This is a genomic window from Alkalinema pantanalense CENA528, from assembly GCF_050753345.1.
Taxonomy (GTDB): Bacteria; Cyanobacteriota; Cyanobacteriia; order Leptolyngbyales; family Leptolyngbyaceae; genus Alkalinema; species Alkalinema pantanalense.
In genome coordinates this window covers 1-42083 of record NZ_JBLZFX010000049.1, presented here as the reverse complement: position 1 = coordinate 42083, position 42083 = coordinate 1, and the positions used below count along the sequence as shown (strand labels likewise).

30 protein-coding genes are annotated in these 42083 nt (G+C 48.1%); 18 read left to right on the top strand and 12 right to left on the bottom strand.

The window, feature by feature from the left end; all coding sequences use genetic code 11:
* The first annotated feature begins 62 nt into the window (after nucleotides 1-62).
* The gene (locus ACN4EG_RS16255) at nucleotides 63-1028 is read left to right on the top strand and encodes a hypothetical protein (RefSeq protein WP_431630960.1); all 966 of its coding nucleotides are present in this window, start codon (nucleotides 63-65) and stop codon (nucleotides 1026-1028) included.
* A gap of 137 nt (nucleotides 1029-1165) precedes the next feature.
* Here ACN4EG_RS16255 and ACN4EG_RS16250 read toward each other — a convergent pair whose 3' ends face one another.
* From ACN4EG_RS16250 to xdhA, 3 genes are read right to left on the bottom strand one after another with little or no spacing between them, the layout of a single operon-like run.
* On the bottom strand, nucleotides 1166-2563 hold the full coding sequence (locus ACN4EG_RS16250; RefSeq protein WP_431630959.1) for an XdhC family protein: 1398 nt from the start codon (nucleotides 2561-2563) through the stop codon (nucleotides 1166-1168).
* A 42-nt stretch (nucleotides 2564-2605) separates the two neighbouring features.
* Nucleotides 2606-4930, bottom strand: a complete 2325-nt coding sequence (gene xdhB, locus ACN4EG_RS16245; protein WP_431630956.1) for a xanthine dehydrogenase molybdopterin binding subunit — start codon at nucleotides 4928-4930, stop codon at nucleotides 2606-2608.
* A 4-nt stretch (nucleotides 4931-4934) separates the two neighbouring features.
* Nucleotides 4935-6389 (bottom strand): xanthine dehydrogenase small subunit, encoded by a 1455-nt coding sequence (gene xdhA, locus ACN4EG_RS16240; protein WP_431630955.1) that lies wholly within the window; start codon nucleotides 6387-6389, stop codon nucleotides 4935-4937.
* Nucleotides 6390-6466: 77 nt separating this feature from the next.
* Between xdhA and guaD the strand changes: the two genes are divergently transcribed.
* From guaD to ACN4EG_RS16210, 6 genes are all read left to right on the top strand, one after another.
* Entirely contained in the window at nucleotides 6467-7951 is a 1485-nt protein-coding gene (gene guaD, locus ACN4EG_RS16235) for a guanine deaminase (protein WP_431630954.1), read from the top strand.
* A 365-nt stretch (nucleotides 7952-8316) separates the two neighbouring features.
* Nucleotides 8317-9153 (top strand): hypothetical protein, encoded by an 837-nt coding sequence (locus tag ACN4EG_RS16230; RefSeq protein ID WP_431630953.1) that lies wholly within the window; start codon nucleotides 8317-8319, stop codon nucleotides 9151-9153.
* Between the two features lie 475 nt (nucleotides 9154-9628).
* Entirely contained in the window at nucleotides 9629-11542 is a 1914-nt protein-coding gene (locus ACN4EG_RS16225; RefSeq protein ID WP_431630951.1) for a mechanosensitive ion channel family protein, read from the top strand.
* A gap of 106 nt (nucleotides 11543-11648) precedes the next feature.
* Nucleotides 11649-12443: a tryptophan-rich sensory protein gene (locus ACN4EG_RS16220; RefSeq protein ID WP_431630949.1), complete on the top strand. Its 795-nt coding sequence runs from the start codon at nucleotides 11649-11651 to the stop codon at nucleotides 12441-12443.
* 543 nt (nucleotides 12444-12986) lie between these two features.
* Nucleotides 12987-14063 (top strand): glycosyltransferase family 4 protein, encoded by a 1077-nt coding sequence (locus tag ACN4EG_RS16215; RefSeq protein ID WP_431630948.1) that lies wholly within the window; start codon nucleotides 12987-12989, stop codon nucleotides 14061-14063.
* Nucleotides 14064-14855: 792 nt separating this feature from the next.
* Nucleotides 14856-17240, top strand: a complete 2385-nt coding sequence (locus ACN4EG_RS16210) for an amylo-alpha-1,6-glucosidase (RefSeq protein ID WP_431630947.1) — start codon at nucleotides 14856-14858, stop codon at nucleotides 17238-17240.
* Nucleotides 17241-17296: 56 nt separating this feature from the next.
* Here the strand turns inward: ACN4EG_RS16210 and ACN4EG_RS16205 are convergent, their stop codons facing one another.
* The 3 genes from ACN4EG_RS16205 to ACN4EG_RS16195 form a co-directional block, all read right to left on the bottom strand.
* Nucleotides 17297-18487, bottom strand: coding sequence for a metal ABC transporter solute-binding protein, Zn/Mn family (locus tag ACN4EG_RS16205; protein ID WP_431630946.1), 1191 nt, complete (start codon nucleotides 18485-18487; stop codon nucleotides 17297-17299).
* An 85-nt stretch (nucleotides 18488-18572) separates the two neighbouring features.
* Complete coding sequence (locus ACN4EG_RS16200) at nucleotides 18573-19250, bottom strand: phosphoribosyltransferase (RefSeq protein WP_431630945.1); 678 nt, start codon at nucleotides 19248-19250, stop codon at nucleotides 18573-18575.
* A gap of 236 nt (nucleotides 19251-19486) precedes the next feature.
* Nucleotides 19487-20770 (bottom strand): CapA family protein, encoded by a 1284-nt coding sequence (locus ACN4EG_RS16195; RefSeq protein ID WP_431630944.1) that lies wholly within the window; start codon nucleotides 20768-20770, stop codon nucleotides 19487-19489.
* A 171-nt stretch (nucleotides 20771-20941) separates the two neighbouring features.
* Here ACN4EG_RS16195 and ACN4EG_RS16190 point away from each other — a divergent pair, with 171 nt between their 5' ends.
* The 6 genes from ACN4EG_RS16190 (at nucleotide 20942) to ACN4EG_RS16165 (ending at nucleotide 26539) form a co-directional block, all read left to right on the top strand.
* Nucleotides 20942-22834 (top strand): response regulator, encoded by a 1893-nt coding sequence (locus ACN4EG_RS16190; protein WP_431630942.1) that lies wholly within the window; start codon nucleotides 20942-20944, stop codon nucleotides 22832-22834.
* Nucleotides 22835-23213: 379 nt separating this feature from the next.
* Nucleotides 23214-23663, top strand: coding sequence for a hypothetical protein (locus ACN4EG_RS16185; protein WP_431630940.1), 450 nt, complete (start codon nucleotides 23214-23216; stop codon nucleotides 23661-23663).
* 19 nt (nucleotides 23664-23682) lie between these two features.
* Complete coding sequence (locus tag ACN4EG_RS16180; RefSeq protein WP_431630938.1) at nucleotides 23683-24468, top strand: NADH-quinone oxidoreductase subunit B family protein; 786 nt, start codon at nucleotides 23683-23685, stop codon at nucleotides 24466-24468.
* Nucleotides 24458-25765: a Ni/Fe hydrogenase subunit alpha gene (locus ACN4EG_RS16175; RefSeq protein WP_431630935.1), complete on the top strand. Its 1308-nt coding sequence runs from the start codon at nucleotides 24458-24460 to the stop codon at nucleotides 25763-25765. Before ACN4EG_RS16180 ends, ACN4EG_RS16175 begins: the two co-directional genes overlap by 11 nt.
* On the top strand, nucleotides 25765-26262 hold the full coding sequence (locus tag ACN4EG_RS16170; protein WP_431630934.1) for a hydrogenase maturation protease: 498 nt from the start codon (nucleotides 25765-25767) through the stop codon (nucleotides 26260-26262). Before ACN4EG_RS16175 ends, ACN4EG_RS16170 begins: the two co-directional genes overlap by 1 nt.
* Complete coding sequence (locus tag ACN4EG_RS16165) at nucleotides 26255-26539, top strand: hydrogenase/urease maturation nickel metallochaperone HypA (protein WP_431630933.1); 285 nt, start codon at nucleotides 26255-26257, stop codon at nucleotides 26537-26539. Before ACN4EG_RS16170 ends, ACN4EG_RS16165 begins: the two co-directional genes overlap by 8 nt.
* 19 nt (nucleotides 26540-26558) lie before the next feature.
* On the opposite strand, the gene ACN4EG_RS16160 is transcribed toward ACN4EG_RS16165, so the two are convergent.
* From ACN4EG_RS16160 to ACN4EG_RS16150, 3 genes are all read right to left on the bottom strand, one after another.
* The gene (locus ACN4EG_RS16160; RefSeq protein WP_431630932.1) at nucleotides 26559-27311 is read right to left on the bottom strand and encodes a lipase family protein; all 753 of its coding nucleotides are present in this window, start codon (nucleotides 27309-27311) and stop codon (nucleotides 26559-26561) included.
* A gap of 339 nt (nucleotides 27312-27650) precedes the next feature.
* On the bottom strand, nucleotides 27651-30539 hold the full coding sequence (locus ACN4EG_RS16155) for an AAA family ATPase (protein WP_431630930.1): 2889 nt from the start codon (nucleotides 30537-30539) through the stop codon (nucleotides 27651-27653).
* Nucleotides 30540-30598: 59 nt separating this feature from the next.
* On the bottom strand, nucleotides 30599-31690 hold the full coding sequence (locus ACN4EG_RS16150; RefSeq protein ID WP_431630929.1) for an AAA family ATPase: 1092 nt from the start codon (nucleotides 31688-31690) through the stop codon (nucleotides 30599-30601).
* Nucleotides 31691-31928: 238 nt separating this feature from the next.
* Between ACN4EG_RS16150 and ACN4EG_RS16145 the strand changes: the two genes are divergently transcribed.
* The 3 genes from ACN4EG_RS16145 to ACN4EG_RS16135 all read left to right on the top strand — a co-directional run bounded on the left by ACN4EG_RS16145 (nucleotide 31929) and on the right by ACN4EG_RS16135 (nucleotide 33876).
* Nucleotides 31929-32273, top strand: a complete 345-nt coding sequence (locus ACN4EG_RS16145; protein WP_431630928.1) for a hypothetical protein — start codon at nucleotides 31929-31931, stop codon at nucleotides 32271-32273.
* A 64-nt stretch (nucleotides 32274-32337) separates the two neighbouring features.
* Entirely contained in the window at nucleotides 32338-32793 is a 456-nt protein-coding gene (locus ACN4EG_RS16140; protein ID WP_431630926.1) for a hypothetical protein, read from the top strand.
* A gap of 279 nt (nucleotides 32794-33072) precedes the next feature.
* Complete coding sequence (locus ACN4EG_RS16135) at nucleotides 33073-33876, top strand: ceramidase domain-containing protein (RefSeq protein ID WP_431630925.1); 804 nt, start codon at nucleotides 33073-33075, stop codon at nucleotides 33874-33876.
* Here ACN4EG_RS16135 and ACN4EG_RS16130 read toward each other — a convergent pair.
* Complete coding sequence (locus ACN4EG_RS16130) at nucleotides 33851-34894, bottom strand: WD40 repeat domain-containing protein (protein ID WP_431630924.1); 1044 nt, start codon at nucleotides 34892-34894, stop codon at nucleotides 33851-33853. The genes ACN4EG_RS16135 and ACN4EG_RS16130 overlap by 26 nt on opposite strands.
* A 46-nt stretch (nucleotides 34895-34940) precedes the next feature.
* Complete coding sequence (locus tag ACN4EG_RS16125; RefSeq protein ID WP_431630922.1) at nucleotides 34941-35933, bottom strand: CobW family GTP-binding protein; 993 nt, start codon at nucleotides 35931-35933, stop codon at nucleotides 34941-34943.
* A gap of 303 nt (nucleotides 35934-36236) precedes the next feature.
* Between ACN4EG_RS16125 and ACN4EG_RS16120 the strand changes: the two genes are divergently transcribed.
* On the top strand, nucleotides 36237-36638 hold the full coding sequence (locus ACN4EG_RS16120; RefSeq protein WP_431630921.1) for a hypothetical protein: 402 nt from the start codon (nucleotides 36237-36239) through the stop codon (nucleotides 36636-36638).
* Between the two features lie 43 nt (nucleotides 36639-36681).
* On the opposite strand, the gene ACN4EG_RS16115 is transcribed toward ACN4EG_RS16120, so the two are convergent.
* Entirely contained in the window at nucleotides 36682-39738 is a 3057-nt protein-coding gene (locus ACN4EG_RS16115) for a UPF0182 family protein (RefSeq protein ID WP_431630919.1), read from the bottom strand.
* Between the two features lie 354 nt (nucleotides 39739-40092).
* Here ACN4EG_RS16115 and ACN4EG_RS16110 point away from each other — a divergent pair, with 354 nt between their 5' ends.
* Nucleotides 40093-40332, top strand: coding sequence for an NIL domain-containing protein (locus ACN4EG_RS16110; RefSeq protein WP_431630917.1), 240 nt, complete (start codon nucleotides 40093-40095; stop codon nucleotides 40330-40332).
* The last annotated feature ends 1751 nt before the right edge of the window (nucleotides 40333-42083 follow it).

Here is a 42083-nt window from a genome sequence, read left to right as displayed (position 1 = left end):
GTACAATATTTTCCATATGGCTATCCATCCGGTGCGTTTTGGATTAATTTGCACCCTATCCGATGGATAGCTTCTCTGTCCACTCCTGCCTCGCTAAAATTGTCCGGACTATTGATTTAAATAAAATTGCCAAAATCATTTTAATTCGTGAATGGGTGCAGCAGTCCTGTGGATTGGACGTGGAAGTTCATTGGCCCCAACAGGGCAGGATTCCAAAATTCTCGATCGCCAGAGCACCCCTATGGCACCTTTTAGAAATCCATCCCCAGCTTCAGGAAGATGAGGCGGGTCGGCGGCATTTGGTAGGAATGACCTTTCATATCCAAGCTGGACAATGGGCGCAATATTTTTTAAATCAATCCGGTGCTAAAGCGGCGACTGCGTTTTATCAATATGGACTCTTGCCAAAATCGTTGCTCCAGACGGTTATGGGAATTTGGCAACAGCATGAAGGAGCTGCTCGAATCATGCTCTGGTTTCTGTTTAAAAGTAAATTGGGCCTTGAGCAGCGAATGACAGTTCCCACGCTGATGCGAATCGCCTATGGCAACGACAAGCTGCAACACACTCAAACCCACCGAGAAGACCGTAAGCGTCTGTTACGCACCTTTGAGAGCGATCTGGAAGTCCTGAACCACTATGGACTGAAGCCCATCTTTGATCCAGAAACCTATCCGCCGGAAATTCAACCGCTCTGGGCAAAACTAGCCGATTTACCCAATGATGCAGAGGATGCGCTGGAATTCTGGATGGCAGATGGTGGAAATGCGTCTCGTTTAACCGATGCGGCTCCTCGGGGCAAATGGAATCGTTTGATGCAGGCGCGGATTCTTCAGTTGAAACTGCCGTCCGATTGGCAAACACGATCGAAACAACAGGAAACACAACGGGAAAAATATAAGGATAAACAACTGAATCACAACTGTTCCAATACACCTAAAAAGAAGATAACAACCACTGCTCGATCGCTCTCTGGAGAACAAATTGTGGCCGCTAGAAAACAACTGGGGATGAGCCTTCTCAGCTAAGCTGAGAAGGCCGGGAAGAGCCAAAGCTGGATTCGTGATGTCGAGAATGGCCGCTTTAGAATCAAGCTAGCTGACCAGATGCTACTGAAAAAAGTGCTGGGACTATCGTAAATCTAGGGTTCCCCCGATCCTGAAATTTATTGTAGGGGAAATTGTTGTCGGCGAATGGCAATCATTTCTGCGACGATGCTGACGGCAATTTCTTCCGGGGTCAGCGCACCAATGTCTAGACCGATCGGGGCGTAGATTTGCTGTAGCCATTGACTGATCAATTGACTGATCAAGGGTTCAGAAGCTTCCGTTTCCCCATCCAACGCCATCGCTTGCACTGCCTGAAACACCTGCAGCACCCGCCGCCGACTGCCCATCATGCCAATGTAACGGTAGGGAATTGCTTGAGTCATCATAGCTTTCAATGCCTGCACGTCATACTGATAGCCGCGCGTCAGTAGTGCGACATATAGCGCAGAATGATGATTGAGTTGCGCGATCGTGGTTTCGATCGAGGTTGTGAAAATCTGAGTTGCTTGGGGATAGTGGTCGGTATTGGCCCACTCCACGCGATCGTCCTGTACCATGACCTGAAAGCCTGCCATATCCGCAATTTTGGCCAGTTGAATACCACAGTGTCCTGCTCCAATAATTAATACAGTCGGCAGTGGCTGCAAGACTTCAGCGATTTGATCCCCCCTAGTCCCCCTCAATAAAGGGGGAACCGGATTACTGTGATTCAAAGTCCCCCTTAATAAGGGGGATTTAGGGGGATCAACCCCATCGCAATAATCAACAGCCTCACAACCACGATCGCCCCCATCCATAGAAGAAATTTGATCTCCCCTAGCCGCCCTCAATAAGGGGGGAACCGGATTACTGTGATTCAAAGTCCCCCTTAATAAGGGGGATTTAGGGGGATCAACCCCATCGCAATAATCAACAGCCTCACAACCACGATCGCCCCCATCCATAGAAGAAATTTGATCTCCCCTAGCCGCCCTCAATAAGGGGGGAACCGGATTACTGTGATTCAAAGTCCCCCTTAATAAGGGGGATTTAGGGGGATCAACCCCATCACAATAATCAACAGCCTCACAACCACGATCGATCTCAACCCACGGAGATCGATCGAATGCTAAAGGTGTCACTAACGTAATCGATTGACCAGCCTCTAAGGCCATAATGATTTGCTGCACGATCGACCGTGCCTCGCTTCCAGACCAGCGTTCCAGCCAGACCTGCATCTTCCCCCCACAAATCCCTTCCTTCGGACGCTCCTGCGCTCCTACCTGCCGATTCCCTGATAAATCAATTTCCACCCGCTGTTTGATGCCCGTTTCCAGCACTTGCAACGCCTGGTGAATGACCTTTGCTTCCCCTGCGCCACCCCCGATCGTGCCTTGAATTTCACCCGATGCTTTCACAAACATTTTCGCACCGATTTCTCTGGGCGTTGATCCCGATACTTCAATGACCGTGGCTAAGACGACTGCTTCGGTTTGTAATGCCTGTAATAAAGAGTGATACAACGATCGGGTCATACTGATTGCACAAGCGATTATAGAAACAATGATGGGCTGCAATTAAGTAATCATTTCCACGTCTACCTCTGCCTGTTCGATCACCTGTTCGATCGCGGTTAGAATTTTCTCCGGAGTTGCAGGGGAGGCCAGCACAACCTTTGCAGTGGAAGGGTTGCCAAAGGCCGCGATCGCATCTCGAATCGCCTCGCGCACGGAAATCGCCAGCATCAACGGGGGTTCCCCCACAGCCTTACTGCCATAAATCACACCATCCTGCGCTGCTCGTTCTAGCAAATGCACATTAAAGGCTTCCGGGACTTCGCGGATCGTGGGAATTTTGTAGGTACTGGGTGCATGGGTTTGCAGACAGCCCCGATCGTCCCAAACCAACTCCTCCATCGTCAGCCACCCCATTCCCTGCACAAATCCCCCTTCAATTTGCCCGCGATCGATCAACGGATTCAGCGACTCCCCCACATCATGGACAATATCCACCTGCCGTAACTGAAACATACCCGTCAACCCATCAACTTCCACCTCACTCACCGCTGCTCCATAGGCAAAATAGTAGAAGGGATTGCCCTGGCCCGTTTCAGGATTCCAAAAAATTGTCGGAGTGCGATAATAACCCGTTGCCGATAGACTAATTCGATCGTCATAGGCTTGTTGAACAACGGCTTCAAAGGTAATTCTTTTCGTGGGATCTTCCGCAGAATAAACCCAATCCTCCGCAAACGCTAAGGGTGTCTCTTCCGACAATGCTAATAATCGCGTCGCAACGGGTTTTAAGCGAGCTTTTAGAGTCTCACAGGCATCTTTAACCGCTTGCCCATTCAAATCTGATCCACTGGACGCAGCAGTGGCGGATGTATTAGGCACCTTATCCGTACTGGTGGGCATCATACGAAAACGCTGGAGACTGACGCCGAGAGCTTTTGCAGCTACTTGTAGCATTTTAGTATGTAAGCCTTGCCCCATCTCGGTGCCACCGTGGTTTAACTGAATACTGCCATCGGTATAAATCAGAATCAAAGCCCCTGCTTGATTGTATTGCACCTTGTTAAAGGAAATACCAAACTTAACAGGTGTGATTGCTAAACCTCGCTTTTTATCAATACTGGTGCGATTAAATTCAGCAATCTGCGATCGACGCTGGGAAAAGTTCGATCGCGCGAGTAACTCCTGCCACACTAGATCGAGGCGATTATCCACGATTTCTTGTCCGTAGTGGGTCGTGTTGCTTGCCCCGGAACCCCGGTAGAAATTGCGTTCTCGAACGACCTCCGGCGGCAATTGCAGCGATCGAGCCACCCGATCGACAACCTCTTCAATCACCACCATTCCCTGCGGCCCACCAAATCCCCGAAACGCTGTATTAGAAACTTTATGGGTTTTGGTAATCCAGCCCTGCACGGTCAGATGGGGAATGTAATAGGCGTTATCCACGTGCACCATGGCCCGCAGCAGCACCGGAGGCGACAGATCCAAACTCCAGCCCCCATCGGCATAGAGCTTGACCGCCAGTGCCGTAATTTGCCCCTCAGCAGTAAATCCCACATCGTACCGTCCCAGGAACCCGTGGCGCTTCCCGGTGAGCATCATGTCCTGTTCCCGTTTCAACTTGACCCGCACTGGACGCCCCGTTTTGTGAGCCGCGATCGCGGCGATCGCCGCAAAGGGGTTGGCCTGGGTTTCCTTGCCGCCAAAGCCGCCACCCATCCGCAAACAAGTCACGACCACTTGATTTTTCGCAAGGCCCAACACCCGCGCCACGATCGCCTGGGTTTCCGTAGGATGTTGCGTCGAGGAATAGACTTGGAAATGCCCTTCGCCATCGGGAATCACCCAACTGGTGTGGGTTTCCAGGTAAAAGTGATCCTGTCCTTGAATCTCCAATTCCCCAGTCAATCGATGCTCCGCCTGCGCCAGAGCCGTTGCGGCATCCCCCCGACTGATTTGATTCGGTGGACTATGGAAGTGCTCGGCAGCAATGGCATCGGCGATCGATAAAATTGCAGGCAGGGGTTCATACTCAATTTTGATTTGCTCCGCAGCCCGTTGAGCTGCGACTTCCGTTTCTCCCACAATCCACAGAACCGCCTGTCCCCAATAGCTGATTGCTTCCATGGGCAATAGAATTTCATCGGCAAGAATGACCCCGGTGTTATTAATTCCAGGAACGTCTGCCGCAGTAATCACCGTAACGTAACCGACAACCTGTTCGGCAGCGCTGAGGTCAATCTGTTTAATACGAGCATGGGCATGGGGAGCCATCACGGGATAAATCGAAAGCATGTCCACGGGAGGCCGTTGTTCGTCGGTGTAAACAGCCTTACCCGTCACATGTCCGATCGCGCTTTCATGGGATTTGGATTGATGAATCATGGGTCTATCTGCCTCCCATTTCAATAAAGAATTTTTCAAAGAGGTTGGCGACTAACGTTTTCCGGTAATGGGCGCTTCCCCGCAGATCACTTAATGGCGTAAAACAGTCCCGCAACTTGGGTTTACAGGCTTGTATGGTTTCCCTTGTCCAGGATTGACCGATTAAGTCCTCTTCGATCGCGATCGCGCGGATGGGGGTTGCTGCCACACCGCCGTAGGCCAATCTTGCATGGACGATCGTGTTGTGGGCATCGACATCGATCGTGAAAGCTGCTGCGACAATGCTAATATCATCGGTGCCCCGTTTGCCGATTTTGTAAGATTGGCTGTAGCGTTGGGTGGCTTGGGGTGTTAGCGTTGTGGGAATCTGAATCGATCTAATTAACTCACCGGGTTGCAGTACCGTTTGTCGATAGCCTGTAAAGAATTCCACGATGGGAACTTTGCGGACACCGTTCAAACTGACCAATTCCACCACCGCATCTAACGCCAGTAAAACCGGAGGCAGATCGCCGATCGGGGATGCCGTAGCAATGTTTCCGCCCATCGTCGCGCGATTGCGAACCTGTTGTGCTGCAAACCAAACGAGCATGGTATCCAGACTAGGAAACTGACCTTTTAATGTCTCTTTTACATCATTGAGGGAAACAGTAGCACCAATGCTAACCACAGTCTCTAATGAATCAATGGTTTGCAGTTCTGTCAGCGCTTCTAGGGAAATCATGCAAGGAAACGATCGACGGCGGTGGCTCATGTCTAGCCCCAAATCCGTTCCCCCGGCCAGCACCACTGCCTCGGGATGCTGTTGCAACAGTTCCAGTGCAGTTTGCAGTTGGGTGGGACGATAGAACTGTTCCGTGGGACTGCGGTAGCTCACATCGCTCAGGGATGCAGTTGCATTGACGAGTTGCGCTGTAAACCGATCGTTGGGGGGTGCTTGGATTAATTCCTGGCTGAGTTGTTGTGCTGCCCGTCGAATCGGTAAATAGCCCGTACATCGACAGAGATTGCCCTCTACGGTTTCATCGGGTATCGCGCCATCGGCTCCATAGTAGGCGGCAAACAAACTCATAATAAAACCGGGTGTACAGTAGCCACACTGGGAACCGCCCGTTTCCACCATCGCCGCTTGAACGGGGTGCAAACGCTCCGCCTCCGCCAACCCTTCCACCGTGATTATCATCCGTCCGGCGATCGCTCCCAGTGGTATCAAACAACTGTTAATGGTGTGATAGGTGGGGTTTCCTTGGGCATCCGTCCCCATGACCGCCACCGTACAGGCTCCGCAGTCCCCATCCCCGCAACCTTCTTTTGTCCCCGATCGCCCCGACTGTTGCAAATACTGCAAGAGCGTCAGGGTAGGCGAAACGGCGGAGAGGCGCACTGTCTGGCCGTTTAGGATAAATTCCAAGGTCTGAGATTCTGAAGTCTGAGATTGCACAGCATCGGTCATCGCCATTGAACTCGAATCAACAACCATTTTTTCAAAGCGTTATTAAAATTGTAGAAGAAATTCAATCATGGGAGAAGCCCACGGTGAACCAAAATCCCCAAAATATGACCCCAAAGCTCAATCAAAATTTACAAAATCCTGGTTCTCAGGTGGAGTTATCTGAATTAACCGGAGTACGGGGGGCATTTTTGGATTGTATCGATGATCCATTTAGCAATTGTTCCAACGATAGCCTAGACAATCACAGCACAGAAAATTTAGAAAATTTAGAAAACAGTAGTATTCGTTACATTGCCGATGGCCTATTAGTGCTGAATCAAGGGCATATCCATGATTTTGGAGCCTATTCAGATTTAGCCGATCGCTACCCCAATTTAGCCATTACCCATTACCCCGATCGGTTAATTACCCCTGGCTTGGTAGATGTCCATCTGCACTATCCCCAAACGCAGATGATGGCGGCCTACGGGGAACAATTATTGGACTGGCTGAATCAGTATACGTTTCCGACAGAACAAACCTTTCAAGATCCAGACCATGCCGCGCAAGTTGCTAATTTTTTTATTGAGGAACTGCTGCGCAATGGGACAACGACAGCAGCGGTGTTTGCAGCGGTGTTTCCGGGGTCGGTGGATGCGTTGTTTACCGCAGCCCAAGCCCGCAATTTACGGCTGGTGACGGGGAAAGTGATGATGGATCGCCATGCTCCACCGGAACTGCTGGACACGGCTCAATCTGCCTATGAAGATAGCCAGCGATTAATTGAAACGTGGCATGGGATCGATCGCCTCAGCTATGCCGTCACGCCGCGCTTTGCCCCGACCTCCACCCCCCAGCAATTGCAATTTGCAGGACAACTGCTATCGGAATTTCCAACGGTCTATTTACACACCCATTTATCTGAAAATGTAGATGAACTGGCTTGGGTCAAAGAACTGTTTCCCAACAGTGAAAGTTACCTCGATGTTTACGATCGCTACGGATTGGTAAATGAGCGATCGATTTTTGCCCATTGCATTCATCTTTCCGATGCGGAATTTGATCGCCTAGATGATATCAATGCTACGATCGCCTTCTGTCCCACATCGAATCTTTTTCTCGGCAGTGGTTTGTTTAATATTCAGAAAGCGAAATCTGAAGGTCGATCGATCAATGTAGGACTTGCCAGTGATGTCGGTGCAGGCACCAGTTTTTCAATGCTCAAAACCGCCGCCGAAGCCTATAAAGTCGCACAACTACAACGCCAAACCCTATCTCCCTTTCAACTATTCTTTCTGATGACCCTAGGGGGGGCGCGATCGCTACATCTTGCCGATCAGATTGGCAATTTCGCCATTGGGAAAGAAGCTGATTTTGTCGTTTGGCACCTCCAAGCAACTCCTCTCATGGACTTTCGCAATGCAGGCTCATTCCCCACTACGTTACAGGAACTTTCCGATCGCCTGTTTAGCTTGTTGGTACTTGGAGACGATCGGAGTGTCAGCGCAACCTACATCATGGGCAACAACAGTTTAGACAGTTTTACAGCTAGTTGGGCGATTAAACAACCCCTCAATCAGTGGAAGTGATAGAGGTTGGGGGGAATGACATAGGAATGTCGTGATCGAGAAATAGAGTTTTATAGAGAAATCGTGGCGTTTTTAGAGCAGGTTGAGAGTCATGGTACAGAGAAAATTGAAAATTTAACTACATCATTTTTTTAGATCGAAACATTCTACTGCTGCATAAGTGAAAATTGATAGCCCTACTTATATTCATCGAACCTAGCAAACCCGTCTAAGCCATCCTAGCTAGATGATGCGCCAGACTTGATTGTGAGGTCAGATATTGACTGTGAATTCCTATTAGCCCCATTTGGAAAAGGTAAATTATGAAATTCTCTAGGAATGCTCTCAAAATTGCTGCACTCTCCGTACTGAGTGCAATCACTACAATGACATTCGCAAATGCAACAATTCAGCGATCGCTTGCTATTCCGAATTGTGATCTCAATCCTGATGCCCCCATTTGTAATCCCGACCCCAAGCCCCCTAAACCTCCTCAACAGTATGGCACCGTTACAATTCCGGGTCTAGCACTCTTGTATGTAGCCGCTCAGGTCAATACGCAAATTCAAGACACCCAACTCCACTTAAATAATCTCAACGGCAACACCTCGTTTCTGCGCTTGCCAAGTACGTTCGGAGGCGCGCAGTATCCATTTTCGATTCCCAAAAAAGTCGTTGACTTAGATTGTGGTTGGATCTGCCCTGATCTCGGGAATGCCAATTTCTATGTGAATGATTGGAACCTCAACCAAACTCAACTTAGTTGGCAAAGTCCCTATTTTATTCTGAGTCTGGCCTTTGAAAGCTCAGGGCGGGAAATCAAGGGATATCACACCGGAGCCGTAGATTTGGGTGATGATGCCATTCCCGATGTCAATATTGATAACGCTCGGTTGGACGTGAAAATTCAGCCAACCTTAGTTAATGGTTTTATTAGCTACAAAGTAGTTGATGCCACACTAAATGGAACGATTCAAGCAACAAGCGTTTGCAATGTATTTGGTGTAGATGTTTGTAATTCGTTATTTGATTACAAAGACATGATTCGATCGACGGTGGATACCCAAATTCGGAATCGACTCAACGATCCTGTATTACGCCAACAAATTGATGCGATCGTACAACCCCAACTTGCACAAATGGGCGTTCCTCGGTTTGGAACCATTACCACCAGCAGCGTTCGAGCTGATGGCAATAATTTAGTTTTTGTCTATCCGAAGTAGGTTTCCACTCCCTAGTCTCAATTTGTCCAGCTAAACTTGTCGTAAAGATAGCAAATTAGACAATTGAGAAATCAACAAGCAAGCTAACAAGTAATCAACAGTTAAGGCAACAATAACTAGTATGAGCCAAAAATGTAGAAAATTATGACACCAGATAGAGTAGGAACATCTGTCCAGTCAGTTTTCAGCAATTGTACTTGTATCGCCTAGTCTAGTAAACTGTTATTGTTGCCTCTTTCCCCACTCTCGTCTTACCAAACGGCAGTTCCTCCAACGCGCTGAGAACCCATCCAGCAAATCTTACAATTCACCCATGTATCAAAAGGAATAATCAAGTTTCGGTCGATCGCCCGTCCTTAACCTCCTTTTGGAAGATCGCAAATCAGTCCATCTTCTTTACACTGAAGCATAGTTTGTAACCAACTTGTAGGAATTACAGGGTTACAGATAGTGGCAGATTTAGGGATGACAGCATATGCGACAACTTGAATACTGGAAATATTGGAACGCCCGTACAGCCCGATCGTTGGTGATCGTGGGACTCTGTGTTACAATGATGGGTCTTCCACCTTCCCTAGTGGTAGCCCAAGAAAGCAATAATAATAATCTCCAAAATAATACTTCACAAAATAATCAAGGACTAAACAATCAAAGTAATTCCAAAACTAATAATCAAAAATTGAATCAACCCTCACCCACTAGTCCATCTAATAGCTTAAGCCCCATTACTCTACCGTCCCTCGCCAGTGTTTTAGATCGATTTGATGCTAGTCGAGTCAATACTGCTATCATCAACTTAGACGGTTATTCACTTTTCACGATCGCGACTCCCTCAACCAACCCATTATCCAAAGCAGACAATAACACAAGCAACAGTACCAGCAATAATACAGGCAATAACTCGGCTGAACAACGAGCACAGACTATTGAGTCGATTCTGCAAGATATTGTGAACCAAGGGCGTCCACAATCCTTGGATGTGCGTTTAGAAATCGATCCCCAAACCAATTTGCCTGTCATCTACATCAACGAAAAATATTTAATGACCGTGACCACCTTGGACGCAGATGCCCAGGGACTTGCCCCCCGATCAATGGGGGAACAAATTCGCCAAACCCTCCAGAAAGCCCTAGAACGCGCCTTCCGAGAACGTCAGTCCGACTACCTATTCCAGCAGGGAGGCATTCTTGCGATCGTGAGTATTGCAGGTCTTGCGCTGAGTTATCTATTTTCTTGGCGACAGACCCGCAGCCGTCAACGCCAACACCAACTTACAGAGGCACTCACCAGCGCCCAAGAATCCCCAGCACCTACAGAAAATATGACAGAAGTAGGCACTGAGCAGCAGCAATGGCAGCAAATGCAAATGCAACAACGCCTCAGCCTACAAAAGTTGAAAACTCGATTGTACGGGGTGGGGCAATTCATTCTTTGGATCGGTATCATTGCCTATGCGATCGAGATCTTTCCCCAAACCCGCTGGTTACGCACATTTTTATTAGCAACGCCCTTGAAACTGCTGGTGATCACGATCGCAGTTTACTTTTCTACTCGGTTGAGTGATGCAGTCATCGATCGAGTCATTACCTCTGTCTTTCAAGATAAACGAACCCTAGATCAATTTAGCCATCGTCTATCCATTCGTTTAAATACCCTATCGAGAGTCCTAAAAAGTGCTCTATCTCTGATTCTTGTAGGTTCAGGTGTCCTCTTGGCACTCACCATTATCGGTGTTGATTTAGTCCCAGTGTTAGCAGGGGCGGGCATTATTGGTCTCGCAGTTTCCTTCGCTTGCCAAAGCCTAGTCAAAGACGTGATTAATGGTTTGCTGATTTTGCTGGAAGATCAGTATGCTGTCAGCGACATTATCAAAATTGGGAATGTGTCAGGTAGTGTGGAAAATATGAACCTACGCATTACTCAACTTCGGGATGCGGAAGGTCGATTGATTACCATTCCCAACAGTTCGATTAGTATTGTGGAAAACCTTTCTAAAGACTGGTCACGGGTTGATTTAGCTGTCGAAATCGATTATCAATCCGACCCCGATCGTGCCCTTTCCCTCCTCAAAACCATGGCCCAGAAAATGTACCATGAATCCCCTTGGAATCAAAAAATCCTGGAACCGCCCGAAGTTTTAGGAATCGATCGCATTGATCACGTCGGCTTACAAATTCGTATCTGGCTGAAAACCCGTCCTTTAGAGCAATTTACTGTTGCAAGGGAGTTCCGCCGTCGGCTTAAGCGACTAATGGATCAAGAAAATCTAGGAATTGGCATCCCCCAACAACGCCTAGAAACTCCCATTATTCACGTAGAAGGAACCTTACCAGACTTCGACCATTCACCCAATTCGTCCAACAACTTACACCCTCAATCCACTTTATGAAATTTGCATTCCAGAATAGATTACATTCTATTATCGCTATTCCATGATACTTTTCATCAACATCCCATGCCAGTTCCTATCTAACTAACGTTAATTGAGGTATACTATGTCCACTTCTTCAGAATTTTATTCATCTAAAAAAACTATGGCGATCGCGACGATTTTAGCCACCTTTGGCGCGATCGCAGTCAATTCTTGGTTTAATCGCTTTCCGCCCCAAGGCAAAACGATCGCAGACTTAGCCAACATTACCTATGCAGATGTACTATTTATTCCCGCTAGTTATGCATTTGCCATTTGGGGGCTAATCTATTGTGGTTTAATCGCTTTTAGTTTTTATCAATTAAAACTCCCTCAACGGTATGAATTTGTCTTTCAAGCAAGACCCTGGCTCATTCTTGCCTGTATATTACAAAGCCTTTGGGTTTATACATTTATTCAGCAATTATTACTTGCCTCTACTCTAATTATGGTGGGACTGCTACTGACAATTATGCAGTGTTATCGTTTAGTAGGGGTAGGGCGAAAACCACTCTCCAATCGCGATCGCTGGTTTCTACATTATCCCTTTAGCATTTACCTTGCGTGGATTAGCGTGGCCACGATCGTAAATATTTCAGTTTTACTCCATGAAACAGGCTGGAATGGCTGGGGAATTGCCGCTCCCCTCTGGACGAGTATTATGATGGGAATTGCAGCGCTGCATGCTTGGGCCGTCTATCAGCAACGCCACGATCGCCTATATGTCATGGTAGTTGTTTGGGCATTAATTGCTCTAGTGGTACGTTATCTAGCCTTACCACTCATTGGTTGGATAGGTGTGTCTTTGAGTTTAGGACTAGTGGCTTTACTATTGTTGGATCAGAGAAAAAGTAAATCTGTATCCACCTTGGATGTATAACCCTGAGATGTATCAATTTTTGCCTTCTCTGTATCCTGCAGCATCACTTAAGGCACCGACTACAGGTTATCTCAAGTGATCTTAGCTCAACCTTTTATCGAATTAGGAACTCACTAATTTCAGGTAATCCACAGGATAGATAATCTTTCACTAAATGTATTTTCAGTTACCTATTACATATGACTTCTCAAACCTCTGTAATTAGGTCATGAAAAGACTACTAAATGTCCTCCTTGACAATTTTCATACTCACCAAGGTAGAGATTACAGAGTTTTTCACCCGCCTTGATTCAACTGTTTCTAAAAGCCTCTCCGGTTGGAAACAGTCCTAGGGCTGAACTTAGGGAAATTAGAATGGCGAGATTTCCGTACTGGGTCGATCGCAATCCCCGAATTGACGGCACCCAGCATTTTTACCTAAAGTCTCGTTCAGTATTCCCAAACTTAGCTCTCAATCCCCGTTGACTCAAACGTTGATTCGAACATTATTCGTCACAGGAAACCTACTGTTTCTTGTTTACGTTTTATCTCAGGAGGTTTGTTATGCGGATTGCTCAAATTGCTCCCCTTTGGGAAAGGGTTCCCCCCCCTGGTTATGGTGGAATCGAGCTAGTTGTGGGTTTGCTGACGGATGAACTCGTGCGGCGGGGCCATGAAGTCACCCTGTTTGCATCCGGTGATTCAGTCACTTTGGCAAAGTTAGAATCGGTTCATCCCCGTGCCCTTCGGCTTGATCCCGATGTACGAGAAGCGGGCATTTACGAAATGCTGCAACTCAGTCAAGTGTATGGACGGGCCCAAGAGTTTGATGTCATTCATTCTCACATGGGTTGTGCAGCCCTTCCCTACGCGGGACTGGTTAAAACCCCCACGGTTCATACCTTGCATGGCATCTTTACCCCCGATAACGAAAAGATGTTCACCTTTGCCAAGGATCAGCCCTATATCAGCATTTCCAATACCCAACGCGAACCTCGGTTAGGGTTGAATTGTGTGGCAACGGTTTACAACGGCATCGACGTGGATAGTCACCGCTTCTATGCTCAGCCAAATCCAGATCCCTATCTGGCATTTTTGGGGCGCATTTCTCCAGAAAAAGGAACCCATTTAGCGATTCAGATTGCTAAAGCAGCAGGCTGGAAGTTAAAGCTGGCGGGTAAAGTGGATGTCGTGGATGTCGATTATTTTGAGCAAGAAATCAAGCCCCTGATTGATGGAAAACAAATTGAATATCTGGGTGAAGCGGATCATGTCATGAAAAATGAACTGATGGGGAATGCAGTAGCAACGCTATTTCCCATTACCTGGCGGGAACCGTTTGGTCTGGTCATGGTGGAATCGATGGCTGCAGGAACGCCTGTTATCGCTTTGCGCCTAGGGTCTACCCCCGAAATCATTGACCATGGAACCAGTGGCTTCCTTTGCGACACGATCGACGACTGCATTGCCGCCATTCCTAAAGCGGCAGAACTAGATCGAACAGCTTGCCGCAACCATGTACGCCAGCACTTTAGTGTGCAGTGCATGACGGCTCAATACGAGGCGGTCTATCAACAAATTCTGGCAGAGCGTTTCGCCCAAAATGGTCACCTGCATGGAGCCACGAGCCTGATTCGATAGCATTATGTAGCATCATGCACAAGATCTCGATCCCCATTGGATCATCGATTCATTGATTCTTAGAAAACCATTCGTTAGTTCATTCAGGGATTTTTCATTCACCGATTCTCTATTGTTAAAAAAACATTAGAAAACTGTCCATCATTCCGAATCTATGAATCAAGTTCTAGCGTCACTGTAACCATGACCGATCGGATGAACGTCCCTAAACTGCGGTTCGGAGAGACAAAGCCATAGCAAACACCATCATAGGTACTAAGGGCAATACTCTCTCAAGCAGGGAATACTGAGGATCAACATCCATCCCCCATCGACAGGATGCAGAAAACTGATTCAGACTGCTATTCGGATTGCTATTCGGACTGCAATGAGAGGTTAAGGGATTGCCCCGGCGATCGTCCTTGCCTCTCTATTAATTTTTAAGAGCAACTTTTTTCAGCTAGGCCATTTGTAATAAACTAATTTTGTTACAAAATATTTTTATTCCCTGACAATTCTCCTAATCAGGAAATTCCTGTGCATAATCACTTCACAGTGCACGCATTTCCCTATTCTCAGGATCAAAGTGAGTTGTTCAGATCCGATTGATGCCCCTTCTCTCAGACTATTTTATTAATAGAAAATTAAATTCCGCTGCTCTAGTCCTCATAAAAAGTGTTGGAGCTGTAAACTGGTAGGTCAGTAATCGGGTTTAGTGCGCGTTGATACCACTACGACGCTGAACATAAATTTTTGCGAATAAAATCTTCTTTCTCAAGCCCTCTCAATCCATTGCCAAACTTTCTGTGTCCCATGTCAGATCTTGTTGAACTAAACGGAAAGACATTCATTCCTGCCAATCAATTACCCATTCCCGAATGGGGCTGTGCTGTCACCGATCGCTCTCAACCGACTCTCACCCTCAAGGATGACGACCTATTTCTGATTAGCGATACCCTGGGCAATATCTCAGGTTGCAGCGTAGACGAAGCCGTTACGAGTTTGGGCCTATTTTGCCGAGATACCCGGTTTCTCAGCCGATTAGAGCTACAAATCGATGGTCGATCGCCCCTCCTCCTCAGCAGCAATGCTCAGAAGGGCTTCGCACTGTTTATTCTCTGTACCAATCCTCGTCTGGAAAGTAGCGTTGCCTTTCCGGATGCCCCTCCGTCCCAGGCCGAAAATCAGACTATTCCAGCGGAAACCTTGGGGATCCAACGGGAAATGGTTTTGAATGGGGGATTATTTGAAGAAATTACCCTAACAAACTACAGTACCCAAACCATTCAATTTGAACTCAGTCTCAGCTTTGATGCTGATTTCGTCGATCTCTTTGAAGTTCGTGGCTTCGATCGCCAACATCGAGGACAACTGCTACGCCATGTAGAAATACCATCAGCTACAGCCCCCTCCAAAGTTCTCGCTTCGGTTCCAGCAGCAGCTTCCGAAGATCTCCCCCCGGCAGATCCCCAAAAGTCTGATCCCGAACCTTACGTGTTGAGCCAAGCCCCCTCAGAACTGACCATGGCCTACCAGGGGCTGGATGGTTCACTCATGGAGGCTCAAATTCAATTTCTGCATTGTCTCCCCGATCATCTTAAGGGTTACACCGCTCTTTGGACAATCCGCTTGGCATCCCATGAAACCCTACGGTTGGGCTACCGATTGCAAATGCTGATTGATAACCAATCGGCTTCCAATGTCCATGCGCCCATGACATTAATGCAGGCTAAAGCCGCCGAAGTGTTAGAGGAACAGGAATGGCGATCGGGCATTACTCAAATTCGCACTGATAATAAGGCGTTTAACCAAATCATTGAACGGGCGGAACAGGATATTTACCTCCTGCGACAAACATTTAATGCCCACAAAGCTTTGTCAGCAGGGGTTCCTTGGTTTTCCACCTTATTTGGTCGAGATTCCATCATCGCCGCATCGCAAACGTTGATTCTTGATCCAACGATCGCCCGAGATACCCTAAATATCTTGGCACACTACCAGGGTAAGCAGGATGATGATTGGCGCGACGAAGAGCCCGGAAAAATTCTCCATGAACTCCGGTTTGGCGAAATGGCCCGCTGCCAGGAAATTCCCCACACGCCCTATTATGGAACGATCGATGCAACACCATTGTGGTTAATGCTGTACGCAGAATACTACGCTTGGACACACGATCAGGAAACGCTAGATCGATTGTGGGATAGTGCCATTGATGCCATGAATTGGATCGATCGCAACTGCCGCGAAACGGGCTATCTGGCCTATAACCGTCGCTCTAAACGGGGATTGCAAAACCAGGGTTGGAAGGATTCCGGCGATTGCATTGTCGATCGCCAGGGGCAGATGGCCAAGGGTTCGATCGCGCTGTGCGAAGTGCAAGCCTATGTTTATGCTGCGAAAGTGCGGCTGAGTGAAATTGCACGGATTAAAAAACGGATTGATCTCGCCGATCGTTGGCAAGAGGAAGCCCGAGACCTGCAAACCTGCTTTAATCGTGATTTTTGGATGGACGATTTGGATTACTGTGCCCTTGCCTTAGATGGCGATGGCAATCCCGTCGATAGCATTACATCCAATCCTGGCCATTGTCTCAATCTCGGCATATTCACCCCAGACAAAGCCCGCAGCGTCGCCGAGCGCTTACAAGCCCCCGATATGTTTAACGGCTGGGGCATTCGCACCCTCAGTAGCCAATCCCCCGCCTACAATCCCATGGGCTACCACGTTGGCTCGGTTTGGCCCCATGACAACAGTTTGATTACCTTGGGACTGCGATCGATCGGGCAAATCGATCAGGCGTTGGAGGTGGCCCAGGGAATTATTGATATGACCCTGCATCAGCCTTACCAGCGGCCCCCGGAATTGCTCTGTGGCTATGAACGCATGGGCGACAGCGCCCCCGTGCAATATCCCGTGGCCTGTTCTCCCCAAGCTTGGGCAACGGGAACGATTTTCCAATTACTGCACATGATGATTAATCTAGTGCCCGATGCTCCCGGTAATCATGTGCGAATTATTGATCCGGCTTTACCGAGTTCTCTGCAATACCTGTCATTGAAAAACCTACGGGTAGGGTCAACCCTGTTAGATTTGGAATTTGTGCGGGAGGGGAGCTCTGAGGTCGATCGACCGAGTAATGCCACCGCCTGCCGGGTCACCCGTAAACGGGGGAATTTACGAGTCGTCATTGAAGCATAACGTAACCCTCAGGCCGTAGGTACCGTTTGCCCACAGCATTTGCCTACAGCATTTGCCTACGGTTCTTTCAGCGCTGTTATGTTTCCACCGAGCCCTGTAACGATCGTTTTAGTATTGCTGATCAACATCTCTTCGTAGGTTTCTGCCCCAGAACCCGCTTCTCCTAAGCCATCGGCCAATAGTTCCCGATCGGCGACTTTCACTCCGGCTTCACGGGCTACGGTCTGAATCAGCGCCGGATTGACTGTTTTTTCTGCAAAAATCGTGGGAACTTGGGCCACTTTCACCACATCAACCAAGGTTTTGACTTGGGTCGGTGTCGGTTGTTCATCGGTGCTCAAGCCCTGGAGTGCGCCTTGCACCGGAATCCCATAGGCCGCAGCATAGTACCCAAGGGCATCATGGGTAGTGATTAACTTACGGGCATTGGCAGGAATGGTCGAGATCGACGCCTTAATCCAGCTATCTACTTTAGTTAAACGATCGGTAATCGTCTGAGCATTTTTAGCATAGAGGGCCGCATTGCTAGGATCAGCTTTGGCCAGGGCAGTTTCAATGACTTTGACCATTTGGATACCATTCTGTGCGTTGTGCCAAACGTGGGGATCGGCTTCTTCGGCTTCAGAATGTTCTACTGTTCCCGCTGGGGTCTCCTTAGCTTTTGCCTCTGGCTGATCGGGTTCTCCTCCGCCATGGTCATGCTCATCGTCGTGGTGGTGTCCTCCTTGTAAGGGTTTGGGCACTGCGAGTTCGTGGACTGCCACTTTGGTGATGGCATTGGGCGCGGCTGTAATTAACCGCACAACATTCGGTTCTAGGCCATAGCCGCCATAGAAAATAAGATCGGCATCTTCGATCGCCTTACGATCGGCGGGATTGGGCTGATAGGTATGGGGATCCTGCCCTGCTTTGACCAAACAATTCAGCTTCACCGTAGGTTTGTCTGTCGATCGCACAATCCGCTGGGTTAGGTCACAGAGAACACTTGTTGTCGCTACAACATTGATCGAAGCGGCTTGGTTACTGGAGTTAACCGTCGTGTTGGGAGCATTGTTGTTAGAAGCATTGGGGGCTTGGTTTCCTGCTGTACAACCCGACAGAACTCCCAATAGCGTCAACCCCGTAAACAGGATCGGAGCCGCAACCCGTTGCCCCAGGGAGACAAGAGACAGCGATGGAGCAAGGATTGAGCGATTTCCTCCAGAGCCGATCGACCCGCACAAACCCAGCAAGCGAAAGTAATACATAGACATGTTAAAAATGAGCAACGAATGATAACGATTATCATTTTAGTTGCTAATCATAGAAGTCCAAGATTCTTCTGTCAATCTCTTAAACACTGACCTGGCAGGAATTCGGCCACGGAGGCAAATCCGAATGGTGCAGCAATTGACACACCTCATCATCCGAAGTTTGGGCAAAATTCTCGTACCATAATCCGATCGCGTGGAAGGGTTCCGGGGTTTTCAAGCAGACCACTTGGGTCACTTCTTGGGCCAATTGCCGTACAGTCTCGCGGGGAGAGATGGGAACGGCCACAATGATTTGCGCCGGATGCTGTTGCTCAATCACATGAATAGCCGCTCGCATGGAGGCCCCCGTCGCCAACCCATCATCCACCACAATGACACAGCAATTTTCCACATTCCACGGTTCAAGATCGCCGCGATAGGTTCGATCGCGCCGCTGTAGCTCTCGTAATTCCTTAGCAGCCACTTCATCGATTGCCGGACTGGAAATTTGTAAATCCCGAATTAAGCCATAATTCAGCCAACGCACCCCATTTGAGGCGATCGCGCCCATGGCTAACTCCCTATGCCCTGGCACTCCCAACTTCCGGACAATACAAACATCCAGAGGAGCCTGTAGCGCTTCTGCCACTTCATAGGCCACGGGTACGCCCCCCCGAGGCAACCCCAACACCACCACATCCTCACGGTTGGCGTACTCTTTGAGCTTTTTAGCCAATAACCGTCCGGCTTCTCGACGATCGTGGAATAGGGTAGACATCTGATTTGCCTCCGGTTGTACTTAAAGAGCGGTGAGTTATGGCAAGTAAGTTATGGCAAGTGAGTTATGGCAGGCAAGTTATTACAATCGTGGGTCGTGCTTTCTCCTGAAACAGCCATTACGTCTAAAACAGCCATTGAATCGGCATTAAACTGCCATTATAGTGAAATGCTAATCAATGAAAACAAATTAAAAATAAACTCGAGAATCGTTAGACAAACAAAATGAAAAACAGATCATAAAACATTAAGACAGTATTTTCCATTATGACGAACATCGACGACTAATCCCTCTTGAGTGCGAACCGCCGCAGTCTGAAACTCAGCACACAGCGATTGCATACGATGACAGATTGCCTCAAAAACCTCATGCTTAGCTAATTCAATATTGGCATAGTGCAAATGCACGGGAACCATTCTGAGCCGCTGAATGCCGTCTCGATCGAGATCCACTAAAAAGATAAATGACCAATCATTGCGAATGCGGGGATCGATCGGAGCATCACTGAGAATATCACCCGTATTATAAAGAATCAGTTTGTGACGATAGACTTCTACAGCCTGAAAAATATGTGTCCCATGGCCATGGATAATATCCACGCCCAGATCAATTAATCGATGAGCCCACGATCGAAATTCCTTAGAGGGCGAGATTTCGAGGCTAGGCCCCCAATGCATAGACAAGATAATGAGTTCTACCCCAGCGTCACGCAAATCTTGAATCGCTTGTTCAACATACTCTAAGGTTGACCGTGCTAAGTTGTTCTGTAAAACTTGCGGGTTAATCAGAGGATTGTTCGTCTTTTTATTTAATTCAACATAGCTTTTATTGTTGTCAAGGTGCGAAATATTTCCGTTGCTTGAGATAAACGCTGACGGATCTTCAATGGCTTGTTCTAAAGATAGGATTGCGCAATCTTCAGTTCTACCGCGATCGCTCAAAGACTGTATTTTAGGTAATTCCAGGATGTTGATATAGCTCTGGCTTTTAGGGGGCTTAACTGACGTTTGAGGGGCGCGATCGTTCGAACCGTTGTGATGCAAGCTATGGGTATCTTGGCTAGTATAGGCCAAAATTCCGATGGAATGGGATGCAATGTTTAACCTAACGGGTAAAGCGGCCATGGACGCTGTGGTTCCTGCTCCTGCATAGGCAATCTGGACTGCATCCAAATACTGCATAGTTTTCCCAAGTTGCTGGGCACTGCAATCGAGCAGATGATGATTCGCTAAACTCACAAATTGAATATTGGCGACCTGTAACAGTTGGGCAGCGGGGGGAAGCGCACTAAGCTCCAATTGCGATGGAGCGGAATTCTGAGGCTCCGAAGTGACTTTTGACAAAACAGTCTTGGGTGCTTCAATGCCCCCTTCTAAGTTGGCGAACACCGCCTCTGCCCGCTGGAAAATGGGCAACGCGCCATCCCAAAACGAAAAACACGATCGCCAGCACAAATCTTGATTCATGCCGTCCCCTAGGCGAATATCACCGACAAATGCCAATGTTACACAGCGATTCATACCTGCCCCATCTCCCATCTGACAGTCCATTGTGCTTGGGACTCGTTAGCCATTTCTTCAGTTGGTAATGCTATAGCATAGTGAGAAAGTTTGAGAAACTTGTGAGTAGTGCATCTCCAAAGGAGAGTTATATTACACTGGAGCTTATGAGCGCTGGGGGAAGTAAACAGGATGAAAATTCTCATTGTTGAGGACGATCCGCTCGTGTCCGAAACGCTGACTTCCATCCTCAGCCAACAGAACTATGTCATCGAAGTTGCCCAGGATGGCCAGCAGGGCCTAGACCTAGCAACGGCCTTTACCTACGACTTGATTGTTCTGGACATTATGCTGCCGAAAATAGACGGCATTAGCCTCTGTCGGCAGCTGCGATCGCAGGGCATTCAAACGCCTTTAATGTTGCTCACCGCTCGGGATAGCAGTCACGACAAAGCCGTGGGCCTGGATGCGGGCGCAGATGACTATATGGTCAAGCCCTTTGATAATGAAGAATTAGTCGCGCGGGTGCGGGCCTTGATGCGACGATCGGGCGAAGCGAACCAACCTATTCTCTGTTGGGGGGATTTACAGTTGGATCCGGGAAGTTGTGAAGTCAGCTATGCCGATCGGCTGATTCCCGTCACGCCCAAGGAATATGCCTTATTGGAATTATTCTTACGCAATCCTAAGCGGGTCTTTAGTTGCAGTTCCATATTGGATCACTTGTGGTCCTACGAAGAAGCACCGGGCGAAGAAGCAGTTAGAACCCATATTAAAGGACTGCGCCAAAAGCTGAAAAAAAGCCAAATTCCAGACGAGGTGATTGAAACGGTTTATGGCATTGGCTATCGCCTCAAGCCTTGGGAAAGCCCCCATTCCCCCACCGAACCAGTCAACTCGGCCCCAGATGCGATGAAAGCCCAAGCCGCCGTTCAGAAAATTTGGCAGCGATCGCAACCCCGAATCCAAGAACAAATGCTGACAATTCAGCAGGCGATCGTGGCTTTAGATCAAGAGAAAATTACCGATGAAGTTTTGAATGACGCCATCCAGAACGCCCACACTTTAGCGGGATCATTGGGCATGTTTGGATTGCCGGAAGGATCTACCCTCGGCCAGAAAATCGAAACCTTACTGAAACAATACCAGCACAATCCCAAACCCACCCACACCAAAACGCTGCATCCATTATTCAAAGCCCTGCAACAGGTACTCCGTTCACCCGTCGATCGCCCGTCCCCCCAAACTTCGACAACGGCAGCATCCCCCGCTGAGGAGGATGACACCGAAAATGAAACCATTGTGATCCTAGTCATCAGCCAGGATACTCAGTTACCGGAGACCCTAGTAGCCGAAGCCAACCATTCGCTATCCCACCTCAAAATTAAGCGTTCTAGTCGCTTACAAACGGCTCGCAAGCACCTCTATCAACATGCCCCCCAAGCAATCGTTTTAGATTTAGATCATTCCGCTGACTATGCCACCTGTCTCACGTTTTTAACGGAATTACACGAACAAGCACCCTCCATTCCCGTTGTGGTCTTAGCGGCGCACCATGATCTCCAGGAACGGCTAGAAGTGATGCGATCGGGGGCACGGGCGTTTCTGCCGAAGCCCACATCGGCTCAGAATGTGATGAAGGCGGTGACCCAGGTGCTCAATCATGTCGAAAAATTAAAATCTCACGTTCTTGTTGTGGATGATGATCCTAGCGTTTTATCCGTTGTGCAAAGTTTGTTGCAGCCCTGGGGTTTTCGAGTGACTACATTACAAAATCCGCAACAGTTCTGGCAAATTCTAGAATCAGACACGCCAGATATCCTCATTCTTGATGTCATGATGCCGGGAGTGAATGGGATTGAACTATGCCAAACGGTGCGTAATGACCCCCACTGGAGCGATCTGCCCATCCTCTTTCTGACCGCCCACAAAGATGCAGCTACGATTAATCAGGTCTATAGTTCCGGGGGGGATGACTTTGTGAGTAAGCCGATTATTGGCCCAGAATTAGTTACGCGGGTTGTCAATCGGCTAGAACGCATTAAACTGTTGCAACGACGCTATCAAAAAGTATCGCAGAATTAGTTCCGCGAGCCTGTAGCTATTGACTGGCCCCGAAGGGTCACTGAGTCCAAGAACCCAGGCATTGCATCATGCTGTATTGCATAAAGTGGTTGCAATATTGTTTTAGAATTATTGCAATATTGTTTTAGAATCAGTTGCAATAAGCTCATCAAAGTTATCAAAGATTTACTATCGTTTACTATCACTGACCATCACTAAGATTCATTGACGCTCATTTTGATTGGAGAGGCGGCGTTCCTCACTCAAATTCCCACTCTTCACAAGTTTCTCAAAGTTACTCTCTAAGCTTAGACGTGAGTTTAAGAAAACTCCATACCTACAAAATAAGCTTCGATCGAGATTTCCAAGGTAATCATGGAGAGTAATCATGGAGGCTCCTATGCTGGTAAACTATCGCGAAAAAATTATTACGCTTTGGGTGGTTTTCCTCCTAGGTTTACTATTTCATACTCAATTAGCACTGATGCCACTATTCCACGGGTTGGATGTGGCCCATTCCCATGCAGGGAGTGACAATGATGTTTCGGTAATTTTTTGGTCGATGCTGGTTTTCTTTCTCATTCCGATGGGTTTAATTGTTAGCACGGCCTTTACAGAATCCTATCGATCGCGCGTGATTCATTTTGGAATCACGATTCTCTATACCATTCTCAATTTTTTCCATCTAATTGCAGATCTGATGGTACAACCTATTGTCTGGCCACAGATTATCCTGATGGTTACACTTTTTGTCGTGGGACTTTTACTCAATCTTGTGGTCTATCGATGGATGCGATCGTCTCCGGGAGGTAAACTGCGGAAAGCCAAAGAAGTCCTGCACCACTCCTAGGCTACTTTAAAAAATTGCCATGGCTCCCAAACCTTACCATAAGCCCAAACTCGCTGTCTGGAAGTTTGCTTCCTGCGATGGCTGTCAACTGAGCCTCTTAGATTGTGAAGATGAATTGCTGGCGCTGACCGCAGAAGTTGAAGTGGCCTATTTTTTGGAAGCGTCGAGTACAGAAATGAAAGGCCCCTACGATTTATCCTTGGTGGAGGGTTCAATTACCACGGCCCACGATGCGGAACGTATTCACCAAGTGCGGCGGGTCTCGAAACATCTGGTTACGATCGGAGCCTGTGCCACATCCGGCGGCATCCAAGCGCTACGCAATTTCAAAGATGTGAAAGAATTTATTTCGATCGTGTATGCCAGACCGGATTACATTGAAACCCTGAATAAATCCACTGCCATTGCCGATCATGTCTTTGTTGACTTTGAGTTGCGGGGTTGTCCCATTAACAAATACCAGTTATTAGAAGTCATCAATGCCTTTCTCCACGATCGTAAACCCAATATTCCCACCTACAGCGTTTGCGTGGAATGTAAACGACGGGGGAATCTCTGCGTCATGGTGGCCCATGGAACGCCTTGCCTCGGCCCAGTTACGCAGGCAGGATGCCACGCCCTCTGTCCCACCTATCACCGGGGCTGCTACGGCTGCTACGGCCCCATGGAAAGTCCGAATACCCATGCCCTCAGCCAAGAATGGCAAAAGCTCGGGGTGAGTGAAGTGGATTTGGTGCGAGCCTACCGCAGTTTTAATGCCTACGCTGAAGCCTTCCGAAAGGAGAGCGATCGCCATGAGCCGTAAAACCATCAAAGTCAATTACCTAGCCCGAGTGGAAGGCGAGGGTGCACTCTACGTCAAGGTGCGGGATAACAAGGTCAAGGAAGTTCAATTTAAAATCTTTGAACCACCCCGCTTTTTTGAAGCTTTTTTGCGGGGGCGCAAGTATAGCGAAGCCCCAGATATTACCGCGCGGATTTGTGGCATTTGCCCGATCGCCTATATGTTAGGGGCCATTCAGGCGATGGAGGATGCCTTTGGCCTACAAGTTCCACCCAGCTTTCGTTTGCTCCGACGCTTAATTTATTGCGGGGAGTGGATGGAGAGCCATAGTTTACATATTTTTATGCTCCATGCACCGGATTTTCTGGGCTATGACAGCGCGATCGCGATGGCTAAGGACTATCCTGAATTAGTGCAACGGGGATTGCGGTTGAAGAAAATCGGTAATCATATTCTGTCATTGATTGGTGGTCGGGAGGTTCATCCAATTAATTTACAGGTCGGTGGATTTTATAAATTACCAACGGCAGCGGAGTTACGATCGCTAGTGGATGACTTAAATTGGGCCTGTGAGGCAGCGGAAGCAACGGTACAATGGGCTGCGACCTTGCCCTTTCCCGACTTCGAGCAGGACTATGAATTTGTGGCCCTCCACCACCCGACGGACTACGCGATTACGGAAGGCCAACTGATTTCCAATCGGGGCTTAGAGATTCCGATTTCAGCATTTTTGGATCATTTTGAAGAGCGTCATGTCCCCCATTCCACAGCGCTTCAGGCGGTACTGAAAGAGCGAGGGCATTATTTAGTCGGGCCACTGGCTCGGTTCAATCTCAATTTTGAACAACTGACTCCCCGTGCCAAGGCGGCGGCTCAGGCCGCTGGATTACCAGGCACCTGTCGCAATCCGTTTAAGAGCATTATTGTGCGATCGATCGAGGTTCTATTTGCAGCGGAGGAAGCCCTACGATTAATTGCAGCCTATGATCGGGATGCCCATGGGCCGATCGCGGAACCTGTGGTGAATTACACCGTGCAAGCTGGCATGGGCCATGGCTGTACGGAAGCCCCGCGCGGCATTTGTTGCCATCGCTATCGTGTAGATGCCCAGGGCGACATTTTAGACGCACGGATTACGCCACCCACCTCCCAGAATCAATCGATGATTGAAGCGGATCTGTGGCAATTTGTCGATCGTTCTTTAGATTTACCCGATGACCAACTGCGGGCACAGTGTGAGCAGGTGATTCGCAATTATGATCCCTGTATTTCCTGTTCGACTCACTTTTTAAAATTAGAAGTCGATCGGGAGCCATAATGCAGATTCTTCTAATCGGTGTGGGGAATGAGTTTCGGCAAGACGATGGGGTGGGATTGCTGATTGTACGATCGCTGCGATCGCGCCTGCCTCCCCAGCTTGCATCCATTACCACGATCGAAGCCTCGGGGGAGGGGGCCGCACTGATGGAGGCATGGCAGGGCTTCGATCGGGTCTATCTATTTGATGCAGTGGCTTCGGGGGCAGCGGCAGGCACCATTCATCGCATTGCCGCCCACCAAACCACGGTTCCAACCGCCTTTTTCCATTACTCAACCCATGCCTTTAGTGTGGCGGAGGCTGTGGAACTGGCGCGATCGCTCCAGCAACTTCCGCCAGAACTGATCCTGTGGGGCATTGAAGGCAAAGACTTTGCAATGGGAATCGGATTATCTACGGAGGTGGAACCCGCGATCGAAGCAATTATTCAAGCAATGCTGACTGAGTTAAATAGTTTACACTTAGAGCAATCAAACCAGGAATCGAATCATGCATGAGGCGAGTCTCCTCAAAAACTTGATTGAAACCATTCAGACCATTGTGCTGGAGCAACAGGGAATTCGAGCCACCAGCATCAAAGTTCAGATCGGTGCACTGTCCCATTTGACACCGGAACATTTTCGATCGCACTTTCAACAAGCCGCCCAGGGTACTGTTGCGGAACATGCACAGTTAGACATTACTGCACTGGATGACATCCAGGATCCCCTAGCCCAGGAGATCCTCTTAGAAAGTGTAGAAGTAGAGATGGCAACGGAAACCCAGGAATGCTAACAAGACTGCCGAAGTGTTTTTACTGGCTGAATGTTTTAAGAATGTCGATGTAAGAACCGATCGCATGATCCTTAAAGCGCTGGCTAATAAATCGCCAACTCCACCGCTGACCAATGCGGAATTCTCGATCCACCGATCGATAGCCCTGCCACCACCGGGGCAATTCCGGAACAAGATCCATACCATTCACAACTTGATAGCTATCGGGCACGCGACGATTAAAGGATTCGCAGAACTTATCATTTCCGACCTTCGGCGCACCAAACGTGTAGGTTTCGATCGTTAAATAACGGAAGTTGTACTGTAAATCCACTGCGCAGAGGGTCGCTAAGGCTCCCCCAAGACTGTGCCCCGTCGTGGTTACAGCCGTAACATCATGGGTTTTCAAATAGTCATGGATTTGATCGCGCACGGACATGTAAGCGCGTACAAACCCACAATGCATTAAAGCACCCGAATCCTTACCATTCTCATAGGGATAGACTTGCTTGCGGTCTCCGGCAATTTGTTGCCGAATGACTTCTTGGTCAAACTCAACGCGCTCTTGTTTGGTGTCGAAGTCAGTTTCCCAGTCCACATCGGATTCACTCCCTCGAAACACGATCGTGAGGCTAGATTGATCGAGCAGCAGCGCACATTGAGTATCCGTATCCGATTGGTTAATCAAGACTGGTGAGGTCGTGATTCCACTAAACTGAAGACCGTTAAAGTTTTGATAAACTTCTTGGCTAAGGGTCGCATATCTTAAAGCTTTAGAATAATCAATGGACATAAGAAACATTCCTGAAAACTGCAAATAGAGCACGTTGAGCGCAGAATTAGCGAAGTTACTTACTGAAGAAGCTGATTGTTAGAAAATCTAGCTCCGATCGTCTTTTCCAGATCAAGGCTTCTCCAGATCAACTGACTTCAGCTAATGATGCTTGGAACATCATGTGTTAAACATCATATTAAACATCATATTAAACATCATGTGTTAAACATCATGTGTTAAACATCATGTGTTAAACATCATGTGTTAAATGTCGAGTCATTCCCCATAAAAGAGGTAGAACCGTACTTGGATTATATCGTCTGTCTCGAAATGCGATGAATAACAGGATGAAATTCGTTAAAAATTATCACGATATGCGACAAACCAATGACGAATCAGCTCCACCTGAAATTGATAGCCTTTTGGCGTCAGTTCGAGGAGTTCTTGCTTAACCAGCCGATCGCCTAGGGCACTAGAGAGGATGGGTTCAGAAGTACCGAGTGCAGAGGCTGATGTCTGCACAGCCAACTGAGAGAGCCAGGTTGCTGCATCCGGTGCGATTTGGTTCTGGGCAATATCCGCAAAGAAGAAACTGCCATGGGTGAGAGCCTGCGGAATCGCCGCTTCCACATCCGCCAGCGTCACCCACCCGCGATCGACGAGGGGCTGCTCATTCTTCAGCGCAATCACTTCACTGCACATCAGTTGAATCAAAAACGGATGGCCTCGGGTGAGTTGCAGAATCCGCTCCGTGGCTTCGGGGGCATAGCGGAGGGAAAAATTGCGAACCGGCTGTTCTACCAATTGCTGAGCCGCCGATCGATGGAGATAGCTCAAATGAATCACCTGGAGATTAATTAAATAACTCGACCATTGCTGAAAGGTTTCTAGGGTGTGGGTTCCTGCTAGTAACACACGAAATTGCGATCGATGCTGCACCAGATTGCGGAGCATGCCCAAAATTGCAGGCACTTCAAACCGACCCGCAACCAACGCTTGATTTAACGCTTCAAACTCATCTAACATCAGCAGCGCCGTTGCCGGAGCAATCCGGTGTTCCACGCTATCTAACCATTCATCGAACACCGTAAAGGGATCTGCTTCTAAGACCTCTCGTGGCAGGGGTGGCAGGGCAATCTGGCGATACTGCTGGGCGGATTGAATCATGCCCTTTGCCAAGTTGTAGAGAAATCCGCTATGGTGACGGGCGATCGAGGCTGGCCCCTGTAGGTCTACGAATAAGGGCACGATTTGCGTGGGCAACAGGCGACCCAGGTGATTGAGGAGAGAGGTTTTTCCCATGCGGCGTTGGCCGTACAGCAGCAGCGAGGTGTAACGTTGTTCTCGCAAAAGTCGTTCAATTTGAGCGCTCACATCCTGCCGCCCCACAAAAATTTCCTGTTGTTGGGTGAGGGGAATGCCCACAATGTACGGTGACTCAATTTCCTGGCTGATGGCAGATTGCTGCGCGATCGTGGCTTGGTAGGTTTCGACAACGGTGAGCCAGGTTTGTAAAATTGGGCGAAATCGAGGTGCTGTAGAAGTTTGGCTCCGAGTTAACTCCCGTGCAAAACTCTCTAATTGCTCCAGCAAATGACTGAGTAATAGCCGTTGATTATACAAACTAGCTTGATTGAGTACGGCTTGAGCATCTTGGCTCAGCCGCCGAAAGCCCCGCAGCAATTGGGTAACCTCATCCGGTGACTCCCCGATCGACCACTGCTGATGTAACTGAGCAATGGCTACCATATCTTGACATTGTTCCAAACGGCGGGCATCGAGTTCAATTTGGGCCTCCCGTGCCGCCCAGCGTTGGTAGCCTGTGCTGATGTGGGCGATCGCCGGTTGGGTGGATTGGGGCAGGGCGGTCATGCGTAAAACCAAGTGTCGATCTAAGCCCCACAGCGGTAGGATCTGTTGCTCATCCCAAAAGACGCTATGCCATCGTAAATAATCTCGCTGTAATGTTGCTGCTTTGACCGATCGCTCATTCATCGATAGATCGGTAAACTGTCGCTCATCCAAGCGATAGAGCAATTGATTCCATACCTGTTCCAATGGATAGAGGAACACTGGAAACCATTGACTTAGGGTCAGACCCGCTCCCAAACAAAGAATACTAAGCAATAGTGGCTGCCACAGAGGATATCCAGACATAACACTGACAAAGACGGTGTGAATGGCACTAATTGCCAATGCACCTGTAATGGCACCCGTCTGTATATCGGCAATAGCAGCGGTTAGGTTATAAGCTAATGCAAATAACATCGATAGTAAGACAGCATTACCACTGCCGATCGCCAAACCTAAAATCCCCGGAAAGCTAGATCCATAGGCGTGGTGCGTTGTAATTGCAAAGACGAGGCCGGCGAGGATGCTAAACGGGAGATTACGGCAAGATTGGCGGGTCTGCCGTCCTAAAAGAATGCCAAACAGTCCCCCCAGAATGACACCTAATGTCAGTCGATTGACAATGGTTTTCAGGCCAGGAGCCATCAAACCGGGCAGTTGCCACCACAATAACCAGGGCAAAAGATAGCGCACTGCCCCACCGACCAACGCCAACACCAGCGCGCTCCCCAACAAGCCCAACAGCATCCCCCCCAACTGTCGCCCGATCGATCGTTCTGCGGTGGTTTTAACATCTACGTTAATCGCAATGCTCGCTGCAACTCCATTGGGAAGATTCGCCATCAGAATAGGCGGCAACATAGCACCCACAACATACCGAAAGTTTTCGGGATTAGCTCCCAATCCAGTACTGAAACCGACTATACTATCTGGCCCCAATAAGCCGTAAATGATGCCCGCCACCAGTCCCCCCACCAAAGCGGCCATCCAACTGGCGGCAACGCTGATTACCATGGCACCAATCAGTCCCGAGCCCACACAAGCAGACACCCCCACCGCCACCCCAAACATGAGATTGCGACCGGGTTCGCCCAAAAATCCCAGCACGATCGCGAGGAGCAGACCAATCATTGCGGGCAAGATGACAAATTCTAGCCAACATAAGCGCCGCAATTTTGGGTGACGCCGTGCTTCCGGTGGTAACTGTGCTAAGCAGAAGTTCGATCGTAGCTGGAGGCTAGGGTGAATTTGGGCGACATAAAACTGCCAAGCGGACGGGCGCAGGAACAACCAAGTCAATACCTGCAACGTGGCCAGAAGCCCATTGGCCAAGAGTTGGGGAGAAGCAGGAAATCCAGCGGCCAGGGGTGGGGAAGCGGTGATGCGGCGGGTCATGGTCTGCTGCGAAGTATGGAATGATAGCGCTGAAAGAATTGCTAGGAACCGGGATGCAATTATTTTTGAAGATAAAACTTAAGCTGTTCGAGTCCGTCCTGTTTCCAGGTTTCTTCTAATTCTGGATGTTGTAAAGCTTCCAGGCGACATTGACACAACAGTTGCAACAGAAACGGCCAACATTCGCTCTGGGTAATAATCCAATCAATATCGTCTGGCGCAAAGGGCAAGGGCGAACTTTGCACTAGGGTTCTGGCGTCGGATTCTGCTAAGGCTCCGAGAATGGGGGCATAGCCAAAAATATTGAAAAAGGGCGAACTGTGCCCGGTATGAGCTGCCAGGTGGGTGGGATGTTCGCGGCTGGTGAGAATGAACGCCAAATGCCCCCCGCTGTGGTGAGACGCCAACGATCGCAGGCTTTCCCAAAACAGATCGTCCAGGTCACAGTCCCGTTTCAACACCGCATCGATCTCATCGAGCAAAATCACTGTCGGTTGCTGCAAATGGGTACTCATCAAATCCATAAATTGTTCCAAATCGCAGGTGTCAATCGTTAGACCGATCGCCCTGAGTAAATGTTTAAACAGCCCGTCTCGACTGCCTAAGCGAGGATCTTGTAAATCGACAAAGACCCATTTATATTGCGTTGGATTGGGGAGCCAGTCAGATTTTTGATCCGATCGTAATTGCTGAGGCGGTGTGACCGTAATTTGGGCGAGGTGTTTGAGGAGTGAAGTTTTGCCGCTTTTTTTTGCGCCGATGATGGCAATATTTTGCAAGGGCCGGGATTTGAGTAAGCCAAAACAGCGGTGCAGTTCCCGCGATCGCCCAAAAAAGCCTGCTGGATGGGCCACTGGATAACTAGGGTTAAAGGGAGACAATTCCCCCTCACCCTCAAATTGTGGCAGGGTTGACACTAAGGAAATATTTTCTGGGATACAGACTAATTCCTGCCAATCCAAATCAAGCTTGTCACACAATTCGCGAAAGTTTTCGTAGTCGATCGCATCTCCTTTTAGAAATTTTTTAACGGTAGAAAGAGATGGCACCACATCGGCAGCAAATTGTTTTTGGCTGGGGTAGCCCTTGCGCTGAATAGCCAGATGAACCTTGGGAAGTTGGTCTGGTGCAACTTTGAGCGATCGGGGCATAGCAGCTTGGCCTCACAGAGCACGAAATGAAGCATAGGACAGGAGACAGAAGCACGGGACAGAAGCACGAGACAGAAGCACGAAACTGATTCCACTGTACCAATTCTACTGTCCAAAAAAATGCCACTGATCAACCCGAAGTTACCTCAAAGTCAACCCAAAGCCACCTTTATCCTATCCACAAACTCAACTTTGGGCTGGTTGTAATGGAGTTATCAATCCATTAGGAGTTGAAACGATGAACACACAACTGACATTGAAACAACAGTTTGTTGCATTACCTTTGTTAACCATGAGTTTGTTTGGACTGGGTGTGGGAGCGGTTACACTTCCCGCCTTTGCAGGGCCAGCGGAAGCCAAGCAGGACATTGTTTCTAAGCTGGAATACTGTCAGAGCCTTGATACGCCCGCAGCAAGGCAGGAATGTCGCGAGAAAGTCAAGAAATATTGCGCAGAAAAGTATCCCATTCCCTTCTGCAAAGAAGTGTTTCAAGAGTTCAAAGAGTCCCAAACCAGTCTAACTCAACCGGGTACGGGCAAGCCGATCGCCGCGATCGATCCCAAGGATCTCGTTAAACCCTAGTTACTGGGTTGAATACTTTTCTTATTTCTCTGCAAATCTTAAATGACTAGTGAGGTTCAAAATCATGAAACCCAGAATTTCTTCTCAAGCATTGGTATTGAGTGCAGCTTCTTTGCTAACCTTGTTTGCGCCTTTGACCATCCAACCGCAAAAAGCCCAGGCTTTAGGGAGTGCTTGTAAAGACGCTATCTTTACAGTGACGAATAACGTGACCCACAATGGCAAAGCAGTTCCTATCACTGTCAAAAAATTTGAACTGTGGTCAAACCAGGAAGGTCGTTGGCTCAATGAGGATTTCCAAGACCAGGAAGTACCAGCGGGTGCAGCCAACTACGTCGTGCGCGACGGTGAAAATATTGAGAATGCTGAAAATGATGACTTAACCAAGATTAAAGTTCATTACAAAGTACAACTGTACGGAGAGTGGATCAACTTTGAAGCAACGGACAGCGATGTCAACTTTCCAACCTGCAATAAAGTCGGTAAGAAATACAATGCGACAATCAATCGTAACCTGTAGGTTAATGATTGACCACAACATCGACCCCGATCGAGTAATCGATAATCTAGTTACCCACAACTAGTTTTAATGAACGTCATTATCAGTTATCCGGCTCTGGTACACAATTGATCAGAGCAATGCAACAGCCAACGGATAACTGATAATTTTTCTGCGAGCTAACAACATTTCTATACCATGATCGAGGATTGACTAAGCAACAAAATCCCCTATCTCTCCAACCCTCCAACCCTCCAACCCTCTCACCCTCCAACCCTCTCACCCTCCAACCCATCAACGATGATATCCCTTGGAGATTCAACGATCGCCCTATCCCTCCCACAATTATTAACAGTTCTCTGCCCATGGCATCAGTTCCAGCATCCTGCCCCTCAATTTTGTGAAGCCCATGTATGCGCTTGGATTATGGAGCCTGCTAATGCTTGGTCTAGTCTGGCTTACAGTCTGGTGGGTATTGGATTATGTGTGAGACACCCGGATAAAGCAAATCCTGATCAATCTAAGGGCTTTGTGGAGATTTTAGGCCCGATCGGAATTCTGCTCGGTCTGGCATCCTTTGCCTACCATGCAGCCTATACACCCTCGGCGCAATTCTTGGATTTATTGTCCATGTTTCTTTTGTCAAATTGGGTCTTGGTACTGAATTGTACGCGATCGGGGATGATCCCAATCCATGGGATTCCTTGGATGTGGCTGGGTGGGGTGTTGGGATCGACATTATTTTTAGGAATCTCGTTGCAGTGGGGACGGACGATTTTTGGTCTTGAACTTGCAGCAACGATTGTGGCGGAAATATATCTATATCTGAAAGGTAAAACGGCGAGCTATCAAGATTTCTGGATTATTATCACGCTATTCGCAGCCGCATTTTTAATGTGGTCTTTCGATCTATATCGCATCACTTGTAACCCTGATCTGCATTGGTTGCAAGGTCATGCTATTTGGCATATTTTAACGGCGGTTTGTTTAGTCTTTATCGATCGCTTCTACAGGCAGATTTTTTCAAGTTCAAGTAGCGGACTTTTGGGAAAGGGTTCTGTAGCCTCTTTACCAGAGCTTAGGAATCCAGAAGCGCATCGTTGATGGCCCAAACCAAGAGTTCTCCGGCCTGTCCCCCTGCCGCTAAGCGATCTCCGGTGGGTTGCCAAGCGAGGTGGGTCAAGCCTTGGGCGGCACCCGCTAGTGGCGCGATCGCCCCATCCAACGGAGTCCAGAGCCGCACCACTCCATCTTGCCCCGCAGAGGCCAGCATCGGCCAGTGGGGATGGAAGGCGAGGTCTAACACCGTGCCTTCGTGCAAATCCACCACGTCCCCAGCCCAGCCGCCCTCAGCCTCCCGCTCCCAGAGAACGACGCCTTCTGCGCTGACGGAGGCCAAGACAGGAGCTTCCCCGGCCATGGCCGGGATTGACCAAGCGAGCTTACGGACTTTGCCTGGAAAACCGCGCATCAGCCAAGGATCGCGCTCGCCCCAGGGCAAAACGGTAATCGTCCGATCGAAGTTTCCAGCGGCTAAATATTGACCATCGGGTGACCAGCGTAGGGCGAGTGTTGCCGATGCAATCTCCAAAGCTGGGGCTTCCTGCTGCCAATTGTTTACGGCCCAAATTCTAGCGCCCCGATAGCCTGCAATGGCTAAATATTCGCCCTTGGGATGCCAATGTAAATCGAGAACGGAGGATCGATCGAAGGCTAACGTAGCGACTTTTACCCCACGATCGAGATCCCAGACCTGAACTGCTTTACCAACGCTAAAGGCAAATAAGTTTGCAGTGGGACTCCAAGCAAGCTGCTCAATCCACTGCCCGGAAGCGTCAAGGGTCAGGGCGGGCTGGGTCACGTCTTGGGTGCGCCATAGATAGACGGTTCCCGCCTGTCCCGCTGCGGCTAAGAACTGTCCGTCGTAGGAGAAGGCTAATCCCTCGATCGTGCGTTCTTGGGAAGATAATAACGCAATGGGCGTTGAATCTTTACAGTCCGGCCAAAATAATACGTCTCCCGCTGCGGACGCGGCTGCTAGGCTAGACAAATTAGGCGACCAAGCGATCGCCGTAATGTAATCCGTTAGCATGGTCTGCCATTGCAGATTAAATGCTGTCATTCACTTAACATTGCGATTGCAATAACGTTAATCAATCTAGTTTGGGTCATGAAACTAAGCAGGCTTGGAAGCTTTCACGGAGTTGCATTTCATTCAAGTTCCGTCCGATAAAGACCAGTTCGTTTTTTCGCACTTCTTCCGGTTTCCACCGCCGATCGGGTCTGCCATCAAACAGCATATGCACTCCCTGAAAGACAAAGCGGCGATCGGCCCCGGCGACGTTCAAAATCCCCTTCATCCGAAAAATATCCGGCCCTTGGGTTTGCAGTAGGTGACTCAACCAGGTATTCAACCGCTCTGCATCCACGGCTCCCGGTTCCACCAAGGCCACGGAACCCACCGAGTCGTCATGCTCGTGCTCGTGCTCTTCGGTGAGAAACCCCGGTTCAATTTCCAATGTCCGATCAAGGTCAAAGGCCCCGATGCTTAAAATCGCATCCATGTCCACCGCCGCATCTTGGGTATGGTAGACCTTCGCGATCGCGTTCATGGCCTTAATGCGCTGCTCTAAATCCGCCAAGGCTTCCGGTGAGACCAAATCGGTTTTATTAATCAAAACCACGTCAGCAAAGGCAATTTGTTCCTGGGCTTCGTCGGCGTCCCAGTGTTGGTGAATGTGCTTGGCGTCTACCACCGTGACGACCGCATCAAGGCTCGTTTGCGCCTGCACATCCTCATCCACAAAAAACGTTTGAATCACGGGCCCCGGATCGGCTAATCCCGTCGTTTCGATCACCAAATGATCAAATTTATCCCGCCGCTTCATTAAATTGCCGATAATCCGAATCAGATCCCCTCGGACAGTGCAACAGATGCAGCCGTTATTCATTTCAAAAATTTCTTCATCCGCATCAATCACCAACTGGTTGTCAATCCCCACTTCGCCAAATTCATTGACAATCACTGCCACTTTTTTGCCGTGCTCATGGGTCAGAATGCGGTTCAGCAAAGTGGTTTTGCCCGCACCAAGATACCCGGTCAGAACTGTGACCGGAACCGAAGTCTGGCTTGTAGGAGACGCCGTTGTACTAGATACCATAGGGACACCACCGGGAAACGTTAGGTAAGCGTTTTTGAGTGAACAGTTGCGGAATGATAATCATTCCCATATTATCAGGATGGTTTCACTCCAGCCACTATTCTGTCGATTTTTGGGAGATTTGGGTGAGGAGTTAACAAATGCTAAGAAAAGCAACGATGCACGATCGAAGAATGCATTCCATGAATTTGTGTTCTCACGGATTCTCATTTTCGATTAAGTTGTCCATTGACTTAGCAACATTGCCAGTATTGATGGATTGTCGATACTCCTAATCAACATTATTTTCAGGGTTCATTGCTTATGGATTGTCAAACTGCAAGACAGGTGTATTTAACCCAGGATCACCTCGACAATATTCGTCAACGGTTTCCCACAGCCTATGAATTTCTTGCGCAGCAGGCTCAAGCTTTTCTCGATCTCCAGCCTGATGCCTTTGACCAAGCGGTAAAACGGATTGTTGGAGAAACGACCTTTCCCTACCGAGTCACCCACCAAGATGATAAAACCCCTCTGTCCAAAGATATTTCAGAGTTGCTCGGTGATATTACCTCGCGCTTACTGTTAGAACGACATTTTTCGGAGCAATTGGGACAGCCCATTTTCTTCAGCACCGTTTGCTGCGATGGTCACATTACCACCGATCGCGCATTGACCCTGGAGGAAGTATTACCGATTCAATGTGCTGCTGTCACGTTGCAATAGTCATGCAATAGGAATGATCGTGTCATAGTCATTACGCTAGTCGTTACGGTTGGTTCGGTGGCTCTACTGGACGTATGATCGTCGATTGTGATGGGGGTTGCGATGGTTTCTGGGCTTGGAATAGAGCTTTAAGGGCTTGATCGAGCGTGGGAGCCATCACAATTCGGTTTTCGTAGGCCACAATGACTCGCACAAGGGTCGGTAAACTATTTTGGGTGGCTTCCAAATACAAAGGCTCGACGTAGAGGAGCGATTGCTCGATCGGAATGACCAGTAAGTTCCCTTGAATAGCGCGGGATCCTTGACGATTCCAGAGGGAAATCTGCTGGGAAATGACGGGATCTTGGTTAATCCGGGCTTCAATCTGCTCCGGCCCATAAATTAACCGCTCCTTCGGGAAAATATAGAGCAGCAATTTACCATAATGCACACCATCCGATCTCGCTGCCAACCAAGCCACTAAATTGGTACGTTGGCGCGGGGTAAAGGGGCGCAGTAAGAGAAATTCCTCAAAGGGTTCCGTGGGCAAACTGGTAATGAGATAGTAGGGCTGAACGGGTTGAGGTTTATCGCCGTAAATTTCCGTGGGAATTTGCCATTCATCCTCCCGATTATAAAAGACCTGGGGATCGGTCATGTGATAGGTCATCAAGCGTTTAGATTGAATGTTAAAAAAGTCGATCGGATACCGTAAATGTTGTCGCAGGGGTTCTGGCATTGCTGTCAAAGGTTTCAGCAAGGTTGGAAAAATGTTTGCCCAGGTTTGAATAACGGGATCAGTCGGATCGGCAATGTAGAAATTAACAGACCCGTTATAGGCATCAATCACAACCTTAACAGAATTGCGAATGTAGTTAATTTGATCGTCTCCCGGATCTGAGTAAGGTGCATGATCACTGATCGTATAAGCATCAATCACCCAGTAAAGATAGTTAGGAGATTGCTTGGAGGAAACGTCTGGATTGGAAGTCTGGGTCGTAGCAGCATTTACATCTGCAACGACTAAATAGGGATCTCGATCGTAGCGAAGAAACGGCGCGATCGCTTGAATCCGATCGTGGATGTTCCGCCGCATGAGTAAGCGCGTCTGCGGCAAAAATTCAGGGGTAATCGCCATCCGCCAATCATTCAAGTATTTGGCGAATAACCAGCGCTTCCAGCCCATGCCAATTTGAATGCCCCCCTGCCCATCGTAGGTATTGTAAACGTTGTCACTCCCGCTGGGATAATCCAACTCCCGCACCTGCGTTCCGGTCATGACATAGTTACTGGTCAGTTCACCGTAGTAAATCCGAGGTTGCCCGATCGGTATACTGTTCCGAATCGCTTCGCTGGAGGTGGAAAGGGAACCACCGGGACCCACACCTAAATCTTTGACAAAATATTCCGGCAAACCCCCTCCCCCAACAGTGTTAACCGGGCTGAGGGTAAAGCCATAGCCATGGGTATAAATTAAATGCCGGTTGACCCAGGTTTGTGCCTGCTTCGGCACTCCGGCATAATCCAGTTCCCGCGCTGCAATCAGAATTTGTCGTTGTTCTCGGCTTTCCAATAAGGTCGTTGATGATTTGACCGATGAGCTTTCTAATTTTTTTTCCGATGGTTTTGTTGATGGTTTTGCCGATAAATTTACCGTAGATTGAGTGGTCGTTTCAGAAATCTCGTAGCGATCAATGTCAGCGCCGGGAAAGCGATAGTACGATCGAATCTGTTGCAGTTGGCGATTGGTTTCCAACAAAGGTCGTTCATCCCACAGCCGAATATTGCGAATCGTCAAATCGTTGGCTTTTAGATCGGCTTTCGTTAGCTTGCCCTGGGGATTGAACGGCTGCACCTCAATATTATCTAAGTTAAAGGCTTTGCGGGTCAGCGCGATCGTGCGTTTAATATAAGGCTGTTCCCGCGCTAGCTCGTTGGGCTGCACCACTAACGACTGAACCAGAACAGGCCATCCTTGTCCCAATAAGGCAGCTAATGCCAAATATACTCCAATGAGATAAACCACGCGCCGCCGACTAGACGGTTCCTGCGGCCAAAACCAAGCACGCCAAAGAAAATAAAGTCCGATCGCTCCAGCCAGTAAGCTTAACCAAGTATCCGCAGGCAGTTGGGCAGTCAGGTCAGTGTAGCTTGCGCCAAAGGTAACCCCCCGTGAAGAATACAGTAACTCATAGCGGCTGAGCCAATAACCCAAGGCGACAACCCCCATGAGAACGCTACCGAGACCGTATAAATGCCGCTTTTGTGACCAGGAAAATCCTGGAAATTTGCCTTCACTTAAACTATTAGCGGAGAGCAGATAAACCAATGCAACGGAGACAAATCCAAAGAACGCTAAACCCGTCAACCAAAATTCAAATAACTGCGCGATCGGTAAACGTAAAATAAAAAATGAAAAATCCTGATTAAAAACGGGATCCTGTACGTTAAAGCTATGGGCATAGAAGGCTTGCAAAAACTTATCCCAATGCTGAGATAGAATGAGCGCCACGATCGCCGATAGAACGATCGCCAATCCCTTTAAGACCCGTTGAGGCTGCCATAAAATGGCTACAATACTTCCTAAACTGAGCCAGATCGCCCAATCGTGGGAAATCATTTGGGTCAGAATTGCCCCTAAAATTTCTGGCTGAAAACGGGTAGGCACCCTTAAAAATTGATCAGAGGCTGCCTGGTACAAACCCTGGAAGGCAATATTGCCGTAATGCCATAGGAGCGCGATCATTCCCAAGCTAGCCCCCCCAGCCAAGGGAAATAGGATAGGCCACCGTAGAGAGGTCGGTTGAATGGATCGATCGGGTGGCATGGGCTGGGGACTGGCCGCCGTTGGAAAGCGAGGTTGCACGGGGGGTAGATCGGGATATTTCCAGCGACGGGCAAGACGTAGGTTAGCCAGTAGATAGCTAGCGGTTACTCCAAAGACAATGAGCCCAATCCCACCCTGCGTCAGGGTGCGCTGTAACCAGGGTGTGAGGTATCCCACCTCCTGGAACCAGAGAAATTCACCGCCAATGCGGGCTAGGACTTCGAGGCCGGATCCGATTAGTAGAAGCAGTCCTAGGCGCTGAACTGTTTTGGGATTGGATTTCCAGTTCATCATGGTTAAGCAATGGCAAGACACAGAATACGCCTCAGCAACATCCTGCAAGACGTTCCTCTACGATACTCGCTGCTTTTCCCTAGTAACACTTCGTTTTGAGGGACTGGAATACTCTTTTAGTCAACAAGTTTAAAGTTGTCTCAATCGCAAATGCCCCAGAATCCCCCTTCCATAAGACTTGTCACCGATTTTGCCATAAACCCCGGTTTACCGATCGGAAAATTGGGTTTTGACTATTGACGTCCTCAGTGACCTCATTTAGTATGAGAAGACATAAACAACGGTATTCCGACCGACTTATCGTAGATTAATAATCTATCGATCCAATCCTCGATAGCCTTACAGATAACCGTCATGCAACATTCCATTCGGATTCAAATTCCCCAAACACTCCATCAAGAACCCGTCATTTATCAGCTCATTACGGACTATGACTTGATGGTCAATATCAAGGCAGCCATCCTGGATCAAAAGGCTCGTGGTGGCGGTTGGTTTGATTTGATGTTAGAGGGAGAAGCTTCTCAAATTCGTGCAGCGTTAGAGTATCTCGATCGTGTTGGTGTAGAGATTTGGAACGGTAGCTTATCCGGCTAGCTGTGATGCGCCAAGGCTTTTTCTGCCATCCACCATCTAACGGTCAATAGATTCCGGAGAAAAAACAGCAAGACACCGTTAGCGATTCTCAATAGGAGCCATCTCGAGCTGCCTCTAACACGGATTTACCAAGGATTTACCGTTGTTACACAATTTGCACAATGGCTGCAATTTCAGAATCATCCGATCCCCACTGCATGGATCATGGATAGAGTCCTCGATCGAGAACTTAGATCCTCTAAATCCTCCAAAGCCCCAGCGATCGAGAATCACACTTTTTCATAGCACTAACCAACGCCCCTATTGCTCAAGTCCCAACGCTACAAGCACCTACACAAATGCCTTAAATTTAATCCGATTCAACTCAACGGAAATTTGGGCCAATTAGGTCGGGATGGGTCAGGGGAGATTAAATTGTGGGAATTAGTCGTAAAACAATATAGCCAGTTCTGCAATATAGCCAGTCCAGGTAGCCAGTTCATCCCCCGTACATCGTTCCAGAAATACTGACTGGTTTGACGCCCTCAGGGCTAAACCCCCTAGTTGACTAAATACCTGAGAACTTTGAGCGATCGACACAGCGATCGACACTTCGAGCTAAAAAAGTATTTTCTTATAATTCTTCTTTCACACAAAAAGATTATGTTTTCTTGGACGTAATATCTCAAGTTTCGCAATGATCAATTGACAGCACTTCAGGATATCGGTAGAATTTTCTATCGAGAAGGTACTAGTTAGAAGTAACGACACCATTGTGATGTCGACTCCCCTTGTCAGCAACTGATTTTGGTCAGTTGATTAAAGCTACACCAGGTATTTTTAGACTCGATAATAGCGACCTTAAGCCATTTAATTACTATAGGCAGCCCTGCACAACATAGCCGTTTATTTTTCTGCATTTACTTTTTATTCGATCTCTATTTCATGAAAATTTATTTCGTGAATAATTTTCCTATGGAAACTAACAGGAATAGCCATGTGATTTTCTGTCATCATCAAACCTGACACTTTCTAATCAGAAAATGGATTCATTCGCTTTTTGAATTCAATTATGGCCAATTTTTGAGATTTTCCTTGAGAACAATTCAGACAATACAGATTGAAAATAGAGATTAACGGGTATTTAACAAATGCATAGCAAATAAATATGCAGACAACATATTCAAAAAATTTCTACTCACCTTTTAGTTTCTATATCACTCCTAGGGTGGATTGACTAATAATTATTCTTTTCGCTAACTTTGTAATATTTGACCTGTTTTCGAAGAAAAAATTGAGCAGTTTAACTGTCATAATTAATGATTCATTTCAAACCCAACCAGCACTTAACTTTTACATACCCCTCTTTACGGGTGAGAAATATCAAAAAACTGTAGATTTTCTAGTTAAAGCAACAGATTTTTCTAGTTTTCAATTTACATAGTTAAACGGTTTCTTTTTGAATTTCTTAATTTTTAGAGGGTCAGCCTAATAGTCTTTATCCATTTCATTCGCTAGTTATATTTTTAGTGCGTATTGCTACCCCTCAAAACTTCTGCGGTATGCTGATGAAATCAATCCTATTACCTCGGCAATAAAGTATTAGGCGAAAGACAATTAAAGTGGAGCTATGATCAGGATAGAGGTACAAGGAGGTTTGTGATGGATAAACCGGATGCCCGACATCTCAGCATCGAAACGCAAGATTACCTGCGCCAGCAAGCGATTCGACTACGACAGCAGGGAAAGCAAGTGAACGATATTAGCGAATA

What these genes read in the sequence shown, in the direction of transcription:
- ACN4EG_RS16255 (WP_431630960.1), top strand. Translation starts at nt 63, where the DNA reads ATGGATAGCTTCTCTGTCCACTCCTGCCTCGCTAAAATTGTCCGGACT.
- ACN4EG_RS16250 (WP_431630959.1), bottom strand. Translation starts at nt 2,563, where the DNA reads ATGACCCGATCGTTGTATCACTCTTTATTACAGGCATTACAAACCGAA.
- xdhB (WP_431630956.1), bottom strand. Translation starts at nt 4,930, where the DNA reads ATGATTCATCAATCCAAATCCCATGAAAGCGCGATCGGACATGTGACG.
- xdhA (WP_431630955.1), bottom strand. Translation starts at nt 6,389, where the DNA reads ATGGCGATGACCGATGCTGTGCAATCTCAGACTTCAGAATCTCAGACC.
- ACN4EG_RS16230 (WP_431630953.1), top strand. Translation starts at nt 8,317, where the DNA reads ATGACATTCGCAAATGCAACAATTCAGCGATCGCTTGCTATTCCGAAT.
- ACN4EG_RS16225 (WP_431630951.1), top strand. Translation starts at nt 9,629, where the DNA reads ATGCGACAACTTGAATACTGGAAATATTGGAACGCCCGTACAGCCCGA.
- ACN4EG_RS16220 (WP_431630949.1), top strand. Translation starts at nt 11,649, where the DNA reads ATGTCCACTTCTTCAGAATTTTATTCATCTAAAAAAACTATGGCGATC.
- ACN4EG_RS16215 (WP_431630948.1), top strand. Translation starts at nt 12,987, where the DNA reads ATGCGGATTGCTCAAATTGCTCCCCTTTGGGAAAGGGTTCCCCCCCCT.
- ACN4EG_RS16210 (WP_431630947.1), top strand. Translation starts at nt 14,856, where the DNA reads ATGTCAGATCTTGTTGAACTAAACGGAAAGACATTCATTCCTGCCAAT.
- ACN4EG_RS16205 (WP_431630946.1), bottom strand. Translation starts at nt 18,487, where the DNA reads ATGTATTACTTTCGCTTGCTGGGTTTGTGCGGGTCGATCGGCTCTGGA.
- ACN4EG_RS16200 (WP_431630945.1), bottom strand. Translation starts at nt 19,250, where the DNA reads ATGTCTACCCTATTCCACGATCGTCGAGAAGCCGGACGGTTATTGGCT.
- ACN4EG_RS16195 (WP_431630944.1), bottom strand. Translation starts at nt 20,770, where the DNA reads ATGAATCGCTGTGTAACATTGGCATTTGTCGGTGATATTCGCCTAGGG.
- ACN4EG_RS16190 (WP_431630942.1), top strand. Translation starts at nt 20,942, where the DNA reads ATGAAAATTCTCATTGTTGAGGACGATCCGCTCGTGTCCGAAACGCTG.
- ACN4EG_RS16185 (WP_431630940.1), top strand. Translation starts at nt 23,214, where the DNA reads ATGCTGGTAAACTATCGCGAAAAAATTATTACGCTTTGGGTGGTTTTC.
- ACN4EG_RS16180 (WP_431630938.1), top strand. Translation starts at nt 23,683, where the DNA reads ATGGCTCCCAAACCTTACCATAAGCCCAAACTCGCTGTCTGGAAGTTT.
- ACN4EG_RS16175 (WP_431630935.1), top strand. Translation starts at nt 24,458, where the DNA reads ATGAGCCGTAAAACCATCAAAGTCAATTACCTAGCCCGAGTGGAAGGC.
- ACN4EG_RS16170 (WP_431630934.1), top strand. Translation starts at nt 25,765, where the DNA reads ATGCAGATTCTTCTAATCGGTGTGGGGAATGAGTTTCGGCAAGACGAT.
- ACN4EG_RS16165 (WP_431630933.1), top strand. Translation starts at nt 26,255, where the DNA reads ATGCATGAGGCGAGTCTCCTCAAAAACTTGATTGAAACCATTCAGACC.
- ACN4EG_RS16160 (WP_431630932.1), bottom strand. Translation starts at nt 27,311, where the DNA reads ATGTCCATTGATTATTCTAAAGCTTTAAGATATGCGACCCTTAGCCAA.
- ACN4EG_RS16155 (WP_431630930.1), bottom strand. Translation starts at nt 30,539, where the DNA reads ATGACCCGCCGCATCACCGCTTCCCCACCCCTGGCCGCTGGATTTCCT.
- ACN4EG_RS16150 (WP_431630929.1), bottom strand. Translation starts at nt 31,690, where the DNA reads ATGCCCCGATCGCTCAAAGTTGCACCAGACCAACTTCCCAAGGTTCAT.
- ACN4EG_RS16145 (WP_431630928.1), top strand. Translation starts at nt 31,929, where the DNA reads ATGAACACACAACTGACATTGAAACAACAGTTTGTTGCATTACCTTTG.
- ACN4EG_RS16140 (WP_431630926.1), top strand. Translation starts at nt 32,338, where the DNA reads ATGAAACCCAGAATTTCTTCTCAAGCATTGGTATTGAGTGCAGCTTCT.
- ACN4EG_RS16135 (WP_431630925.1), top strand. Translation starts at nt 33,073, where the DNA reads ATGATATCCCTTGGAGATTCAACGATCGCCCTATCCCTCCCACAATTA.
- ACN4EG_RS16130 (WP_431630924.1), bottom strand. Translation starts at nt 34,894, where the DNA reads ATGACAGCATTTAATCTGCAATGGCAGACCATGCTAACGGATTACATT.
- ACN4EG_RS16125 (WP_431630922.1), bottom strand. Translation starts at nt 35,933, where the DNA reads ATGGTATCTAGTACAACGGCGTCTCCTACAAGCCAGACTTCGGTTCCG.
- ACN4EG_RS16120 (WP_431630921.1), top strand. Translation starts at nt 36,237, where the DNA reads ATGGATTGTCAAACTGCAAGACAGGTGTATTTAACCCAGGATCACCTC.
- ACN4EG_RS16115 (WP_431630919.1), bottom strand. Translation starts at nt 39,738, where the DNA reads ATGATGAACTGGAAATCCAATCCCAAAACAGTTCAGCGCCTAGGACTG.
- ACN4EG_RS16110 (WP_431630917.1), top strand. Translation starts at nt 40,093, where the DNA reads ATGCAACATTCCATTCGGATTCAAATTCCCCAAACACTCCATCAAGAA.